The 54,790-nt window shown below is 69.0% G+C and carries 56 protein-coding genes, 1 tRNA gene and 3 pseudogenes (2 of these 60 only partly in view); 30 read left to right on the plus strand and 30 right to left on the minus strand.

Features of this window, described 5'->3' with window-relative positions:
• Positions 1-737, plus strand: the 3' portion of a protein-coding gene (locus tag ACIA8R_RS02605) for a HAMP domain-containing sensor histidine kinase (RefSeq protein WP_364083316.1). It extends 415 nt beyond the left edge of the window; 737 of the gene's 1,152 nt are visible here — the last part of the coding sequence; its start codon lies off the left edge, out of view; it ends in the stop codon at positions 735-737.
• An 81-nt stretch (positions 738-818) separates the two neighbouring features.
• On the opposite strand, the gene ACIA8R_RS02610 is transcribed toward ACIA8R_RS02605, so the two are convergent.
• Entirely contained in the window at positions 819-1,232 is a 414-nt protein-coding gene (locus ACIA8R_RS02610) for a hypothetical protein (RefSeq protein ID WP_357693101.1), read from the minus strand.
• A gap of 172 nt (positions 1,233-1,404) precedes the next feature.
• Between ACIA8R_RS02610 and ACIA8R_RS02615 the strand changes: the two genes are divergently transcribed.
• The 3 genes from ACIA8R_RS02615 to mptB all read left to right on the plus strand — a co-directional run bounded on the left by ACIA8R_RS02615 (position 1,405) and on the right by mptB (position 4,225).
• Positions 1,405-1,752 carry an STAS domain-containing protein gene (locus tag ACIA8R_RS02615; RefSeq protein WP_357693099.1) on the plus strand — a complete coding sequence of 116 codons (348 nt, stop codon included), beginning with the start codon at positions 1,405-1,407 and terminating at the stop codon, positions 1,750-1,752.
• On the plus strand, positions 1,749-2,480 hold the full coding sequence (locus tag ACIA8R_RS02620; RefSeq protein ID WP_364083312.1) for a glycosyltransferase: 732 nt from the start codon (positions 1,749-1,751) through the stop codon (positions 2,478-2,480). The genes ACIA8R_RS02615 and ACIA8R_RS02620 overlap by 4 nt, the downstream gene beginning before the upstream one ends.
• A gap of 122 nt (positions 2,481-2,602) precedes the next feature.
• Entirely contained in the window at positions 2,603-4,225 is a 1,623-nt protein-coding gene (gene mptB, locus ACIA8R_RS02625; protein ID WP_397036109.1) for a polyprenol phosphomannose-dependent alpha 1,6 mannosyltransferase MptB, read from the plus strand.
• On the opposite strand, the gene ACIA8R_RS02630 is transcribed toward mptB, so the two are convergent.
• Positions 4,110-6,473 (minus strand): hypothetical protein, encoded by a 2,364-nt coding sequence (locus tag ACIA8R_RS02630; protein ID WP_397036111.1) that lies wholly within the window; start codon positions 6,471-6,473, stop codon positions 4,110-4,112. The two genes, mptB and ACIA8R_RS02630, sit on opposite strands and share 116 nt — an antisense overlap.
• A 222-nt stretch (positions 6,474-6,695) precedes the next feature.
• Between ACIA8R_RS02630 and ACIA8R_RS02635 the strand changes: the two genes are divergently transcribed.
• The 4 genes from ACIA8R_RS02635 (at position 6,696) to serS (ending at position 10,686) form a co-directional block, all read left to right on the plus strand.
• Complete coding sequence (locus ACIA8R_RS02635) at positions 6,696-7,886, plus strand: glycosyltransferase 87 family protein (RefSeq protein WP_364083304.1); 1,191 nt, start codon at positions 6,696-6,698, stop codon at positions 7,884-7,886.
• 22 nt (positions 7,887-7,908) lie between these two features.
• Positions 7,909-8,331, plus strand: coding sequence for a DUF4446 family protein (locus ACIA8R_RS02640; RefSeq protein WP_397036114.1), 423 nt, complete (start codon positions 7,909-7,911; stop codon positions 8,329-8,331).
• 73 nt (positions 8,332-8,404) lie between these two features.
• Entirely contained in the window at positions 8,405-9,325 is a 921-nt protein-coding gene (gene pheA, locus ACIA8R_RS02645; protein WP_364083299.1) for a prephenate dehydratase, read from the plus strand.
• Positions 9,326-9,423: 98 nt separating this feature from the next.
• Positions 9,424-10,686: a serine--tRNA ligase gene (serS, locus tag ACIA8R_RS02650; protein WP_357693085.1), complete on the plus strand. Its 1,263-nt coding sequence runs from the start codon at positions 9,424-9,426 to the stop codon at positions 10,684-10,686.
• Here serS and ACIA8R_RS02655 read toward each other — a convergent pair.
• Positions 10,650-12,017 carry a hypothetical protein gene (locus ACIA8R_RS02655; RefSeq protein WP_397036116.1) on the minus strand — a complete coding sequence of 456 codons (1,368 nt, stop codon included), beginning with the start codon at positions 12,015-12,017 and terminating at the stop codon, positions 10,650-10,652. The two genes, serS and ACIA8R_RS02655, sit on opposite strands and share 37 nt — an antisense overlap.
• Positions 12,018-12,401: 384 nt before the next feature.
• Positions 12,402-12,605, minus strand: a complete 204-nt coding sequence (locus ACIA8R_RS02660; RefSeq protein ID WP_080043977.1) for a cold-shock protein — start codon at positions 12,603-12,605, stop codon at positions 12,402-12,404.
• Positions 12,606-12,855: 250 nt separating this feature from the next.
• Here ACIA8R_RS02660 and ACIA8R_RS02665 point away from each other — a divergent pair, with 250 nt between their 5' ends.
• Positions 12,856-13,635 carry an HAD family hydrolase gene (locus tag ACIA8R_RS02665; protein ID WP_357693080.1) on the plus strand — a complete coding sequence of 260 codons (780 nt, stop codon included), beginning with the start codon at positions 12,856-12,858 and terminating at the stop codon, positions 13,633-13,635.
• Here ACIA8R_RS02665 and ACIA8R_RS02670 read toward each other — a convergent pair.
• Both ACIA8R_RS02670 and ACIA8R_RS02675 read right to left on the minus strand, forming a co-directional pair.
• Entirely contained in the window at positions 13,626-14,141 is a 516-nt protein-coding gene (locus ACIA8R_RS02670) for a bacterial proteasome activator family protein (protein WP_357693078.1), read from the minus strand. The genes ACIA8R_RS02665 and ACIA8R_RS02670 overlap by 10 nt on opposite strands.
• Before the next feature lie 5 nt (positions 14,142-14,146).
• Positions 14,147-15,103, minus strand: coding sequence for an NAD(P)H-quinone oxidoreductase (locus ACIA8R_RS02675; RefSeq protein ID WP_357693076.1), 957 nt, complete (start codon positions 15,101-15,103; stop codon positions 14,147-14,149).
• 114 nt (positions 15,104-15,217) lie between these two features.
• On the opposite strand from ACIA8R_RS02675, the gene ACIA8R_RS02680 reads away from it, so the two are divergent.
• Positions 15,218-17,158, plus strand: coding sequence for an AAA family ATPase (locus ACIA8R_RS02680; RefSeq protein WP_397036119.1), 1,941 nt, complete (start codon positions 15,218-15,220; stop codon positions 17,156-17,158).
• A 1-nt stretch (position 17,159) separates the two neighbouring features.
• Here the strand turns inward: ACIA8R_RS02680 and ACIA8R_RS02685 are convergent.
• The 7 genes from ACIA8R_RS02685 to ACIA8R_RS02715 form a co-directional block, all read right to left on the minus strand.
• Positions 17,160-17,246 (minus strand) — tRNA-Ser (locus tag ACIA8R_RS02685).
• A gap of 131 nt (positions 17,247-17,377) precedes the next feature.
• Complete coding sequence (locus tag ACIA8R_RS02690) at positions 17,378-18,226, minus strand: NUDIX domain-containing protein (RefSeq protein WP_364083288.1); 849 nt, start codon at positions 18,224-18,226, stop codon at positions 17,378-17,380.
• A gap of 11 nt (positions 18,227-18,237) precedes the next feature.
• Positions 18,238-18,969, minus strand: coding sequence for a M15 family metallopeptidase (locus ACIA8R_RS02695; RefSeq protein WP_357693070.1), 732 nt, complete (start codon positions 18,967-18,969; stop codon positions 18,238-18,240).
• A gap of 29 nt (positions 18,970-18,998) precedes the next feature.
• Entirely contained in the window at positions 18,999-19,484 is a 486-nt protein-coding gene (locus ACIA8R_RS02700) for a universal stress protein (RefSeq protein ID WP_357693068.1), read from the minus strand.
• Positions 19,485-19,497: 13 nt separating this feature from the next.
• Positions 19,498-19,734, minus strand: a complete 237-nt coding sequence (locus tag ACIA8R_RS02705) for a hypothetical protein (RefSeq protein WP_364083284.1) — start codon at positions 19,732-19,734, stop codon at positions 19,498-19,500.
• Positions 19,731-20,156 carry a hypothetical protein gene (locus ACIA8R_RS02710; RefSeq protein ID WP_364083281.1) on the minus strand — a complete coding sequence of 142 codons (426 nt, stop codon included), beginning with the start codon at positions 20,154-20,156 and terminating at the stop codon, positions 19,731-19,733. The genes ACIA8R_RS02705 and ACIA8R_RS02710 overlap by 4 nt, the downstream gene beginning before the upstream one ends.
• Positions 20,153-21,952: an MDR family MFS transporter gene (locus ACIA8R_RS02715; protein WP_364083278.1), complete on the minus strand. Its 1,800-nt coding sequence runs from the start codon at positions 21,950-21,952 to the stop codon at positions 20,153-20,155. Before ACIA8R_RS02715 ends, ACIA8R_RS02710 begins: the two co-directional genes overlap by 4 nt.
• 99 nt (positions 21,953-22,051) lie before the next feature.
• Between ACIA8R_RS02715 and ACIA8R_RS02720 the strand changes: the two genes are divergently transcribed.
• The 3 genes from ACIA8R_RS02720 (at position 22,052) to ACIA8R_RS02730 (ending at position 25,210) form a co-directional block, all read left to right on the plus strand.
• Positions 22,052-22,612, plus strand: coding sequence for a TetR family transcriptional regulator (locus ACIA8R_RS02720; RefSeq protein ID WP_397036122.1), 561 nt, complete (start codon positions 22,052-22,054; stop codon positions 22,610-22,612).
• 142 nt (positions 22,613-22,754) lie between these two features.
• Positions 22,755-24,089, plus strand: coding sequence for a glycoside hydrolase family 6 protein (locus ACIA8R_RS02725; RefSeq protein WP_364083275.1), 1,335 nt, complete (start codon positions 22,755-22,757; stop codon positions 24,087-24,089).
• A 125-nt stretch (positions 24,090-24,214) separates the two neighbouring features.
• Positions 24,215-25,210 carry an LLM class flavin-dependent oxidoreductase gene (locus tag ACIA8R_RS02730; RefSeq protein WP_397036125.1) on the plus strand — a complete coding sequence of 332 codons (996 nt, stop codon included), beginning with the start codon at positions 24,215-24,217 and terminating at the stop codon, positions 25,208-25,210.
• Here the strand turns inward: ACIA8R_RS02730 and ACIA8R_RS02735 are convergent.
• Positions 25,207-25,665, minus strand: a complete 459-nt coding sequence (locus ACIA8R_RS02735) for a hypothetical protein (protein ID WP_357693055.1) — start codon at positions 25,663-25,665, stop codon at positions 25,207-25,209. The two genes, ACIA8R_RS02730 and ACIA8R_RS02735, sit on opposite strands and share 4 nt — an antisense overlap.
• Positions 25,649-26,365: a PAS domain S-box protein gene (locus ACIA8R_RS02740; RefSeq protein ID WP_397036127.1), complete on the minus strand. Its 717-nt coding sequence runs from the start codon at positions 26,363-26,365 to the stop codon at positions 25,649-25,651. The genes ACIA8R_RS02735 and ACIA8R_RS02740 overlap by 17 nt, the downstream gene beginning before the upstream one ends.
• Before the next feature lie 205 nt (positions 26,366-26,570).
• On the opposite strand from ACIA8R_RS02740, the pseudogene ACIA8R_RS02745 reads away from it, so the two are divergent.
• Positions 26,571-27,360 (plus strand): annotated as a pseudogene (locus ACIA8R_RS02745) (serine hydrolase).
• Between the two features lie 23 nt (positions 27,361-27,383).
• Positions 27,384-27,821 (plus strand): GNAT family N-acetyltransferase, encoded by a 438-nt coding sequence (locus ACIA8R_RS02750; RefSeq protein ID WP_357693049.1) that lies wholly within the window; start codon positions 27,384-27,386, stop codon positions 27,819-27,821.
• Here ACIA8R_RS02750 and ACIA8R_RS02755 read toward each other — a convergent pair.
• A complete protein-coding gene (locus ACIA8R_RS02755; protein ID WP_397036129.1) occupies positions 27,803-27,991 on the minus strand; it encodes a hypothetical protein in 189 nt (62 codons plus the stop codon). The two genes, ACIA8R_RS02750 and ACIA8R_RS02755, sit on opposite strands and share 19 nt — an antisense overlap.
• 73 nt (positions 27,992-28,064) lie before the next feature.
• On the opposite strand from ACIA8R_RS02755, the gene ACIA8R_RS02760 reads away from it, so the two are divergent.
• Complete coding sequence (locus tag ACIA8R_RS02760; RefSeq protein ID WP_364083259.1) at positions 28,065-29,090, plus strand: ATP-binding cassette domain-containing protein; 1,026 nt, start codon at positions 28,065-28,067, stop codon at positions 29,088-29,090.
• Positions 29,087-29,923: an ABC transporter permease gene (locus tag ACIA8R_RS02765; protein ID WP_357693043.1), complete on the plus strand. Its 837-nt coding sequence runs from the start codon at positions 29,087-29,089 to the stop codon at positions 29,921-29,923. The genes ACIA8R_RS02760 and ACIA8R_RS02765 overlap by 4 nt, the downstream gene beginning before the upstream one ends.
• A gap of 1,680 nt (positions 29,924-31,603) precedes the next feature.
• Here the strand turns inward: ACIA8R_RS02765 and ACIA8R_RS02770 are convergent.
• A pseudogene (locus ACIA8R_RS02770) lies at positions 31,604-33,067 on the minus strand (ATP-binding protein); the annotation flags it as partial.
• A 298-nt stretch (positions 33,068-33,365) separates the two neighbouring features.
• Between ACIA8R_RS02770 and ACIA8R_RS02775 the strand changes: the two are divergent.
• The gene (locus tag ACIA8R_RS02775; RefSeq protein ID WP_397036132.1) at positions 33,366-33,713 is read left to right on the plus strand and encodes a hypothetical protein; all 348 of its coding nucleotides are present in this window, start codon (positions 33,366-33,368) and stop codon (positions 33,711-33,713) included.
• Complete coding sequence (locus ACIA8R_RS02780; RefSeq protein WP_397036134.1) at positions 33,697-34,437, plus strand: FAD-dependent monooxygenase; 741 nt, start codon at positions 33,697-33,699, stop codon at positions 34,435-34,437. The genes ACIA8R_RS02775 and ACIA8R_RS02780 overlap by 17 nt, the downstream gene beginning before the upstream one ends.
• Before the next feature lie 63 nt (positions 34,438-34,500).
• On the opposite strand, the gene ACIA8R_RS02785 is transcribed toward ACIA8R_RS02780, so the two are convergent.
• Positions 34,501-34,650 carry a hypothetical protein gene (locus ACIA8R_RS02785; protein ID WP_364083250.1) on the minus strand — a complete coding sequence of 50 codons (150 nt, stop codon included), beginning with the start codon at positions 34,648-34,650 and terminating at the stop codon, positions 34,501-34,503.
• Between the two features lie 33 nt (positions 34,651-34,683).
• Positions 34,684-35,493: a nuclear transport factor 2 family protein gene (locus ACIA8R_RS02790; protein ID WP_397036136.1), complete on the minus strand. Its 810-nt coding sequence runs from the start codon at positions 35,491-35,493 to the stop codon at positions 34,684-34,686.
• A gap of 77 nt (positions 35,494-35,570) precedes the next feature.
• Here ACIA8R_RS02790 and ACIA8R_RS02795 point away from each other — a divergent pair, with 77 nt between their 5' ends.
• The gene (locus ACIA8R_RS02795; protein WP_397036138.1) at positions 35,571-36,332 is read left to right on the plus strand and encodes an HAD family hydrolase; all 762 of its coding nucleotides are present in this window, start codon (positions 35,571-35,573) and stop codon (positions 36,330-36,332) included.
• A 118-nt stretch (positions 36,333-36,450) separates the two neighbouring features.
• Here the strand turns inward: ACIA8R_RS02795 and ACIA8R_RS02800 are convergent, their stop codons facing one another.
• Complete coding sequence (locus ACIA8R_RS02800; RefSeq protein WP_397036140.1) at positions 36,451-36,819, minus strand: DUF427 domain-containing protein; 369 nt, start codon at positions 36,817-36,819, stop codon at positions 36,451-36,453.
• Positions 36,820-37,005: 186 nt separating this feature from the next.
• Here ACIA8R_RS02800 and ACIA8R_RS02805 point away from each other — a divergent pair, with 186 nt between their 5' ends.
• The 3 genes from ACIA8R_RS02805 to ACIA8R_RS02815 all read left to right on the plus strand — a co-directional run bounded on the left by ACIA8R_RS02805 (position 37,006) and on the right by ACIA8R_RS02815 (position 40,942).
• Positions 37,006-37,401 carry an OsmC family protein gene (locus ACIA8R_RS02805; protein ID WP_397036142.1) on the plus strand — a complete coding sequence of 132 codons (396 nt, stop codon included), beginning with the start codon at positions 37,006-37,008 and terminating at the stop codon, positions 37,399-37,401.
• A 456-nt stretch (positions 37,402-37,857) separates the two neighbouring features.
• Positions 37,858-39,630 (plus strand): hypothetical protein, encoded by a 1,773-nt coding sequence (locus ACIA8R_RS02810; RefSeq protein WP_397036144.1) that lies wholly within the window; start codon positions 37,858-37,860, stop codon positions 39,628-39,630.
• A 484-nt stretch (positions 39,631-40,114) separates the two neighbouring features.
• Positions 40,115-40,942 (plus strand): class I SAM-dependent methyltransferase, encoded by an 828-nt coding sequence (locus ACIA8R_RS02815; RefSeq protein WP_397036145.1) that lies wholly within the window; start codon positions 40,115-40,117, stop codon positions 40,940-40,942.
• A gap of 371 nt (positions 40,943-41,313) precedes the next feature.
• Here the strand turns inward: ACIA8R_RS02815 and ACIA8R_RS02820 are convergent, their stop codons facing one another.
• The 5 genes and pseudogenes from ACIA8R_RS02820 to ACIA8R_RS02840 all read right to left on the minus strand — a co-directional run bounded on the left by ACIA8R_RS02820 (position 41,314) and on the right by ACIA8R_RS02840 (position 43,932).
• Positions 41,314-41,589: a DUF1214 domain-containing protein gene (locus ACIA8R_RS02820; RefSeq protein ID WP_397036147.1), complete on the minus strand. Its 276-nt coding sequence runs from the start codon at positions 41,587-41,589 to the stop codon at positions 41,314-41,316.
• Between the two features lie 523 nt (positions 41,590-42,112).
• Positions 42,113-42,670, minus strand: a pseudogene (locus tag ACIA8R_RS02825) (DUF1254 domain-containing protein); the annotation flags it as partial.
• A gap of 274 nt (positions 42,671-42,944) precedes the next feature.
• Positions 42,945-43,073, minus strand: coding sequence for a hypothetical protein (locus ACIA8R_RS02830; RefSeq protein WP_397036149.1), 129 nt, complete (start codon positions 43,071-43,073; stop codon positions 42,945-42,947).
• Between the two features lie 249 nt (positions 43,074-43,322).
• Positions 43,323-43,601 carry a dihydrofolate reductase family protein gene (locus ACIA8R_RS02835; protein ID WP_397036151.1) on the minus strand — a complete coding sequence of 93 codons (279 nt, stop codon included), beginning with the start codon at positions 43,599-43,601 and terminating at the stop codon, positions 43,323-43,325.
• The gene (locus ACIA8R_RS02840) at positions 43,576-43,932 is read right to left on the minus strand and encodes a dihydrofolate reductase family protein (protein WP_397036153.1); all 357 of its coding nucleotides are present in this window, start codon (positions 43,930-43,932) and stop codon (positions 43,576-43,578) included. Before ACIA8R_RS02840 ends, ACIA8R_RS02835 begins: the two co-directional genes overlap by 26 nt.
• 847 nt (positions 43,933-44,779) lie before the next feature.
• Between ACIA8R_RS02840 and ACIA8R_RS02845 the strand changes: the two genes are divergently transcribed.
• Entirely contained in the window at positions 44,780-45,652 is an 873-nt protein-coding gene (locus ACIA8R_RS02845; RefSeq protein WP_397036155.1) for an aldo/keto reductase, read from the plus strand.
• 561 nt (positions 45,653-46,213) lie between these two features.
• Here the strand turns inward: ACIA8R_RS02845 and ACIA8R_RS02850 are convergent.
• Positions 46,214-46,681 (minus strand): SRPBCC family protein, encoded by a 468-nt coding sequence (locus ACIA8R_RS02850; RefSeq protein WP_364083228.1) that lies wholly within the window; start codon positions 46,679-46,681, stop codon positions 46,214-46,216.
• 106 nt (positions 46,682-46,787) lie between these two features.
• Between ACIA8R_RS02850 and ACIA8R_RS02855 the strand changes: the two genes are divergently transcribed.
• From ACIA8R_RS02855 to ACIA8R_RS02870, 4 genes are all read left to right on the plus strand, one after another.
• Positions 46,788-47,117 (plus strand): replication initiator, encoded by a 330-nt coding sequence (locus ACIA8R_RS02855; protein WP_397036531.1) that lies wholly within the window; start codon positions 46,788-46,790, stop codon positions 47,115-47,117.
• Positions 47,107-47,289: a helix-turn-helix domain-containing protein gene (locus tag ACIA8R_RS02860; protein ID WP_364083158.1), complete on the plus strand. Its 183-nt coding sequence runs from the start codon at positions 47,107-47,109 to the stop codon at positions 47,287-47,289. The genes ACIA8R_RS02855 and ACIA8R_RS02860 overlap by 11 nt, the downstream gene beginning before the upstream one ends.
• A gap of 330 nt (positions 47,290-47,619) precedes the next feature.
• Positions 47,620-47,880, plus strand: coding sequence for a tyrosine-type recombinase/integrase (locus ACIA8R_RS02865; RefSeq protein WP_397036533.1), 261 nt, complete (start codon positions 47,620-47,622; stop codon positions 47,878-47,880).
• 377 nt (positions 47,881-48,257) lie between these two features.
• Positions 48,258-48,866, plus strand: coding sequence for a hypothetical protein (locus ACIA8R_RS02870; RefSeq protein WP_397036157.1), 609 nt, complete (start codon positions 48,258-48,260; stop codon positions 48,864-48,866).
• 42 nt (positions 48,867-48,908) lie between these two features.
• Here the strand turns inward: ACIA8R_RS02870 and ACIA8R_RS02875 are convergent, their stop codons facing one another.
• The 3 genes from ACIA8R_RS02875 to ACIA8R_RS02885 all read right to left on the minus strand — a co-directional run bounded on the left by ACIA8R_RS02875 (position 48,909) and on the right by ACIA8R_RS02885 (position 51,241).
• Entirely contained in the window at positions 48,909-49,367 is a 459-nt protein-coding gene (locus ACIA8R_RS02875; RefSeq protein ID WP_397036159.1) for a DUF4265 domain-containing protein, read from the minus strand.
• Positions 49,368-50,087: 720 nt separating this feature from the next.
• A complete protein-coding gene (locus tag ACIA8R_RS02880) occupies positions 50,088-50,465 on the minus strand; it encodes a hypothetical protein (protein WP_397036161.1) in 378 nt (125 codons plus the stop codon).
• A complete protein-coding gene (locus tag ACIA8R_RS02885) occupies positions 50,456-51,241 on the minus strand; it encodes an FHA domain-containing protein (RefSeq protein ID WP_397036163.1) in 786 nt (261 codons plus the stop codon). Before ACIA8R_RS02885 ends, ACIA8R_RS02880 begins: the two co-directional genes overlap by 10 nt.
• Positions 51,242-51,864: 623 nt before the next feature.
• Here ACIA8R_RS02885 and ACIA8R_RS02890 point away from each other — a divergent pair.
• Together ACIA8R_RS02890 and ACIA8R_RS02895 are read left to right on the plus strand one after the other, a co-directional pair.
• On the plus strand, positions 51,865-52,551 hold the full coding sequence (locus ACIA8R_RS02890) for an HAD family hydrolase (RefSeq protein ID WP_397036165.1): 687 nt from the start codon (positions 51,865-51,867) through the stop codon (positions 52,549-52,551).
• A 786-nt stretch (positions 52,552-53,337) separates the two neighbouring features.
• Positions 53,338-53,766, plus strand: coding sequence for a hypothetical protein (locus ACIA8R_RS02895; RefSeq protein ID WP_397036167.1), 429 nt, complete (start codon positions 53,338-53,340; stop codon positions 53,764-53,766).
• A 495-nt stretch (positions 53,767-54,261) separates the two neighbouring features.
• Here the strand turns inward: ACIA8R_RS02895 and ACIA8R_RS02900 are convergent, their stop codons facing one another.
• Positions 54,262-54,790: the 3' portion of an XRE family transcriptional regulator gene (locus tag ACIA8R_RS02900; protein WP_397036169.1), read on the minus strand. 206 nt of this gene lie beyond the right edge of the window; only the last 529 of its 735 coding nucleotides appear in the window; its start codon lies off the right edge, out of view; it ends in the stop codon at positions 54,262-54,264.

A 54,790-nucleotide genomic window follows, 5' to 3' on the forward strand; every position in this document is an offset into this window, starting at 1 on the left:
TCGCCGGCACCCTTGAGGAGGCGTACGCGCGGGAACGCGCCCTGGAGGGCGCGCGCCGGGAGCTGGTCGCCTGGGTGAGCCACGACCTGCGCACGCCGCTCGCCGGCCTGCGGGCCATGGCCGAGGCCCTGGAGGACGAGGTGGTGGCCGACCCCGCGACGGTCACGCGCTACCACGCCCAGATCAAGCTGGAGGTCGAACGGCTCTCGGCCATGGTGGACGACCTGTTCGAGCTGTCGCGGATCCACGCGGGCGCGTTGCGGCTCTCGCGGGCCAGGATCGGGCTCGCCGACCTCGTGGCCGACACGCTGGCCGGGGTCGAGCCACTGGCCAGGGCCAAGGGGGTGGTGCTCACGGCGGAGGCGGCGGGGGCCGTGCCCGTGGAGGTCGACGCGGCCGCACTGGGCCGGGCCCTGCGGAACCTGGTCGTCAACGCCGTCCGGCACACGCCCTCTGACCGGGCCGTGGTGCTGCGGGCCGCGGTGGACGGGCAGGGGATGGCCTGTCTGTCGGTGGCCGACGGTTGCGGGGGGATTCCCGAGGAGGATCTGCCTCGGGTGTTCGAGGTGGCGTTCCGGGGGGAGGCCGCGCGTACGCCCACCGCCGACGGCGGCGCCGGGCTCGGGCTGGCGATCGCCCAGGGGATCGTCGAGGCGCACGATGGGATGATCGGGGTGGTCAACGAAGGGCCGGGGTGCCGGTTCGAGATCCGCCTGCCCCTGGTGCCCGGAAGTTGACGTTCCCGCACGGTGTCCTGCCTCGATCTTCCGCTTGTGGCTCCGCTCCTCGATCGTGGGCTGCCCCGTCTGGCTGCGGGGTCAGGCGGGTTCGGGGAGCGCCGTGTCGCGATGGCCGAACGACTCTGACATCGCCCGGAATGTCGGGCAGGGCCAGCGCCACATGCAGCTCCGGCACCGCAGGATCGGGTTGGCGGTGTCGCTCGTGATGCCACCCGCGTCGCGCGGCTGGTGCAGGTCGAGCAGCCGTAGCCCGAGCTCGGCGAACCTGAGCAGGTCGGCGCGTGAGCCGGCCAGGAAGTCGAGGTCTTCGCTCGCCAGCCTGGTGCGGATCGGGACGTAGCCCTCGTGGTTCAGCAGCCCGCGCAGGCGCGCCGCTTCGTCATGCCATGACGTGGCCTTTTCTGTACGGATGAGGATGGTCTCCAGACGCTCCCGGAGCCCCTGACGCTGTGGATCTTCAGGTTTCTCTGCATTCATCGATACGAGGCCCATGGGGCGGGCCCCAGCCCCTCCTTCTCCGTGAAGCGTTGCCGGTTCCGGTGTCACGCTGTCAAGCTTCGCGTACTCTCCGTTTTGATGGAGCCCAAACGGAGGACAAAAACCTGTCGTTCCCCTCTCGGCGTGACAACGTGACCGGAAGCCTCCGCGCCGCTAGCCTGCCCATGTGGAGCTCAAGGTCTCGACTCGATCACATGCCGGGTGCGCACTCGTTGCCATCACCGGAGAAATCGACCTCTATACGGCGCCTCACCTGCAGGCCGAGTTCACTCGGCTGCTGCAGGACGGGCCCAGCCGGGTGGTCATCGACATGTCCGCCGTGGATTTCTGCGACTCCACGGGGATGAACGTGCTGCTCTCGGCGCTCAAGCGCATGAAAGAGCGGGGAGGCGTGCTGGAGGTGGCCGCGCCGCGTCCGGCCGTCCGCAAGATCCTGCAGGTCACGGGGCTCGTCTCGGTGTTCACCGTGCATGACGAGCTGCCGCAGGAGTTCCTCATCACCGAGGGATCATGACGCAGGCTGACACGGCTGTCGTCATTCCCGCGGTGAACGAGGGCGACCGCATCGCGGCCACCGTCGCCGCCGCGGCCGGCCTGCCCGGTGTCGATCTCGTCGTGGTCGTCGACGACGGCTCGACGGACCGCACCGGCAAGGTGGCGCGGGCGGCGGGGGCGCGGGTGGTCCGCCACAGCCGCAACCGGGGAAAGGCCGCGGCCATGGAGACGGGTGCGGAGGCCGTACGCCTCCTCGACGAGGACCGTACCCCTCGCCACCTGCTCTTCCTCGACGCCGACCTGGGTGACACGGCGCGCGCCGCGGCGCCGCTGGTGGAGCCTGTGCGCGAGGGCAAGGCCGACATGACGATCGCGGTGTTCGGCACGCGGGTGAAGCTCGGCGGCCACGGCTTAGTCGTGCGCGTGTCCAGAGACGGCATCCGTCGCGCCACCGGCTTCGAGGCCGCCCAGCCGCTCAACGGCCAGCGCTGCCTGACCAGAGCCGCCTTCGAGGCCGCGCGGCCGCTGGCGCACGGGTTCGGTGTGGAGACGGCGCTGACGATCGACCTGTTGCGCAAGGGGTTCAGGGTCGTCGAGGTCGAGGTGGAGATGTCCCACCGGGCCACCGGCAACGACTGGCGCGCCCAGTTGCACCGGGCCCGGCAGCTGCGGGATGTGGCGCTGGCTCTGGCGAGTCGCGAGCCGGTGGTCGTGGAAAACCTTGGCAAACTTCTTCCGAAGCGCTGATTTCGGGCTCCGGGTTATCCACAGGCGTGGATGATCTGGGGCTGGGGTCGTCATGAGTGTGCTGGAATTTGCGGGTGACTTCGGAGAGACGCCGCGAACAGGCACAAGCGCGACCCTTCTGGGTGAGATCGCTGCGTCTTCCGTGGTCCGGCGGCACGACGACCATGTCCGGCCTCCTCGCCGACGGCGACGGGCGCCGGTTCTCGCCGGCCCCGATGGCCCGGATGTCCGGCGCGGGTGAGTGGGCCGCCGCGCCTCGGCGGGATCGGCCGGTCGGCGCGGTCCGGGAGCGGCTGGCGTTCCCCGGGCTGATGATGATCGCGGTCTCGGTGCTGCTGACGATCACGATCGGGCTGCTCGGGCCCTCTCCCATGGTTCCCGCGCTGGGCGGGCCGGGGTGGCAGCCGCCGTACTCGCTGGCGGCCGGGCCTGATCCGTATGCGGTGATCGTGCTGGCCGCTGCGGCCGTGGTCATCGGCGGGCTCGGGTTGCTGGCGGCGCTGGCGGCCGGTCCGCGTCCTGTGCCGAGCCCCCGGCTCCTGGTGCTTCTCGGGTGTCTCGCCGCGGGGGTGCTCGCGTTCCTGCCTCCTTCGGGTTCCGGCGACCATCTCAACTACGCCGCATATGGCCGGATGGTCACGTTGGGGGTGAACCCCTACACGCACGGCGCCGACGACCTGCCGGGTGATCCGATCGCCGACGCCGTCGAGCGTCCCTGGCGCGAGGAGCCCAGCGTCTACGGGCCCGTCGCCACCGCTCTCCAGGCGCTGGCGAGCTGGATCGGCGGCGACTCGCTCCGGCTGACCATCTTCGTGCTGGCGGTGTTCAACGTCGCGGCCTTCGTCGTCACGGCGCTGCTGATCGACCGGTTCACCAGGCACGACCCCGCCCGCCGGACGCGTGCCGCCTTGTTGTGGGCGGTCAATCCGCTGCTGCTCTACCACCTGGTCGCGGGCATGCACGCCGACACCCTCGCGATCGCCTGCATGGTGGCCGCGTTGCTGGCCAGGGCGCATCCGGTGAGGTCGGGGGTGCTGCTCGGGCTCGGGGTGGCGACGAAGCTCAACGCGGGGCTGGTGGCGCTGGGGCCCGCGTGGGAGCTGCGCCGCCGTCCAGGGCGGCTGGCCGTCATGGCGGTGAGCGCGCTGGCCGTGGTGGTCGTCGGCTACACGATCGTCGGGCCCGAGGCGATCGCGCCGGTGACGACGACCAGCAAGGCGATCTCGCACGCCTCGTTCTGGAAGCTGGTGCAGGGGTGGCTCTGGGCCCTGGTCGCCCCCGGGAGCGCGTACCGGGGGGAGATCCAGGTCGGCGCGCTGGTGGTGCTCGCCCTCGTCGCCTGGCCGTTGCTCCGGCTGGCGTCCCAGCGGGCCTCGGCCGGTCAGGGCGCGGCGGCTGCCGGGGGGTTGCAGGCGCCCGTCGTGGCGGCGGCGCTGGTCGTGGCCTACCTGTTCGCCACGCCGTACATCCTGCCCTGGTACGACGGGCTGGCGTTCGGGATGCTGGCCCTGGTGGGCGCCTCGGCCGTCGACGGGTTCATGGTCGCCCACCTGCTGGTCCTGTCCCTGGCCTACCTGCCCGCCCGGGTGGACGGGCAGCCGCCGGGCGTCGAATGGCTCAGCGGCGTCCTCAGGCCTCAGATCGCGTGGGCGCTGCTGGCGTTGACCGTCCTGCTGGTGGTGTGGGCGTGGCGAGCTGGAGGGCCCGTACGCAGGCCGCGAGCGTCAGCGGCACCGCCACCGTGAGCGCCATGGCCGGGATGGCGATGCCCGAGTCGTTCATGAGGAAGCCCAGGAAGGCGCAGGTGAGCGTCCCGAGCAGGCCGGCCCTGAGCGGCGGAGCCAGCGCGTACGCCTGACCGAGCGCCGAGGCGCCCCACCGCGACGGACGGGCCAGCACCAGGAACAGGAACGCCAGCGCGACCAGCGAGAGAAGGGTCAGCGGCCAGTTGCCCACGGTCACGCCGATCATGGCCCCGAACTTGCGTCCGACGACGGTCCACGCCTGGCCGTCGATGATCTGCTGCACGAAGGCGCCGAGGTGGGTCCGCCTGTCCGCGGGGCGCATCCAGTCGACGAACGAGATGGCGGCGATCAGCGCGACCGCGACCGCTCCGACGAGGAGTAGTTTCAGCACCGACACGCGCCTGCCGGACAGCAGGATGAGAAAGACCGCCACCCCGATCACGAACGCCGGAACGCCGCCGAAGTCCGCACCCCACGAGGGTGAGCCGTCCGCGAAGACGGCGAACGCGCCGTACAGGCCGCACAGCGCCACCACGATCGTTCGGGAGACGCCCCTGCCGAGCAGCCAATGTGCCACGCCGGCCAGGCCGAGGATCGTGCCGGTGGCGTAGACGGCGAAGGCGATGTTGCTGAAGCCGTAGAACCGTCCTCCGGTGACGGGTTCGTAGCCGGTTACGGCGTTCACCTGGAGTGCTGAGCCGGTCATCACGTCGATGAGCAGGGCGAGCGAGGTGACGGCGGCGACCACGGTGAGCGGGCCGAGCACGTGCGTACGCCAGGGGCCGGCGAAGGCGAGGGCGGTGATCAGCGCGGCGATGGCCAGGATCGTCACGATCACCGAGACCATCGGCATCGGCAGGCTCCACCACGGCACGAGCTGGGCCAGGAAGGTGGAGACGGCGACGGCGCCGCTGACGGTCGCCACCACCTGGATGGCCGCCAGCAGCTTCGAGGCGTCGGCCGGCTCGCCGTCCGCTTGGGGGGCCGGGTGGTCCTTCGCCGTGGCGGTGTTCGCCGGGGGCGCGTGGCCGTCGGTGGACGGCGTGCTCTTCCCGGCGCGGGTGGAGCGGCGGCGGCGGAGCGCCAGGGCGGCGAGGGCGTAGAAGATCAGCTGGACGGTGACCAGGACGGTGAAGAAGGGCCCGCGCACGTCGCGGAGCACCTGGCTGGCCAGATCGCCGTCGGCGAGCCGCGTCACCGTGGCGGCGGCCGGGTCGGGGGCGTTGCCGTCGGGCTGCCAGGCGCGGCCGACCACGTCGCGGGGGGCGGTCAGGCCCAGGAGCTGGATGGCGGTGGCGGTGAGGTCGGTGATGGTGACCAGGGCGTCCTGGCGGGTGGAGGAGGCCGTGAGGTAGCCCTGCGGGTACGGCTGCCCGGTCGGGGACGGTCCCGTGGCGATGGCCGCGTGGAGGTGGGCGTTGGGGCTGACGTCGGAGGTCCCGGCGAGCAGGAGGGTGGTGTTCGGGGGCAGCTTGCCGATCAGGGCGGCGATCTGCTGGTCCGCCCGGGTCGCGGCGGCTTGGCGTTCGGCGGCCGGGAGGGAGCCCGGGACGCCGGCCTCGTCGGGCACGCCCTTGGTCCAGGCGGTGGCGAGGTCGGCGGCCTCGAAGACGATCAGGTTGTAGGGGGTCAGGTCGTTCAGGCCGTCGAGGGTGGGGGTGTATTTAGTGATTTTTCCGGCTTTGTCGGCGGCGGCGAGGGCGGCACCGGGGCCGATCGCCGCCACCTTGCCCCCGCCGTCGGTCACCAACTGGCCCAGCGTGCCCAACTGGGCCGCGTAGCCGGTGTCGGCCTGGAAGGCCACCAGGTCCCGCCAGTTGGGGACGGTGGCGCCTTCGCCGGCGGGCTGGGGGGCCGCCGGGGAGGGGCATCCTCGGCCCGGGGCGCCGGCGCGCTGGCCTGCGGAGATGGTCAGCCAGCCGGCGATGGGACAGGTGATGCCGCGGTCCGGGGGCGGGACGGCGCGGGTGGACAGCGATGCCGAGCTGCCCTGGGTGACGAGCTTCCACAGGGTGGGGGTGCCCGACTGGCTGAAGTCGCTCCACTGCAGGCCGGGAACCCCGACCAGCGCCACCCGCCGACCCTCCGGACCGGCTGGGACGTGCATGCCGCCTGCGGCCGTCGCGGTGGCCGGGCCGTCCAAGCTGCCTGAGGTCGTTGCGGCGGTGGCCGGGCCGGGGAGGAGGACGGTTGCGAGCAGGAGGCCGAGGATCACGGTGACGAGCGGGCGGCCTGCGCGAGGTCCCACCGTCCCGAACCGCCGCCGGCGGGCGGGGACATCCGAAGTCGGACGAAGGCGCGGCAGAAAGCCGGGGGCGGGGGCGTCCGAGGTCGGGGCGTGGGGTGGCAGAGGGTGGGGCGTGGGGCGTACGCGGGGCTCTTGGTGCTCGGCCCCGAGCGTGGCGTAAGGCATGTACGGAACCCCCAGTGTCTGCGCCCTCGATGAACAGCCACGGTAACGTGCCACATCGTGACAAGAGGCGAGGTGCGGGTGATCCGGCGGCAGTGGTGGGCGTGGGTCGTCGTGGCGCTCGTCGTCGCGGCGGCGGCGGCGCCCCTGGTGCACACGTGGCTGACCAACCCGGACGACCAGCGGCTCGTCGACCTCGACGTCTACCGTACCGGCGGCCAGATGCTGCTCGACGGCCGTCCGGTGTACGACTTCTTCACGCCCGCGCCCCAGCTGCTGCCCTTCACCTATCCGCCCGTCGCGGCGATGCTGGCCGTGGCGCTGGCCGAGATGTCCTGGGGCACCGCCCAATGGGTGTGGACGGCCGGGATCTTCGTGGCGCTGGCCGTCACCGTCTGGTTCGCCTTCCGGCAGGCTCTGCGGGCCTACGTGCCGTGGGTGTTCGCGCTGCTCATGGTGGCCTGCACGTACCTGATGCCGATCCGCGACCAGGTGCGGTTCGGTCAGGTGGACATCCTGCTGGTCGCCCTGTGCCTGGTGGACTGCGTGGCGCGGCGGCCCTGGCTGCCCCGGGGGTTCCTGGTCGGGCTGGCCACGGCCGTCAAGCTGACGCCGGGCGTCTTCCTGATCTACTTCCTGGTCACCAAGCAGTGGCGGCCGTTCTTCATGGCGGCGTTCGTGGCGGCGGTGCTGACGTTGCTGCCGTTCGTGGTGATCCCGCAGGACGCGTCCGCCTTCTGGTTCTCGGCGCTGCTCGATCCGGAGCGGCTGGGGGCGAACACGGCCACCACGAACCAGTCGATCCGGGGCATGCTGCTGCGGCTGTACATGCCGGATTCGCTGACGTTCGTGATCTGGGCCGTGATCGTGGCGGCCGTGGCCTGGTACGGGTTCCGGGCGGCGCGGGCGGCGTACCAGGCGAAGGACGAGCTGACGGCGGTCGCGCTCACGTCGCTGATGGCGGTGCTGCTCTCGCCCGTCGCCTGGATCCACCATCTGGCCTGGGTGGTCGTGGTGCTCGGGGCGATCGTCGGCGACGGGCGCGATCCGGTCAGGCTGCGGGTGGCCGCGGGCGTCTGGCTGTTCTACGTGGTTCCCGTGCCGTGGTGGGGGGTCTCGCTGATCGCCGCCAAGATCCCGGGGGTGAGCCTGGTGCTCGGGAAGATCGTCCAGGACGGGTTCGGGCTCGGGGCGCTGGTCCTGGTCTGGTTGCTGGCGTCCTGGTTGCCCAAACGGCGGCAATTGGCTTGACCGAAGTATTACCCTCTGTGGCGTGCTCATTACCGCGTGGGTAGTCGTGGGTCTCGTGGCCGGGGTGAGTGGCGTGTTCATCGGCTACATGGGGCTCAGGCAGGCGAGGTCCGCCGTCGACGACTGCCTGCGCAGGGTGGCCAGGCAGACGAGCGAGGGCGCCGGCGATCTCAAGGCCATCAGGGACGTGGCCGTGTGCCGCTACGACGCGCTCGCCGAGATGAGCGGCAGGCTCTCGTTCTCGGTGGCCATGATCAACGGGCTGGGCGACGGCATCGTCCTGACCTCGATCAACGGCGCCAGCGAGACGCGCACGTACGTGCGGCCGGTGGTGGGCGGCAAGGGGCAGCAGCCGCTGTCGCCGGAGGAGGAGCAGGCGGTCCGGGCGGCCCGGCTTGGGCTGGGGCCGCTGGTCCCGCCGCGGATGCTCAAGCGCTCACACTGAGTGTCCGGACGGGTGCCGTACGCGGTCGGCGAAAGGACGGCGTGCTGCGGCCATCTGCGGATACTCTGGATGCATGCCCAGACTCGCCTATCTCGGACCGGAAGGGACCTTCACCGAAGAGGCCCTGAGGCTCCTCGACCCCGCCGCCGAGCGCCTGCCGTGCGCCACGGTCAGCGCGGCGCTCAACGCCGCCCGTTCCGGTGACGCCGACGGCGCCGTCGTGCCGCTGGAGAACTCGATCGAGGGCGCGATCACCACGACACTCGACGAGTTCGCCTGGGGCGAGCCGCTGACGATCACGGCCGAGCTGCTGCTCCCGGTCCAGTTCTCGCTGCTGGCCAGGCCCGACACCGAGATCGTGCACATCAAGCGGGTCTACACGCACCCCGCGGCCATCACGCAGTGCCGCGCCTACATCGCCCGCGAGCTGCCCGACGCCGTGGTGGTCGCCGCGCCCTCGACGGCGGCCGCGGCCCAGGAGGTCTCGCTGCCCGGCTCGCCGTACGACGCGGCCATCGCCGCGCGCATCGCCGGCGAGCACTACGGGCTGGTCCCGCTGGCCGGCGACATCGGCGACCGGTCCGACACGGTGACCAGGTTCGTCAAGGTGAGCCGTCCGGGGCCGCTGCCCGAGGCGACCGGGTCCGATCGCACCACGCTGGTGGTCTTCCTCGCCGACGACCACCCGGGCGCGCTGCTGGAGATGCTGACCGAGTTCTCCGTGCGCGGGGTCAACCTGACCCGCATCGAGTCGCGGCCGACGGGCGACGGCATCGGGCGCTACTTCTTCCACTTCGACTTCGAGGGGCACATCGCCGACGCGCGGGTGGGCGAGGCCGTCTCCGGCCTTCACCGGATCTGCGGCGAGGTGCGCTTCCTCGGCAGCTACCCCCGCGCCGACGGGGTCGCGCCGCAGATCAAGAGGGGCACGGCCGACACCGAGTTCGCCGGGGCCGCCGACTGGCTGGCCCGCATCCGGTCCGGGCAGGTCTGACCCGCCTGGGGGTGCGTTCAGGCGGGCCGTCCGGCTTCCGAGCGGCGTGCCGGGGAATCCGGGGGCGGGTCGGGGGCGCGCGCCGGTAGCCTTTCCTTGTGATTGACCTGCGTACCCTTCGTGAGGATCCCGACCGGCTACGGGCGTCGCAGCGTGCCCGCGGTGAGGACGACTCCGTCGTCGCAACGCTGCTCGACCTCGATGAGCGTCACCGATCCGCGCTGACCTCGTTCGAGTCGATGCGCGCTGAGCAAAAGAGCATGGGCAAGTCGGTCTCCAAGGCGCAGGGCGAGGAGAAGGCCGCGCTGCTCCAGCGGGCCAAGGACCTCGCGAGCCAGGTCAAGGCCGCCGAGGCCGAGGCGGAGAAGCTGGCCGCCGAGCTCGACGAGCTCATGCAGACGGTGCCCAACATCGTCGAGGAGGGCGCCCCTCCCGGCGGCGAGGACGACTATGTCGTCCTGGAGACGTCCGGCACGCCGCGCGAGTTCGACTTCGAGCCGAAGGACCACCTGGAGCTGGGCGAGGCGCTCGGCGCGATCGACATGGAGCGCGGCGCCAAGGTGTCCGGCTCGCGGTTCTTCTTCCTCAAGGGCGTCGGCGCCCGGCTCCAGCTCGGCCTGCTCAACATGGCGATGCAGCAGGCGATCGAGGCCGGGTTCACGCCGATGATCACGCCGGTGCTGGTCAAGCCGGAGACCATGCAGGGCACCGGCTTCCACGTCGCCCACGACAAGGAGATCTACCGCCTGCCCGAGGACGACCTCTACCTGGTCGGCACCTCCGAGGTGGCGCTGGCCGGCTACCACGCCAACGAGATCGTGAGCGGCGACGAGCTGCCGCTGCGCTACGCCGGCTGGTCGTCGTGCTTCCGGCGCGAGGCCGGCTCGTACGGCAAGGACACCCGGGGCATCATCAGGGTCCACCAGTTCGACAAGGTGGAGATGTTCTCCTACGTCCGTCCCGAGGACGCGCACGAGGAGCACCAGCGGCTGCTGGCCTGGGAGAAGGAGATGCTCGCCAAGATCGAGGTCCCCTACCGGATCATCGACACGGCGGCGGGCGATCTCGGCATGTCGGCGGCGCGCAAGTTCGACTGCGAGGCCTGGATCCCGACCCAGGGCCGCTACCGCGAGCTGACCTCGACCTCCAACTGCACCGAGTTCCAGTCCCGCAGGCTCGCCGTCCGTTATCGGGACAAGGACGGCAAGCCTCAGCATCTGGCCACGCTCAACGGCACGCTGGCCACCACCCGGTGGATCGTGGCGATCCTGGAGAACCACCAGCAGGCCGACGGCTCGGTGGTGGTTCCCAAGGCACTGCGTCCCTACGTGGGGCTCGACGTGCTGGAGCCGTCCAAGTAGGGGTGGCGGCGGGCGTCGATCGCGATGACGGCGGCGCCCGCCACCACGACCAGGCAGGTCAGCACGGCCGCCAGCGCGGCGGCGGTGCCATGGGTCTCGGGCGTGCCGATCGCCCAGCCGCGGAAGGGCAGGTAGACGGCCGCGTAGACCAGCGGCGCGGCCACCACGCCGACCGTCGCGCTCACCGCCCGCGGCTTTCCGTCCCAGGCGAACATGACGCATGCCACCCCGGACGCCAGCGCCACCGACCAGCCGAACAAGCCGGTGAGGTTGACGAGCAGCACCTTGTGGGTCTCGCTGTCCAGCGCGGCGTACATGGCCAGCGCGCCGATCACCCCTGATCCCGCGAACCAGCCCTGGCGCCTGCGCATCCCGGCGCCGACGCCGCCGAGCAGCATGCACACGGCCAGGAAGAGCGCGATGTTCCGTTCGGGCGTGAGGTCCACCTCGTCGGCCTGCACGGCGTCGGCGCTGTAGGACCAGCCGAGGCGGCGCCAGGCGCCCGACACGTCCCGGACGAGGATGCCGGCCACGCCGTTGGCGACGACCACGACGTGCCCTCCCGGCCTCGCCTGCACCGCCAGGTCGTAGGACCTGAGCGAGCTCTCGTCCACGTCGTACTGCCTGGCCAGCCGGTCCTGGGCGCCGGGGGACGGCGGCCAGGAGGGCTGCCAGGTCCGGCCGCCGTCGTCGGACTGGTCCACGCCCAGGCGGTCCTGGCGGACGCGGTAGCAGCGGGTCACGTGGCCGGGGACGCACTGGGCGCTGATCGGCGTCCGCGTCGAGGCCGGGGCCGTGCCGTCGGTCCAGGTGGTCCCGCCGTCGTCGGAGAGGCGGGAGTCATGTATGGCGGCGGTCGTCCGTACGACGATCTTGCCCGAAGCGGTCACGTCCACGGACACGGCCTCAAGCGGCGAGACGGGCGCGGCCGTGGCGGTCACGGCCAGGACGGCCAGGGGCACGGTGACCAGGATCCGCCGGCGCGGGGAGTCCGTGGTGGCGCTGCGCCGCCGTACCCACCAGGCCAGGGCGAGGGCGGGCAGGGCGATCAGGTCCGTGGGGTCGGCCAGGACGCGCGAGGGCCCGGCGACGAGGCTCCAGGCTTGGGAGGCGAGCTCGGCGCCCGTCCCGGTGGTCTTCACGAACGTGAACAGCAGGCCGGTCAGGACGGTGGCCGCCAGGTCGGCGCGGCGTCCGAGGAGCAGTGCCGCCAGGGCGGGGGCGACCACGAGTCCGGCCAGGTCACTGAGCTTGCCGGTGAGGATGCCGGGCCAGAGCGGTTTGAGAAGGTGGTCGTTGACCAAGAGCACGATGACCCCGGTGATGGTCACGGGGTGACATAACCACGCGTACCTCATATACGGGTGGATGGCGGAGAGTGGCGGGAAGTTGAGCCTTCCGCAAGGCCGTGACTGACTTGTGAGGCTTCCCGGTCACGGCAGGAGTTTTCCACAGGGTGACGCGCACCTGTGGATGAACAATGCCTGTGTGGCGAACCGGCCCTGTGAGGGCTTCAGGCGGCCCTTACGCGCGAGCACATGTCTGGACAATGCAGGAGACCGGATAACACCCGTCAGTGGCACCACGGCGTTGTGAGGCTCACCCCGAAGGCATGGATGCGGTTGTCCGGAAGCACGGTCGGGGTGAGAAGCAAAAAGACCGGAGTCCGCTGGAATGCGGACCCCGGTCTTACTTGTCGAACTACGAACTACAGGTCAGAGGGCACGGACCTGGGAGGCCTGCGGCCCCTTCTGTCCCTGCGTGATCTCGAACTCGACCCGCTGGCCGTCTTCAAGGCTGCGGTAGCCGTTGCCGACGATCTCGGAGAAGTGCACGAACACGTCCGGCGCACCGCCGTCCGGGGCGATGAAGCCGAAGCCCTTCTCGGCGTTGAACCACTTGACGGTTCCCTGAGCCATAAAAGCTCTCCCTCAGGATGTGAATCTATGGGATCCACACCTCGTGGATCCCGGTGTGTCGTACAGCAAGCACCCGGGGTGGCTCAGACAAAGTCATGCTGGTTTTCACTACGGGATCAGCTAATACAACGCCATCACATCTAACACCATTCTGGCGCGTTGGTGTTCCCGTCCCTACGAAGATTTCTGTCAGGCGGCATCACCGGGCAAACTGGAACCTGTTATGCGAAGCCTTGCACCGCCGCGCCTAGTGGCCACCGACCTCGACGGCACCGCTCTGCGCGCCGACGGAACCGTGTCTCCCCGGACGGCTGCGGCCTTCGCGAAAGTCGAGGAATCCGGGGCCGCGCTGGTCTTCGTGACCGGCCGGCCGCCAAGGTGGATGAGCGGGGTCGCGGGCGCCGTAAGGCACCGTGGCCTGGCCATATGCGCCAACGGTGCACTGATCTACGATCTCCATACCGAACGGATAGTGGAATCTCACCTGATCGAAGCCGACGTACTCGGGGAAGTCGTCGCTCAGCTACGAGCGAACGTGTCCGATCTCGCATTTTCGGTCGAGTATGAAGGTGGTTTTGCGCATGAGTCAGATTTCAGGCTCGGCGGGCTGGATCGCAAGGGTGTCGGAGTTGTCCGGATTGACCGGGACGCGCTGACTGCCCGGCCATGCGCCAAGCTGCTCGCCCTTCATCCCGACATGGGTGCCGACGAGCTGCACGCGGCCGTGCACGACCTGGTGGGGCACCTGGTGACCGCGACCCATTCCAGCTCCGGCGGCCTGGTCGAGATGAGCGCCCAGGGCGTGACGAAGGCCACGGCGCTGGCCGCGCTGGCCGGGCGGCACGAGATCAAGCCGGCCCAGGTGATCGCATTCGGCGACATGCCGAACGACCTGCCCATGCTGAGCTGGGCAGGCACGTCGTACGCCGTCGCGAACGCCCACCCCGACGTGCTGGCGGCGGTCGATCACGTGACCGCGTCCAACGACGAGGACGGCGTCGCTCAGGTGCTGGAGCGGCTCTACAGGTAGGGGCCGGAACCGCTCGGCGGCCGGTGGCCCTCGTCACCCTGCGGTACACCGGGCAGCGCCCGACGCATCTGCTCCAACTGCGCCCTGGCCGCCATCTGCTGGGCAAAAAGGGTGGTCTGGATACCGTGGAACAAACCCTCCAGCCAGCCCACGAGCTGGGCATGCGCGATACGCAGCTCGGCCTCGCTGGGCGGCGTGCCGTTGTCGTCGGTGAACGGGAGCGACAACCGTTCCAGCTCGTCGACCAGCTCCGGCGCCAAACCGTCCTCAAGCTCCTTGATGGAGGACTCGTGGATCTCCTTCAAGCGCTTGCGGCTGGCCTCGTCGAGCGGGGCCGCGCGCACCTCCTCCAGCAGCTGCCTGATCATGCTGCCGATGCGCATCACCTTGGCGGGCTGCTCGACCAGGTTGGTGACCGAGCGCTCCTCTTCACCGCTGTCGCCCTGACCTTGGAAGTCGGGCCCCACCACCACGATGTGAGGGGTGTTGTTGTCCTCAGCATTCATAACACTCACCGTACTAGCAGGATCTTGCCGACGTGCTCTCCCGAATCCAACATTCGGTGTGCATCGGCCGCCTCCGCCATGGGCACCCTCGCGTACACGATCGGACGTACGGCACCCGCCTCGACCAGCGGCCACACGTTGTCCACGACGCTGCGCACGATGACGCCCTTCTCGTCCACCGGACGGGCGCGCAGCGTGGTGCCGTGGACGGCGGCCCGCTTGGTCAGCAGCGCGCCGAGGTCGAGCTCGGCCTTCCCGCCGCCCTGGAGGCCGATGACCACCAGCCGGCCGCCGGTGCGCAGCGCCCGTACGTTGGCCGCCAGGTATTTGGCGCCCATGATGTCGAGGATGACGTCGGCCTCCACCCGGTCGGCGAAGTCCTCCTCGCGGTAGTTGACGACCTCGTCCGCGCCCAGCTTCCTGACCTGCTCGGCCTTCGCCTCGGACCCGACCGTGGCCGCCACCCGCGAGCCGAGCGCCTTGGCGAGCTGCACCGCGAACGTGCCGATGCCGCTGGCGCCGCCGTGCACGAGCAGGGTCTCGCCGCGGCGCAGCCGGCCGACCATGAAGACGTTCGACCACACCGTGCACGCCGCCTCGGGCAGCCCCGCCGCCTCCTCCAGCGGCACGCCCTGCGGCGCGGGCATGACCTGCTGCCAGGGCACCGCCACGCGCTCGGCGTAACCGCCGCCGGCGAGCAGCGCGCACACCTCGTCCCCGGCCTTGAACTGCTCGACGTCCGCGCCCACGGCGGCCACCACGCCCGACACCTCCAGCCCCGGGTACGGGGGCGCGCCGGCAGGCGGGTCGTAGAAGCCGTGCCGCTGGTGGACGTCCGCGCGGTTCACCGCCGAGGCGGCCACGTCGATGAGCACGTCGCCGCGCCCGACGGACGGATCGGGCACCTCACGCCACTCCAGGACCTCGGGTCCACCCGGTTCGGTGATCTCAATGGCTCGCATGCGATCCACGGTAGCCGGGCAAAGAAGTTGTGGGTTGCCGAGCTGCGCGGGAACGCGTGGCGTTAACCTGCAAAGTATTTGCTGCCCCTTTAGACCCACCCGAGGGGGAACACGGTGGCAAGACACGATCGAGAAGAATCTCTCGAGGAACAGCTGGCCTGGCTGGACGCGATCAAGGAGACGGAGGAGACGCCGGTCTCCGTCGGAGCCTCGTCCGCATCCGTGGACGAGCCGGTCGCTTCGCCGTACCCCAAGGACCCGTGGCTGCTCGTACCGGCCCATGACACGCCGACGCCGCCGCTGTTCCGCGCCGCCGTCGACTCCGTGTACGGCCACGCGGCGGCCGAGGAGCTGCCCGAGGAGGAGAGCGAGGCCGCGGAGTGGCTGGACCGGGCCGGCACGCAGGAGGGCGGCACGGAGCAGGAGAGCGCCGTGGGCGAGCCCGCCGCGCCGCCGGTGAGCCTGGGCCGGTCCGAGGACCCCTTCCTGGCGCCGCTCAAGCCGCTGCCGCGGCCTGACGACACCGACAGCTACCCCTTGTCGTTCACGTCCCCCGAGCAGGCGGAGAGCGGGGAGAAGGGCGAGGAGCAGGACGAGGAGCCGGGCTGGCCGTCCCCCGCCGACTGGTCGCGGCCCGCCGAGCAGTCGAGCGAGACGCAGCCGATGATCACCGAGCTGCCCCAGGTGTTCGACGTGCCCGCCCGCACCGAGCCGCCCAGGGCCTTCGACGAGCAGCCGAAGACGTTCGAGCAGCCGAAGACGTTCGAGCAGCCCAGGGGGTTCGAGGAGCTCAAGCCCGTCGAGGAACCCGAACCGGTCGAGGAGCGCGTACAGAGAGAGCCGGTCGAGGAGGCCCCGGCCGACGAGCGGCCCCGCTGGGACGAGCGGCCGCAGTGGTCCGACACCTCCTTCCGCGAGGGCCGCCCCCAGCCGCCCGAGATCACGCACGGCGAGCCCGCCCCAGCCCCTCAGGAGGCCCCGCGGGACGAGCGCCCGCAGTGGAGCGACCGCCAGGAGTGGCGGCCGGCCGAGCGGGAGATCCCGCCGCCGCACGAGCGCCGGCGACGTCCGGCGCCCATCCCCGTGTTCACCGCGCCACAGCGGCCGCCGCTCACCGGCAGGCCCACCGCCGACAGCCTCGACCCCGAGTCGCTGCTGCGCGGCAGGCGCAACGCGCCCTCCAAGGGCTGGCGGCGGCTGGTCTACAAGGCGTCCGGCGGCTGGATCAAGCCGGGCGAGGCGCCGGAGGTGCGCCGTCGCCGCGAGCTGGTGACCAGGGCACGCACCCCTGTGACCACCGGCCACCACCGGGTCGCCGTGCTGAGCCTGAAGGGCGGCGTGGGCAAGACCACGACCACGGTCGGCCTCGGCGCGACGCTCGCGCAGATGCGCGGCGACCGCGTGATCGCCGTCGACGCCAACCCCGACCGGGGCACGCTGTCCGACAAGCTGGTGCTGGAGACCTCCGCCACCGTGCGCGACCTGCTCAACGAGCGCGACCAGGTCAAGCGGTACGTGGACATCAGGGCGTTCACCTCGCAGGCGCCCTCACGGCTGGAGGTGCTGGCCTCCGACCGCGACCCGTCGGTGTCGGAGGCGTTCAGCGGCTCCGACTACCAGGCCGTCTCCCAGGTGCTGGAGAACTTCTACTCCATCTGCATCACCGACTGCGGCACCGGCCTGCTCCACTCCGCCATGGGCGGCGTGCTCGGGCTCGCCGACCAGATCGTGCTGGTCAGCAGCCCTTCCGTGGACGGCGCCAGGGCCGCCTCGGCCACCCTCGACTGGCTGGAGGCCCACCACTACGCCGACCTGGTGAAGAACGCGACCGTGGTGCTGTGCAGCGTCCGGCCGCGGTCGAAGTCGGCGGTGGACATCAGAAAGTTGGAGGCCCATTTCGCCGCCAGGTGCCGCGCGGTGATCAGGGTGCCGTACGACCCGCACCTGGAGGAGGGCGCGGAGATCGACCTCGACCGGCTCCAGGAGGCGACCAGGGAGGCCTACCTGCAGCTCGCCGCCAGCGTGGGCGACGGGTTCGCGGGGATGCGCGAGTGAGCGGAGGGTGTGGGATTCGAACCCACGAGGCCATCGCTGACCTGGCCGCTTTCAAGGCGGCTGCACTCGTCCACTATGCGAACCCTCCTGTGCGCACACCACGATAGCGGCTGTGGTGGCAGGGGAGTACGTTCAGGAGGCGGCGGATCCGGAGGCCCAGGTCGAGGCGCGCGCTCCGACCGGTCTGCGAGCGGCCGCCTCCGACGGCGTGCTCGCGGTCTAGCCTCGGCCGAGCTGTGACAGCAGCCAGCGGGGGCCCTCGGTCTCGGCTCCGAGCTCGGCCACCCGCTCCTTGAGCCGGCGGTCGGCCGTGACGACGAGCACCCGCTCCCACGGCTTCACCTGGCCCACGATGTCCACGATCGCGTCGTCGCCGCTGCCCGTGGCCGCGACCACCTGAAGCCCCGGGATCTCGGGGGTGCTCCTGGCCGCGCCCTCCACCACCGCGACCACCCGCGGGAACCACTGCGACAACACCGGATGGGTGAGCCTGAGCTCGGCCACCTCGGTGAGCAGGCGCGTGGTGGCGCCCAGCCGGTCCTTCCACCAGCCGTGCTCGGCGCGCGCGCCGATGATGTTGGCGACGTCGAGCACGATCGTCTCGGGGCGGATGGCGGCCTGGACACGGTCCCACGTGGCGGCGAAGCCGGGGTGCAGCTTGCGGCCGGCCAGTTCGGGCAGCGGCAGCCAGCGCAGGTCGGTGCTCTCGCTGTTGGCAGGCCTGGCCGGGACCAGCTCGGCGGACTCGGCGATCACCGTCTCGAAGGTCCAGCCTCCGTGGTCGTCGAGGTAGACGCCCTGCACGCGGAACCCGTCGCCGCCGAGGGCTGCCTCCTCGTGGGCCTCGCGCAGCGCGCTGGTGACGGCGTCCTCGTGGCTGTCGCGGGCGCCGCCGGGCAGGCCCCAGGTGCCGCCGTGGTGGCTCCACAGCGAGCGTTCCTGCATGAGCACGTGGGGCACGCCGAGCGGGTCATGATGGACGAGGAGCAGGCCCGATGCTCCGTGGATGCCCCAATGTCTGTGTCCGAGCCCGCATTCGGCCCAGCCGTCGCCGTCCTTAGCCGCCATGAGGGATTGTCTCAGCCTCCGCCCTTACTGAAATGTTGCAGGTCCTTGGCACCCGCCCAGTAGCCGCCCCACTCCCAGCCGACGTCGGCGAAGGCCCTTACGACCTTGTCTCCAGGGTTTACCACACCTTTACCCTTCAGTGGGCGCTCGGTGTACCTCTTGGCATTTTGGTGTGCGGTGCCACCACTTGCAGTGACATATGGGTTCTCGCGGGGATTGATGTCAATGGCTTGGCCGTACGCATGGTTCGACCAATTGCTGGAGCCGGTCGCGCGACGGCAGTTGAATGCCGAGGTGTTGTCCGCCTCGATGGAAGCGAAGTCGTCGCCTTTGTAGACGTCGACCAGCTTCATCTGCCTGATGGGCCAGCGCCAGTCGTACAGCTTGCGGAAGACGGTCTCGATGTCGTCGGTGACCGTTTTGCGGACGACCAGCTCGCCCGTGTGCGGTTTGTCGTCGAAGCCCCAGAACGACATGGTGACGAGCCGGAGGTCCTGGTAGGAGACCGGGCACCCGGGCCGCCACGAGTACGGCAGCCGTTCGCGCGCCACCTTCGTGACCTTCGACGTGAACGGCGGCGGAGCCGTCGGGCTCGGCTCGCTCGTCGGTGAGGTCGTGGGCGAGATCGTCCCGGATGCCGGCGCGGAAGGCGTGGGCGTGGCGCCGGACGAGGCGACGGGCTCCTGCCCTGCGCACGAAACGGACGTGAGCACCACGAACGCCATGGCGGCTGTACGTTTCATCTGGCCACCATATGCGACGTCATGCCAGGTCAGGGGACTATCAGCACGGTACGGCGAGCCCGTTTCGCCAGGCCGACGGCCACCGAGCCGCCCAGGGCGTGCCAGGAGGAGCGCGACCTGCCGACCACGATGGCGTCGGCCCGGTAGGAGCTGGCCAGTGCCTCCAGCTCCCGGGCGGTGTCCCCGCGGACGCTGACGAACTGCCAGGGCACGCCCGCGCCTCTCAGCTCGTCCCGGAGGTCGTCGGTGAGGTCGGCCGCGGAGTCGGGGATGACCGGAGAGCCGGCGAAGAACCACATGGTGGTGCTGTTGATCGGCTCCACGAAGGCGACGAGCAGCGCGGCGGCGTCCCGACGGGCCAGCCCGGCCGCGTACGCGAGCGCGTTGCGGCTGGGGTCCGACCCGTCGAAGCCGACGACGAGCAGTCCGGCGCCGTCCTTGCCGATCTCGAACTGCCCCGCGGGGAGCCGGCCCTCCAGTGGCTCCCAGCCGGAGTCTGTGCTACCGCCGAACACGGCATGACTCGCGTCAGGCGTCCGCGTGCTTGCCACGGCGGGCCAGCTCGCGCAGGGAGTCGGCGGCGTAGATCACCAGGGCGACGAACGACACGGCGGCGAGCCCGCCACCGACCCACAGGTCGTTGACCGTCGCGTTCGCGTACGAGGCGCCCCGGGGCTGGTAGCCGACCGCGAACGGCGCGGCGACCAGCCACAACCCGGTCAGGAACAGCAGGACGAGGGCGGCGATGCCCAGTTTGGCCTTCATCGGGACTCCTCCAGACCCACCAGGGTGGTCTTGCCGTTCTGACGGTGCTCACCGCCGCGGCTCGGGTTGTGCATGTCCTCGCGCAGCGCCTCCACGAGCGGGGCGAGCAGGCTGGCCAGCTCGGCGGAGGACGCCTGCGGCGCGACGGGCACGGGCTCGGGCTCGGGCTCCGGCTTCACGCGCTGCTTGACCGCCACCAGGCCGCGCACCACGAGCTCTTCGTGGATGGCCAGGACGAAGCCGACGACGCCCACGAGACCGAAGACGGTCACGCCGAGGCCCGAGAAGAACTCGGTCGTGGTGGGGTCGGCCCAGTCGGCGTTCTCGGGCTGCGTGCCGAGGGCGAAGGGGGCGATCATCAGCCACAGGCCGGCCATGACCGCCAGGGCCGCCGCTACGGCGCCCACGAACTTGCGAATCATTGAGAGACTCCTCCGGATACGAGGTCTTGCTGCGCCGGCCTGGCCTGCGCGATGAGGGCGCGCGAGGTGGGCCGAAGCACGTTCTGTGCGACCGTCCAGGCGCGTTCGCGCTCGGGGCGGCCGTCGGGCGGCGCCATCCTGGCGACCGCGGAGAGCAGCGCGGACGGCTGGCCGTTCGACCGCTCGACACGCTGGGCGATGAGCTCCAGGAGCAGCCCGGCCAGGACCAGGTCGTCCTTGCCGAGTGGCTTGGGGCCGGCCGGCATCGTCGTGCCGCGCAGCGGCAGCTCCTTCAGGAACAGCGCCGCGATGAACCCGAGCAGCGCGATCGGCACGCCGACCAGGAACACCGTCTCCAGAGCCCGGGTGAAGGACTCCAGGATGATGCCCTTCAGCGGCTCGGGCAGGTGCTGGATCGCGGCGGGGCTGCCCAGCTTCTGCCCGGTGCCGGGCAGGTGGAGGCGGGCCTTGGCCACGAGGTCGGCGAACTCGCTCGCCTGCCGGTTGGTCAGGATCGCGCCGAAGCCCGCGACGCCCATCGCGCCGCCGAGCGAGCGGAAGAACGAGACGCCGGCCGTGGTCGAGGCCATGTCGCGCAGCTCGGAGCCGTTCTGGGCGGCCAGGATGAGCATCTGCATGGACAGGCCGAGGCCGATGCCCAGCACGCCCACGTCGAAGCCGATGAGCCATTCGCTGGAGTCGACGTGCAGCCGGGAGAGCAGGAACAGGCCGACGGCCACGATCACGAGGCCCGCCACCGGGAAGATCTTCCACTTGCCGGTGTTCGTGACGATCTTGCCGGAGATCACGCCCGCCAGGAACAGCGCCACCACCATGGGCAGCGTCATCAGGCCCGAGTTCGTCGGGCTCAGGCCCTTGACGATCTGCAGGTACTGCGGCAGGTAGATCATCGCGCCGAACATGGCCATGCCGACGAACAGCGAGGCCGCGCTGGTGAGCACGAACGTGCGGTTCCTGAACAGCCGCGGGGGCAGGATCGGGTTGCGCGCCGTACGCTCGGCGAGCACCGCCAGGGCCAGCATGAGCACGGCGAACGCGCCCAGGAAGTAGGTCCAGAACGAGTTCCACTCGAACTCGGTGCCGCCCAGCGTCAGCAGCAGCATCAGCGAGGCCGCGCTGGCCGTGATGGTCGTGGCTCCCCAGATGTCGATCGAGGTGTTCCGCTTGACCTTGGGCAGCCGCAGCACCTTCTGCACCACCGCGAACGCGACGATGGCGAACGGCACCACGACGTAGAAGCACCAGCGCCAGCCGAGCCAGTCGGTGTCCACGATGAACCCGCCGAGCAGCGGTCCCGCGACGGTGGAGATCCCGAAGACGGCCCCCATGTAACCGGAGTACCGGCCGCGTTCACGCGGCGAGACGATGTCTCCGAGGATCACCTGCGCAAGGGCCGACAAACCACCCACACCCAGGCCCTGTACGGCACGTGCCGCGATGAGCTGTCCCATGTTCTGGGACAGACCGGCCACCAGTGAAGCCGCCACGAACAGACCGAGAGCGGTCTGGAAGAGCAGTTTCCGTCCGAACAGGTCGGACAGTTTGCCCCACAACGGCGTCGAGACCGTCATCGTCAGCATGGTGGCGCTGGCCACCCATGAGTACTGGTCCTGACCGCCGAGTTCCCCCACGATCGTCGGCAACGCGGTGCCCACCACGGAAGTGGAGATCATCGACGTCAGCATGGCGAGCATGAGCCCGGACATGACCTCGAGGATCTCGCGGTGGGTGTACTGCCTTCGGGCGGGGGGAGCGGCCTGTGCCTGGGCTACCAAGACACCACATCCCCTTCATACGCACTTGTCCAAGGTTGAGTATACGCATGTTTACTAGCCGCGCGGCAAGTGACTTTATTCCTGAGTAGAGTTCGAAACATGGACGCCCAGACGACGGACGCCCGGCCCCGCGGACGCGAGGCCACCCGGCAGCGCATCCTTGACGCGGCACGCGTGCTGTTCGGCGAGCACGGGTACGAGCAGGTCACCGTCCGCATGATCGCCGCGGCCGCGGAGGCCAACATCGCGCTGGTCGGCCGCTATTTCGGCTCCAAGGCCGGGCTCTTCGGCGCGGTGCTCGAAGGCGAGCCCACGTTCGTCGCCCTGCTGGCCGGCGAGCCCGGGAGCCTGCCGCGCCGCCTGGCCGAATACGCGGCCGAGCGCATGCACCACGACCCCGAGAGCCCGGTCCTGCGCACCCTCGAACGCTCGGCCGCCCATCCGGAGATCCAGGACGTCGTGCGCGAGCGCCTGCACACGTCCATCCTCGATCCGCTGGCCGCGCAGCTCGACGGCCCGGACGTCCAGGCGCGGGCCAGGATGGCGACGGCCGTCTTCCTGGGCATCGGCGCGATGCGCCGCCGCCTGGGCCCGGAGCAGCCCACGGCGGCCGACGTCGAGCGGCTGACCGCGGTGTTCGAGGCGTGTCTGGCGGAGTGAAACTTTCATCGCTCTGACCGGCTGTGGCCTGGGAGAAGCCGGTTCGCAGCGGTCCGATGTCTTTCTGCGGGACAGCCGGGCTACCTACGATCCAGACATCGTGGGAGCGCTCCCACTCCCCCACTACGGACGGAGTAACCTCATGTCTCGCAGAAAGCCCGCGCTCGCGGCGCTCCTCGCCGCCACCGCCATGGCCGCGGCGGGAGCGGTCGTCCTCGCCTCGTCCACCGCCCAGGCCGCCGACTCCGCTTTCTACGTGGATCCCCTGACGAACGCCGCCAAATGGGTCGCCGCCAACCCGGGCGACAGCCGTACGGCGGTGATCAGGGACCGGATCGCCGCCGTGCCCCAGGGCCGATGGTTCGCCACGTACAACCCCGCGACGGTCCGGAGCGAGGTCGACTCCTACGTCGGGGCCGCCGCGGCGGCGGGCAAGGTCCCGATCGTCGTCGTGTACGACATGCCCAACCGCGACTGCGGCGGCGCGAGCGCGGGCGGCGCGCCCGACCACGCGTCCTACCGGGCGTGGATCGACCAGATCGCGGCCGGTCTGGGCGGGCGGGCCGCGACCGTGGTGCTCGAACCCGACGCGCTGGCCATCATGACGAACTGCATGAACGCCTCGCAGCAGGCCGAGGTGAAGGCGTCCATGGCGTACGCGGGCAAGAAGTTCAAGGCGACGTCGTCGCAGGTCAAGGTGTACTTCGACATCGGTCACGACGCGTGGTTGTCGGCCTCGGAGGCCGCGTCCAGGCTCAACGGCGCCGACGTCGGGGGCAGCGCGGACGGCATCGCGCTCAACACGTCCAACTACCGCTCGACGCCGGGGCTGGTGTCGTACGCCAAGAGCGTCATCGCGGCGACCGGCGTCTCCAGGCTGAAGGCGGTCATCGACACCAGCCGCAACGGCAACGGCCCGGCGGGCAGCGAGTGGTGCGACCCCGCCGGCCGGGCCACCGGCCTCTGGAGCACCACGAACACCGGTGACCCGGCGATCGACGCCTATCTGTGGGTCAAGCCGCCGGGCGAGGCCGACGGGTGCATCGCGGCGGCCGGGCAGTTCGTGCCGCAGCGGGCGTACGACCTGGCCATGGCCGCGCCCTCACCGACCGCCACCCCGACCGTCACGCCAACGGTCACTCCCACTGTGACGCCGACCGTCACGCCCACCACCGGCCCGGCCGGCTGCTCGGCCGCCTACAAGGTGACCAGCCAGTGGCAGGGCGGCTTCCAGGCCGAGGTCACCGTCAAGAACACCGGCTCGTCGCCGACCGCGGGCTGGAAGGTCCAGTGGACGTTCCCCGGCGGCCAGACGATCAGCCAGCTCTGGAACGGCACCCTGTCCGGCAACGCCACCGTGACGAACCTGAGCTGGAACGGCGCCCTGGCCGGCGGCGCGACGACCACGTTCGGCCTCCTCGCCAACGGCAACGCCGCCACCAGCACCCCACCCGCGCTCACCTGCACCGCGTCCTGACGCCCGCCCACGCCCCTCGCGCACCGTCGCGAGGGGCGCCGGGGAAACCGGCGGGGAAATAAGCGGAGAGCCGTTACGGTTGCACTCGCCGATGGCCACCGTCCAGGCGAAAGGGCTCGTACCCCATGACTGTTCCACTCTCCATCCTTGATCTGGCGCACATCGGCGACGGAGAGACGGCGAGCGAGAGCCTGGCCGCGAGCGTGGGCCTGGCCCAGCGGGCCGAAGAACTGGGATACCACCGCATCTGGTACGCCGAGCACCACAACATGCCGAGCATCGCCTCCTCGGCCACCAGCGTGCTCATCGCCCACGTAGCCGCCCACACCAGGACGATCCGTCTCGGAGCGGGCGGCATCATGCTGCCCAACCACTCCCCGCTGACCATCGCCGAGCAGTTCGGCACCCTGGAGACCCTCCACCCCGGACGCATCGACCTCGGCCTCGGCCGCGCCCCCGGCAGCGACCAGCAGACCATGCGCGCCCTGCGGCGCACCCCCGGCGCCGCCGACACCTTCCCCCAGGACGTCCTCGAACTACAGGGATACCTGACCGGCGAGTCGCGCATCCCCGGTGTGGACGCCACGCCGGGCAAGGGCACGAACGTGCCGCTGTACATCCTCGGCTCGTCGCTGTTCGGCGCCCAGCTCGCCGCCGCGCTCGGGCTGCCGTACGCGTTCGCCTCGCACTTCGCGCCCGACGCGCTGGAGGAGGCCGTGGCGACCTACCGGCGCGAGTTCAAGCCGTCCGAGCAGCTGGCCGAGCCGTACGTCATCGCCGGGGTGAACGTGATCGCCGCCGACACCGGCGAGGAGGCGCAGGAGCAGCTGCTGACGGCCAAGCGGTACCGGGTGAGCCGGTTCCTCGGGCGCGGACGCACGTTCACGCCGGAGGAGGCCGACATGGTGCTCGAATCGGCGGCCGGGCAGCAGATCCTGCGGATGATGCAGTACTCCGCCGTCGGCACGCCCGCCGAGGTGGAGGACTATCTGACCCGCTTCGCCGCGCACGCCCAGGCCGACGAGCTGATCGTCGTCTCCTCGGCGCCCGACAGGAAGGCGTGGCTGCGTTCCATCGAGTTGCTGGCCGCCGCCCACGGCCTCGCGGGCGCCGCCTCCTAGTCGGCCGAGCGCTGCGGCCTCAGCAGGTGAGGCCCGGTCAGGTCGGACGGCGGCGCGGGCGACAGGCCGGCGTCGACCAGCTGGGAGCGCAACGCGAGCACCGTGCGTTCGAGGGCCCGGATCTGGGCCTGCAACCGTCGGATCTGGTCGCGCATCGCGACCGAGCTGCTCTGCTCGTCGACCAGCTCCGCGCCGAGCTGGCTGGCCTGGCCCTGCATCCTGGTCATCTGCTTCTCCATCTGCGCCAGGGCGTCCTCGTAGATCGTCTTGGCGCGGATGAAGGCCTCGGCGTCGACCTTCGAGCGCTCGACCTCGGCCTGGTGCTCGACCTGGAGCAACGCGCTCTGCTGGGACTTCTTGCTGGCGTCCGTCGCGGACCGGAAGGCGAGGTAGGCCACGCCGAGCGGCACGACTCCGACGCCGAGCTGGACCAGGATGTCACTCAGACCGGACATGGCGGCCCCCCAAGGGACGGATCACCCCTGTGTAGGTGACGCCGTCGTCGCTGTACCAGGCGTTGACCGTCAGCCCGATCGCGAACTCGCTGCCGTCGCGATGGAGGCCGACCAGCGGGATGATCCGGCCGGCCAGCTCGGAGTGGCCATCGGAGAGCACCCGGGCCAGGCCGTCGGTGTGCGGGTCGCGGAAGCGCGGCGGCATCAGGATCGTCAGCGACCTGCCGACCGCCTCGTCGGTGTCCCAGCCGAACAGGGCCTCGGCCTGCGGGTTCCACGACTGGATCGTCCCCGAGGAGTCGGCCACGATGACGGCCGTCGACGACGCGGCGCGGCGGCCCGGCAGGCGGTTGATCACGACGGCTTCGGGCCAGGTGGCGATCAGCGCGATCCAGCCGCCGAAGGCCAGCCACACCGCCCCGCCGACCCAGCCGCGCGGGTTGTCGCCGGTGAAGGTCGAGAGCAGATAGATCAGCCCGTACGTGAGGAGCACCGCGGTCGCGGCGGCGAAGGCCATCCGGTCGGACCGCATGAACGCCTGCGTCAGGCAGAGCAGGCCGAGCGCGCACCAGACCGCCGCCCAGGCGGGCAGCGGGGCGATGACGGCCAGCGTGGCGTAGCCGGGGGTGCCGCGCTGGCTGCCCGGCACGAACGCCAGCGAGGCCGCGATGGCCAGGCTCAGCAGGCCGACGAACGTCAAGGAGGCGCCCCGCCTCCCGATGCGGCGGAGGACTCGGGTGAGGGTACGGCGATGTGGGGGCGTACCGACAACGGGCCCATGACTCACAGTCGCCACATTAATGCAGGCGGTTATTTTCCGATGAGACTATCGCGCCTGGAAACGCCGGGGAAACGGCGCAGGCGCTTGCATTCCTCTCCTGGAACCGCTCGAGGAGAGGTGTGCAATGAGTGGAGCCGGATTCGCGCAGCCGTCACGGCGGACGACGTTGGGCCTGCTGGGGGCCGTGCCCCTGGACGGGTTCCCCGACGAGGTCGCCAGGCACGTCACCGTGCACCAGCTCCTCACCCACAGCTCCGGCCTGCCGGACTTCACCGTCCAGGACCCCGACGACGTCAAGCGGGTCACCCACAGCGTCGAGGAGCAGACCCGGTTCATCAGTACGCGCACCCGCCTGCTCAAGCCCGCCTACACCCCCGGGACCGACAAGACCTACAGCAGCTCCGGCTACGAGATCCTCGGCGAGCTCGTCGCCATCCTGTCCGGGCTGCCCTTCCACGAGTACGTGCGGCGCAACCGACGGCGTCCGCCACCTGGAGGCGGGGGCCGTGTCTGACGGCGGGCCCGGCACCAACGCCGCCCGCGCCTTCATCGGCTCAGGCGGCGGCAGCGGCTTCTCCTCGGCCCCCGACCTGGTGCGGTTCGCGCTCGCGCTGCAACGCGACAAGCTGCTGAACCGCGCCTACACCCAGCTCTACCTGAGCCCCAAGATGTCCGGCCCACCCCTCGCCGGCCCCGGCCCGGCGCCCGCGGCCGAAGCCTTCCAGGCGTACGGGCCCATCGCCGTGATCACCGGCGACCAGCGGCACATCGGCCATGCCGGCGGGATCGCCGGCGGCAACACGAACTGGTCGATCTACCTCGACAGCGACTGGGTAGGGGTCATCCTGTGCAACTACGACCTCGACATCCAGTCCGTCATCCGCCAGGAACGGCAGGCCGTCCCGGGTGCCTGAACGCCGTCGATAGGGTCGGGCGCATGGGTGTCGAGGTGGGTGTGGTGCGTGAGGTGGACCAGGAGCTCGTGGACGCCTTCGGGGTGCTGCTGCCGCAGCTCTCCGCGTCCGCCGAGCCGCTGGACCGGGCGGCGCTCGAACGCGTCGTGCGCAGCGAGGCGATCACCGTGCTGACCGCCCGCCTGGACGGGCGGATCGTCGGGACGTTGACGCTGGTCCTGTTCCCGGTGGCGACCGGCATGCGCGCCCGCATCGAGGACGTGGTGGTCGACGCCTCGGCGAGAGGGCGCGGGGTCGCCGCCGAGCTGACCCGGCACGCCCTGCACCTGGCCGGACAGGCGCGGGCCCGTACGGTCGACCTCACCTCCCGCCCCGACCGCGAGGCCGCCAACCGCCTGTACGAGCGCCTCGGCTTCCGGGCCAGAAGCTCGACGGTCTACCGCTACGGCTCCGAGCGGTAGCCCGTACGGCAGCTGGTCAGGAGGCGGGCGAGGGTCCGGGCAGGGGGGTCGCCGTCGGTGTGGAGGACGGTCGTGGCCAAGGTGCCGGTCGGTGAGGCCATGTCCTCGCCGAGGGTGCTCTTGCCTGTCGCGGCGGGACCGATGAGGATCATCCACGGCGCTGCACGCATCCGTCCATTCTCCCGGCAACCGGTGAAACCTTGTCGAGGGCACCGTGAAACCGGCGTCCCCGACAGTGGAGCCATGAGCATCACAGAAATCGGGCACACCGGGGTCGGCCCACCCCTCAGCGGGGCCACCGAACTCGCCGTACGCGCCGAAGGGCTGGTGAAGACGTTCGGCGCGCACCGGGCCGTGGACGGCATCGACCTGGACGTACGCACCGGCGAGATCTTCGGCGTCCTCGGCCCCAATGGCGCCGGCAAGACCACCACCCTGCGCATGCTGGCCACCCTCCTGAAGATCGACGCCGGCCGCGCCGAGATCTTCGGCGTGGACGTGGCCGCCAACCCGCACGTGATCCGCCAGCTCGTCGGCGTCACCGGGCAGTACGCCTCGGTCGACGAGAACCTGACCGCCCGCGAGAACCTCTGGCTGTTCAGCCGCCTCCAGGGCATCGCCAAGCCGCGCGCCCGGAGCATCGCCACCGAGCTGCTGGGCCAGTTCGGCCTGGAGGACGCCGCCGACAAGCCGATCTCGCAGTTCTCCGGCGGCATGCGCAGGCGCCTGGACCTGGCGGTCAGCCTGATCACCAGGCCACCGTTGATCTTCCTGGACGAGCCCACCACCGGCCTCGACCCGCGCACCCGGGGCCAGATGTGGGACGCCATCCGCGACCTGGTCGCCGACGGCTGCACGGTGCTGCTGACCACCCAGTACCTGGACGAGGCCGACCAGCTCGCCGACCGCATCGCCGTCATCGACCACGGCCGCAAGGTCGCCGAGGGCACCCCCGACGAGCTGAAGAGCGCGGTCGGCAACTCGACCCTCCAACTGCTGCTCGCCGACCCGGACGAGGTGCCCGCCGCCGTCGAGGTCGTGCGGCGCGTCCTCGGCTCCGACCCGGTGCTCAGCCCGGAGCAGGGCCGCCTCAACGTCGCGCTCGACCAGGCGGACCTGGCCGCCGAGGTGCTGATCGCGCTGCGTACCGCCGGGGTGTCGATCTCCTCGGTGAGCGTGGCCAAGCCCAGCCTGGACGAGGTGTTCCTCGTACTGACCGGCCACGAGACGGACGGCGACGCCGCGACCGGCACGGAGGAGAACCGATGAGCACCATGATCGCCCCCACCCGCGAGCGGGTACGGGCCGCCGACCGCGTGGAGGCCGCCCGGCGGCGCGTGACCATGGGGGAGACCGTCGCCCAGACGTTGTCGATGGCCTGGCGGGCGCTGAAGAAGATGCGCCGCAACCCGGAGCAGTTCTTCGACGTGGCGCTGCAGCCCATCCTGTTCACCGCGATGTTCGCCTTCATCTTCGGCGGCGCCATCGCCGGCGACGTGCAGAACTACCTCCCGCTGATGATCCCCGGCATCCTCGCCCAGACGGTGCTGACGACCTGCATGGCCACCGGCACGCAGCTCCGCGAGGACATGGAGAAGGGCGTCTTCGACCGGTTCAAGTCGTTGCCGATCGCCCGGATCGCGCCGCTGGCCGGCCCGATGGTGGCCGACCTGCTGCGTTACACGATCGCGGCCACGCTGACCTTCGGCATGGGCCTGGTGATGGGCTACCGGCCGGGCGGCGGCGCGGTCGGCGTGCTGGCCGCGATCCTGCTGGCCATCTTCACGGGCTGGTCGCTGGCGTGGATCTTCACCTGGGTCGGCACGATCGCCCGGAGCGCCCAGGCCGTCCAGGGCATCTCGATGATGATCCTGTTCCCGTTGACGTTCCTGTCGAACGCGTTCGTCCCCGTGGAGACCCTGCCCGACTGGCTGGCCGCGTTCGTCCGGGTCAACCCGGTCTCACACCTGGTCACCGCCGCCCGGGACCTCGCCAACAGCGCCTCCCTCAGCGGCGAGGTGGCCTGGACGCTCCTGGCCTGCGCGGCCGTCATGGCGATCTTCGCTCCCCTGTCGGTACGCAGCTACAAGCGGCACATGTGAGCGCCGCCGGTCAGGGCCGAAGACCTGCTCGACGTGCCGCCGCGCCTCGTCGAGCAGGTCCGGTCCGCGCCGGTCGCCGTACTCGGAGCGGACGGTGGCGAGCATGCCGGGCGCGGCCCGTTCCGCGTACGGCACGATCCGCTCGAAGCTCATGCTCGGCATCGTGCTGTTGTACGTGAACCGTTCGGCCAGCACCAGCAGCCTGATCGCGTCGCGCGCCGCCATGGCCTCCCGCAGCAGCCCCCAGGTCCCGAACGCGAACAACATCGTGCCGCACACCGGGAAGTCGAGGACGGGGTTCTCCACGACCAGCAGGTCGTAGCGCCGCGCCCGCGCGAACAGCTCCTCGCCGAACCGGACGTCCCGCGGCCCGGCGTGATGCGCGTACGCCGTCAGCGTGATCGCCTCCGTGACGATCGACCAGGGCGTGGTCTCCTCGGGCGGCACCCCCGGCGGACGCAGGTCGCCCGCCCGCTCGACCGCCCTGCGGTACTCCGCCAGCGCCGCGGCCGTCTGCCCGCGGGCGAGCGCGATCTCGGCCGCGCACAGCAGGTCGATCGCCGCCCCGCCGAGTATCGCGTCACCGTCGTTGATCCCGGTGATGCCGGCGAGCTCGGCCTCGGCGGCGTCGAGATCGCCGTCGGCCAGCGCCGAGACCAGCAGGACCGAGCGGAGCTGGGCCTCGTCGTCGGCGGCGCCGAGCCGGCGCAGCACCGGGATGGCGGTCCGCGCGTGGCCGACCGCGCGTCCGCGGTCGCCGAGCTGCATGACCAGATGGGCCAGCACGGTGTGCGTGATGGCGGAGATCCACGGCCCCTCGTCGCCGCGGAGCAACGACAGCGTCTGCTCGGCGGCCTCGATCGCCTCGTCCACGGCTCCCACGTTCTCCAGGACGTGGATGCTCGCCTGCGCCGCCGCCAGCGCCACGTCGCGGTCGGGGCTCCGGCGCAGCACCATCAGCTTGCGGAAGGCGTCGTCCCGGTCCCACGAGAGCACCACCGTGCTCATCGCCCCCAGGCGGGGATCGGTCTCGCCGGTCTCCGGCAGCTCGCACAGGAGCAGGCGAAGAGGGTCGTGGGCGCGGTCGCTCACGGCGATGGTGTTCATCAGCGAGATCAGCAGGGCGGCCCGGGTCACCTCGACGAGATGCGGCGGCGGCGCCCAACCCTTGATCACCTGCCCGATCGCCTCCCGGTGGACGAAGATCCGGGAGTGGTCGCCGCGGATCGACCACAGGGCGCCCACACCGGCCAGCAACTGGACCGTCGTGACCGGATCGGACTCGGCGAGCGCCTGCCGGAGCAGGTCGGCGAGGTTGCCCTCCTCCGCGCACAGCGCGTCGACCGCCGTGTACTGCTCGGGGCCGAACAGTTTGTAGGCGTACGCGTGGGCGTACGCCGTCGCCCACTCCCGTTGCGCCGTCCGGGCCGCGGCCTCCTCGCCGGCCTCCTTCAGGCGCATCCGGCCGAACTCCCTGACCGTCTCCAGCATGCGGTAGCGCAGGCCGTACGCCGTCTCGCGGACGCTGAGGATGGACTGCTCGGTGAGCGCGTCCACGACGTGCAGGGCGTCCGGGCCGAGTACGTGCTCGGCCGCGGCCAGCGTGAACCCGTCGCCGAACAGCGCCAGCCAGCGCCACGCCTGCCGTTGGGGCTCGTCCAGCAGGTTCCACGACCAGTCGATCACCGCGAGCAGCGTCTGGTGGCGGTCGGGGGCCGTACGGTTGCCGCCGCGCAGCAGGACGAACCGGTCGGCCAGCCGTCGCGCGATCTCCTCGACCGACATCACCCGCACCTTGGCCGCGGCCAGCTCGATCGCGAGCGGCAGCCCGTCGAGGCGGGCGACGACCTCCCCGACCGCCTGCCCGTCCAGCCGCACCCCCGGACGGGCGGCCGTGGCACGCTGGCGGAACAGCTCCGCGGCGTCGTCCGCGCGCAGCTCGCCGAGCAGGTAGACGCGTTCGGCGGGGATCGACAGGGGAGCCCGCGAGGTGGTGAGCACCCGCAGGTCGCGGGCCGTCACGGTGAGGAAGGCCACCAGGTCGGCGACGGCCTCGATCACGTGCTCGCAGTTGTCCAGGATCAGCAGCGCCGGAGCCTGGTCGAGATGCTGGGCGATCCGGGCCCGTACGTCGGCGCGCTGCTCGGCGGTCAGGGTACGACGGCCGCCGACCGAGTCGCGGACCCCGAGCGCCGACCCCACCTCGCCCACCACGCCCTCCGGCGAGGAGACGCCGACCAGCTCGATGAAGTGGACGACGGACTGCGCGGCGTTCCGGCCGACGACATGAGCCAGCCTCGTCTTGCCCAGGCCGCCAGGGCCGATGACGGAGACCACCCGGTTGGTCGGCAGCAGCGAGTGGATCGCACGGATGTCGTCCTCGCGGCCGAGCAGGGAGGAACCGTCGAACTGGATGCCCACGCGTACCGGCCGGTCCGCGTGGAGGAGTTCGGCGTGCACGCGGGCCAGGCCGGGGCCCGGTTCGGTGCCGAGCCGGTCGATCAGCCCCGAACGGTGACGTTCGTAGCGCTCCAACGCGGCGGCGGCCCCGCGTACGGCGGCCTCGCTGCGCAGCAGGCAGGTCAGCAGCTCCTCGTCCTGCGGCCGTTTGGCCGCGACCTCCTCCAGCAGCGGCAGCGCGCTCTCGTGCGCGCCGCTGCGGCTGCCCGCGATCGCCGCCACGCGCCTGGCCTCGGCCACCTGCCTCGCCGCGACGGCGCGCAGGTCGGCGAGCGGGCCCGTGGCGCCGTCGGGGCCGGCCACGACGAGGTCCATGGCCTCCTCGGCACGACGGCGCGCCAGCGCCGTGTCGTCCTCGCCCAGCGCCGCCCGCGCCTGCTCCACCAGCGTCCCGAGCAGCAGCACGTCGACCTGTGCGGCGGGGAGCCCGAGCCGGTAGCCGCGCGGGACGCGCACGACGGCGTCGGGGCAGGTCGCCGCCCTGGTACGGGAGACGACCACCTGCAACGCCTTGGTCGGGTTGGCCGGCGGCCCGTCGGGCCACAGCTCCTCGACCAGCCGGTCGTCGCCGACCCCCGCGCGTCCCTGGAGGGCCAGCACGGCCAGCAGGGTGTGCGCGCGGTCGCTCACGACGTGCGCGCCGCGCCACCGGACGCCGTCGAGGAGGACCAGTGAGGGAGACACATCCTCAGCTTACGGACGATTCACCGGCCCGTGCCGCCTCCGGCACGCGGCCCACCGGAACGCCTTGCCTGCTTGACACTCAGACCGCCTTCGCCCGGCCGGTGCCGACGGCCTCGTCGACAAAGGCGTCTGCAAACGATGCGACGGCTCGATCGACCGGCACACGATCCCGTTCATCCGCCCCGACGACAGCACCCCGCTGCTGAACGCCTTCAAGGGCACGGTCTACCGGTTCGCCAGATCCATGGCGGCGAACCCATGGCTGGGCGCCGCCGTGGCCACCGTGAAAAGCCGTCCCATGCTGTACGTCACCATCTCGGGAGCGGGCGCCGGCGCGATCCTGCCCCATCTGGACAGACAAGGGCTTCCCAAGGAGGTCGTCTTCGTCCAGGACGCGACCGCACTCGTGAACGACGAACTCCTGGACGTGAGGAGCAGGCCGTTCGCCCCGGTGGTGGCCTCCTGGCGGGACGCGCCGACCACGGTTCGGAAGGACCGGAGCTGCCGGCTGGGGCAATGCGCCGCGCAGAAACTGCTCAACCGCATCTTCGCCGACGCGCGCCGGCGCAACGCGTCGGGCGCGTCGGAGGTGCGCCCGCCCGCTCTGACCGGCGTGATTACGATGAGGTGTGGAACGGCTTCGTAGCGTGCCCGTGGCGGGCGACGAGGTGGAGGTGCTGATCGTCGGTGGCGGCGCGGTCGGGCTCACCGCACGGGCGCTGCTCGAACGCTGGGGCGTGCGGACCCTGCTGGTCGAGCGACACCGCGAGCCGTCACCCTTTCCCAGGGCCCGGCTGCTCAACGTGCGCTCGATGGAGATCTACCGCCTGCTCGGCCTCGCTCCCGAGATCACCGCCACAGCCTTCACCCCCGAGTACGGCCGCATCCGCTTCCGCGACACCATGCGGGACCGCGACTTCGCCACGGCGGCGATGATCGGGATCAACGCGCCGGTGCCCGAGAGCCCTGTGACCGGCGTGGTCACCTCCCAGGACCGTCTGGAACCGATCCTGCTCGCCGGGGCGTCGTCACCGGTCCGCTTCGGCACCGGGCTCGTCGACCTGACCGAAGAGGCCGACGGCGTCGCGGCCCTGATCGGCGGCTCTCACGGCGGTTCTCTCGGTGGTTCTCTCGGTGGCTCTCACGGCGCCTCTCGTGGCTCTCGACCCGGAGACCGGACCCGCCTGCGCGCCCGGTACGTCCTCGCCGCCGACGGTGCGAACTCCACCGTCCGGAGCCTGCTGGGCATCGGCGTCTCCGGCCCCGGGCGGATGGGCGGCTTCACCACCGTCGTGTTCGACGCCGTTCCACCCGGACGACATCGGCTTCTACGAACCGTGGGACGGCCAGGACGACACCTGACCCTCTGATCGGCAGGGAAGTGCGGACGCCTCGTCAGTCACCGGCGCCCCTGATGAAGCGGGAACGCCGGCTCATTCACCCAGAGGCCGAAGCTGTCTGGCCTCCACCGCATGCCGCCCCTTGCGTCGCTCACCCAGCCGCACGCCCCGGTCGGGGGCATCGGGCACGCTGCTGCCCACGTTCGACAGCTCCAGCGGAACGCCCTTGTCGGTCGTCCCCATGGCTTGGCCATCCGTGCTCGATCGGCCAGTGTCTCAGGGGTGGACCGACTGGTCGGCGAGGGCCTCGGCGACGGTGAGGCTGTCTTCGTAGACGGCATATCGGGTGATCAGCCCGTCCTTGACGGTGAGGTGAAGCGCGCACAGGGCCACGTATCGCCTCCCAGTGGCCTTCACCATCTGCTTGATGTCGCCGAGCACCGCCGCTTCCGTTCCGTCGATGAGGACGCGGGACACCTCTCCGGCCGACTCTTCGGGGACGTGGAAGGCGGCTATGTCCCGGAAGTGGTCGGCGACGTCGGCGCGGGTGTACCGGGGACGGATCCACGGCACCGCCGGATGGCCGTCCTCCGGCCAGTCCAGTTGCCAGTCGACGTGCTCGGCGAACAACTCGGCTATCCGGTCCGGATCGCCCTCGCCCAGCCGACGAAGGAACTCCTCCGTCGTGGCACGAGTGCTCGCCTGGTTCGGCGTGCCCATGGTGAACTGGTACTCGTGCCGGATCAGCCCATTTCCACCGAGGGTGAGAAAGATCCGGCCGGCCCAGGCGATGTTCCCTTCTGCTGCGGGGACCATGTGGGTGGTGAAGGTGACCGTGTCGTGGTGGCCGGTCGCGTCGCCCGTGGGCCGGAAGACGAATCCTGCGTCCCGCACCAGATCGTTGTGTGCCTGGGTGATCCGGGCCTCAAGGGCGTCATGACCGTGGTATCGGGCGGATTCGGTGACCTGTGTGCCGTCCGCGTCCCACAGTCCAGCGATGGCATTTCGGCGCGCAACCGGGTCGGTCTCGTTCCATACAGCGACGTAGCGGTTGACAAACTGGTCGATATCAATGTCGATGTCCACGTGTGGGACGTTATTTCGGTTCCACTGACATCTCATGTCAGTGGACTGAGGCAGACTTCACCGCATGCGTGCGAGCCGTGACCACCGTGCAGCTCGAACTCATGGCCTCCCGCGAGGGCGGCGACGGGCGGAGGGATTCGATGGCGGGTCGCCGAATCGTGTTGTGGGACATCGACCACACCCTCATCGACACCAGAGGTGTCGGCCGTGAGCTCTCGGCGCAGGCGTTCGAGCAAGTGACGGACGTCCCCATGGTCAAGCAGGCGAAGATCGACGGCCTCACCGAATCGGTGATCTTCCGAGAGACTGCGAAGCTCCATGGCCTGCGGACCGACCGGTACGATTTCGAGCGCTTCGCCGCGGCCCTCGCCAAGGCCCACCTGGCGCGGGCTGCCGACCTGCGGAAGCGCGGTCACGCCCTCCCTGGCGCCGCCGCGGCTCTGGACGCCTTGGGCGCCACCCCCGGAGTGCTGCAGACCGTCCTGACCGGGAACGTCCGCAGCGTAGCGGAGATCAAGCTCCGGGTCTTCGGCCTGGACGGGCGTATCCGCTGGGACATCGGCGCGTTCGGAGAGGACGACGACGTGCGGGCCGAGCTGGTGCGCATAGCGTTGGGCCGAGCAGCCGCGCTGTTCGGGGCGCCGGTCGCGCCTGGCGAGGCGGTGCTCATCGGAGACACTCCGGCCGACGTCGAGGCCGGTTTGGAAAACGGCGTACCGGTGATCGCGGTGGCATCAGGGCGAAGCTCCGCCGATGACCTGCGCGACGCCGGCGCTGTCCACATCCTGCCGAGTCTTGAGGTCACGGACGCGGTCGTAGCCATGGTTCGGGAGGCGTAGCCGATGGCCGAGCCGAGCCCCTGTTGACAAGATCCCCAAATTGCCTGAACAGCTGAGCGACTGCGGCAGGAACGTCTGGCCGCATGCAGCGTTCCTCGACTCCCGGACCGGGCGACGCTTACGCACCCTGCCCGTTCACCTCAAGGGTGACGCCTGACTTCTCCGCCCAGAAGGCGAGCCGTCCCGCGATCTGTTCGACCCCCGCAAACGGCTCCGGGTAGGACCAGACCACGTCTTCGGCCAGACCGTCAGCGGTGTCCACCGACCAATAGACGGCATCACCCTTGAACGGGCAGTGCGACGTCGTCGTCGACGACCGGAGCAGATCCATGTTCACATCGTCCGGCGGCAGGTAGTACCGCGGTGGGCAGCCTGTCTCGGTGAGTACGAGCGGCCGGGAGGAGGTCGCGACGACCGAGCCCTTGACCCGTACCACGACATGGTCCGACGCAGGCGTGACCTCGATGTCATGTCCTCGTGTCTTCATGTGTCAATCCCATCAGACATCTCCGGTGACGGCCAATGTCACCGGACACGCGCGTCCGTCAGACGGCCCATCGGCATGAGCGGCTGTCCCCATGCGAGCGAGTGCGGTGTTGCCGGTTGGCGGCTGCGACGTGTAGGACGGCTCTTGTCATCATGTCCGTACGCCCGAGGTGCCGGGAGCCGAATCATGGATGATCGCTTCAACGCGATCGTGAGCGCAGGATCGCTGAAGGTGACGGACGAGCACGCGGTGCATTTCCCTCATCGATGGACGCCCGAGGGCGTGAGCGTCAGAGCGGACTTCACCGGAGGACATCTCCTTCACCTCGCAGCGGCGGGATGCGTCCTCAACGACCTCTACCGGGAGGCCGCCGCACTGGGAATCGAACTCCTGGGAGTGCGCGTCTCCGCAGCCGGCGGCTTCGACACCGAGAGCTGGCGGTCAACCGGGATCACCTACACCGTCGACGTCAGCTCCACTGCTCCAGCCGAGAGCATCACCCACCTGATCGACATCGTGGACTCCGTCGCCGAGGTCCCCCGCGCCATCCGACAGGGTGCGACCGTGCAGAGGATCAGCTGACCGACCATCCAGGAACACAACCAGCAGAACTTCCGCACCACGCGCTGGGACTCGAAACGGCCCGGACGCAGGGTAACCCTCAACGGGTTGCCACGCCTCGCTGATTCCAGGAGGTCTTCCATGCGTCAACGATCACGGTCTGGTCAACGGTTCGTTGACCGGCAGCCGGGATGGAGCGGTGCGGTTCTCGTCCTGACCAACGATCCCAGCTACCGGTCTCGCCCCGGGCACGGCCGCCCCACGAAGCCTTCGCGGCAGACGCGGGCGGTTCGTTCGCGGAATCACGCACCTCGATATTGGCGCGGAATGCGGCATGGCCGTGGCACGGGTGAATCCTGACGTACGCGGGCGACGGGACGTGGATTGCCACTGAACCGCAGGGCGTCGAGCCCTAGACTTCGGCAGTGAACGCCGACGATGTCCGGCGGTTGCCCGCCCTCCGGGGGAGGAGATCGCATGCAGGACCCTTCGGACCCGATGGAGATCGTCGAGCCTGAGGAGAACGGCCGGAGCAACACCACCGACTCACCTGTTGTGCACGATCCGACACCCAACTCGAACCTCGGCTCAACGACGGCATCAACGGTGCTGGCGGAGGTGCTCCCAGGGGTTGCTGTCGTCTTCGGTGAGTTCCCGGCGGAACTCAAGCCCGATCTGATCGACTTTGGGCTCGTGTCGGCCGCCGACCGCAAGCAGATCTCCACAGTCCTCGCCTCGATCGGAGACACGGCGACCGTGGCCGGCAACCTCGGAAACGCATTAGCCGGCGCGCAGGGGCTCTACAGGATCAGCGACGCGACACAGGCCCTGCTGAAGGCCGGCGGAACGCTCGCCGTCAAGGATGGCGCGAAACTCGGAACAGTGATCTCCTCCAGTGGCCTCGCTCAGGCCCGCTTCATCCCCGTCACTGCGGTGAGCGCGGCGCAGACCGCGGCCGCAGTCGGGCCGGCGCTGGCCATGGTCGCCCTTCAGATGCAGCTGAGTGAGGTCACGAGCCTTGCCAGGACCAACGTCGCACTGACCAGCCAGGTGCTCACAACCATCCGCAACGAGCAGTGGGCCGAACTGACGGGACTCGTCGCCACCATCGATCGCGCAGTTGACCAGGCGCGAGAGGTCGGATCGGTCCCCACCTCCTTGTGGGACGGCGTCGCGGGTAGTGAAGCGTCGCTGCGTAAGCAGCTTGACCTGTACCGACGGAACGTCCGCGGCCACGTCGGGCAGATCGATCGGCCCGACACGCATCGCCGCCGCGAGTATCTCCAGACGAACGCCGAGGCGATCCTCTTCGACGCCAACGCCCTTCTGTCCTCCGTCAAGGCGTGGACCGGGTATCAGGCACTCCGCGCCGCGAAGGCGAGAGCCGCCGGACGCGAAGACGCTGACGAGGCACGTCTCGTCGACGTCATTGCGCGCGACACTCGCACGGAGCTCGACTTTGCTCTGGCCGAGACGACGAGCCTCGTCGACTCGCTGACGCGGGAGCTACGAATCATCGCCGAGCTTCCCGGACGCGACACACTGTCACAGTCACTGACGGGGAAGCGGAAGGACGCGCAGGCAGCCCGCCGAACCTCCGTCCGTCTTCTAGAGGCGATCGAGCCTCTTGCCGATGCTCTCCATCCGCCTGCCCCTCCGCTAGAGGCTCCGGGCGTCGTCTGCGCAACCAAATCGCTGGATCTCGAGCCGTACCTTCGCATCCTGCGATGGTTCTTCGAGGACGGTGAGACCCTACGTGTCCTCGGCTTCCCCGAGCAGCTTGACGCCCTCGGCCCAATTTCTGCGATCTTCAGCGGAGCGAAGGAGAAGCTGGCGGCAGCGAGGGACAAAATGGCAGCAAAGACACTGGTCGCCGTCACGGATCGCCGCATCCTCATGGCCAAGACGAACGCATTCCTTGAGCAAGGCGAGATCCGTCAGGACATCCCGATCGACCGGGTGCGATACGTCCGAGCAGCGACCACACAGGACAGAAGCGGGCGCTTGGCGATCGACCTCATCACGCGCGACGAGAACATCCGGTGGCTCTTCCACGCTGACACCGACAAGACTCAAGTGAACGCACTTGCCGCTGTGCTTGCCGAGTCGATGACAATCCCGGATGTTGAACGCGACGAGCTCCAACAGCGGCGCTACGCCTCCATCGAGGCGGGCAGGAAAGGCGAGAGTGCTGGCACGAGGTCTACGGAACCGACCGGATCCGAGGCCACGACCTGCGATGCCGAGTAGGCCTCTGGCCAATTGACGAGGGGCCGCCCCGACCGCACGTACCGAGCCTGGCCACGTGCGTCGGTGGGCAGTGGTGCGCGGCCACCCGCGGTTGCAGGCCGTTCGGGCTGCCGCGATCACCAAGCTGTACCGGGGTCTGAGGGCCGACGGCGGCAAGAACGGGCGGCCGCGCTTCGGAAGGCCTTCCGTGACGTCTTTGCTGTCCAGCAGCAGCGTGCGATGGGACGCCAGCGACGGATCCAAAGTGAGCCTGGCTCAGTCGCCCGGATTTGGCGGCCGACGATTGTGATCATCGATGTCACCACAGACCCATTGCTGGGCCCAAGCACGTGGCGCGCTCAAGTCGTGGTGCTTGGCACTGAGGCTTTTTCATCCTGAAGTGGCAGTTCATGGCGGGTGGACTGGTGGAGGAGGACGGCGGAGGAGCAAGGCCCGACCGAATATGGTTCGTCCCGGCCGTTGGACGACAGCTAGGGTGTCCGCCATGCAGGACGAGGTCTACCACTACAACGAGGAACGTTGGGAAGCCCTTGTGGGGGCGGAGGCGTTGTTCACCCGTCCTATGCTCGACCTGGACGCGGAGAAGGCTCAGGCCTATCTGGGCCTGGAGAGGCTGGGCATCCCCGGCGATCTGGCGGGCCGGAAGGTGCTCTGCCTGGCGGGAGGGGGTGGGCAGCAGTCTGCGGCCTTCGCTCTGCTCGGAGCCGACGTGACGGTTCTCGATATCTCGTCCGGGCAACTGGAGCGGGACCGCTTGGCCGCTGAGCACTACAGCATCGGCATCCGCACGATCCAGGGAGACATGCGGGACCTGTCGGCCCTTGACGACTCCTCGTTCGATCTGGTCTGGCATCCGTACTCGCTGACCTTCGTCCCAGACTCCCGGATCGTTTTCCGCGAGGTCGCGAGAGTCGTCGACGAAGGCGGCTACTACTACCTGATGTGCGCCAACCCGTTCTTCTCCGGGCTCACTCACCACTCGTGGAACGGGGAGGGCTACACGCTGAAGCACCCCTACACGGACGAGGCCACGACCTGCTATCCCGACCAGGACTGGGTCTACGACCGCAAGCCGGCCGGCCCCCACATTCGCGAACCCCTGGAGTACAGGCAGACACTGAGCCGGGTAGTCAACAGCCTGATCCGGGAAGGCTTCATGCTGAGGCTCCTTTCTGAGGTCCGAGGTGACTACCCGGGTGCGGAACCGGGCAGTTGGGCGCACTTCACGGGCGTGGCCCCGCCGTGGCTGGAATTCGTCTGGCAGTACTGCCCGGCATCCTCGGAAGGCGAGGGTGTCTGGGGGCAGGGCTGACCGCGACCCACGAATTCCAGCTGTGAGCCTCTTACATCCTGAGTAGCGGCCCTCCTCGACGAGTTGGCGCAAGTCCCGGCACTCGGGTCGTTAAGCTGCGCCGGCCTCCTTCACGACAGTGAGGGGGTCAGTGTCCATCGGCCGACTGGCGCTGTTCGACCTGATTGCTCAGCAGCCCGAAGCGTGCCCTCTGCCTTGGTCCGAATCGCTGCTCACCCACCTCGGCAGCGTTGAAAGGCATCGCGGCGCCGGCGAGCACACGCAGCGTGTTTCCAAGAACGGTCTGGAAGCCTTCGGAGTCGAATCTCCGCCGTGTCGTCCACCAGACCCTGCAGGCGCCCAGGCCGGGCAGCAGTGGATCGAATGGTCAGCTACGCGCGACCGCCGGTGGTTGCCATGAACCCACGACGATGGGCGTATCCGGCCAGTACGCGCAGATGGAGCGTGAACTCCTCACGGGGAGCCGGGAGCCAGTTGGCATGCAGTGCCGGATCACTCGGCACCTCGCCACCGACGCCCAGTGTGAGTGAGCCGTCCTGGCCGTAGGCCAGGTTCTTGTTCTTCGTGCCGAGCGAGAAGCGGCCGAGCTCGTTGGGGTGGAAGAAGTGGTGCTTGTTGTAGACCGTCAGTGACCAAAAGCCCCGCACCGGGGGGCTGTCCCGCCTTGAAGTGCACGGTGTAGGTGTTGGAGCCGTCGAGCCGTTCGCCCTGGTCGTCGAGATCCTGGTAGTAGTAGGTCGTCTCGTTGGCCGTGTTGGCGAAGATGTTGGACTTGCCGACCGCGGTCCGCATCAGGTAGTCGGTGCCGAACGCCGCTCCGGTGTGCTGGGTCGACCAGTGGTGGGCGAGCGGGATGCCGTAGCTGCGGAACTCGAACAGTTCGCCGGCCATCGCGTCGGCGTCGAGCGCCGCCTGCTTCAGCGCTGCGGCGATCTTCGGGGCGTCGGCGTCCGTCTGGAGCACGGAGCGGAACCAGTCATACATCGCCTGCTCGCCCGGCAGGGGCGGCACCTCGTCGAGGACCTCCCCGAAGACCTCGAAGAACGCGGCCGGGTCCACCCACTGGGTCTCCTGCCCGCCACCTGTCGAGCCTGCCTGGCCGAAGGAGGGAGCCTTGCTCCAGTCGACCACCTTCATCGTGCCGTCGAACTCCGCGAGCGGGTACACGCTGATCTGGTTCACCAGCGGTTGCACCGCCGCTCGGTCCTGATCGGTGTCGTCGAGGAACACGCGCGGGATCACGACCGCGGTCCGGGTGTCGAAGCGGAATACCCCGGCGATGCCGCCGGGTACCTGGCCACTCCAGGAGGTGGGCGCGAGCAGGTAGTGGCCGGGTTTGGTGTCGTACATCGCACCGAGCTCCACGAAGGAGTCCGTTCGCTGGTCGACCGCCTGGTAGACCCAGAACCGGCCACCGAAGTCGGGCACCTGCACCACCGAGGGACCGCGCTCGGCGTCCAGGACGCCGAAACCGTAGGCGACGTCCTGGTTCGGGCAGGCGACCATCCGCTCCTCGGGGCGGATGTAGTCGTACAGCATGCCGATCGTACCGGGCGGGCCCGCCGGCACGATGCCCGCCAGGAGACCCGGCCCCGGGAGCTGCTCCATGAACACGCGTCGGTTACGTAGGTTCACCAGCGGCCAGCCCCACAGATAGGCCGCTCGCCCAACCTGAGCTGCGTACGTCTCAGTGATTCTCACACCATGCAACGTGGTCGTACCTGGCATGGTCTGTCCCCGAGTCGGTCTTGCCCCTCCCCGGAGGCTATGAGCGAGAATCAGCCTTGCAGCAGTGGAACGATTTGAGCGTGTCCGAGCGGGGATCAGCCGACGCCTTGTTCCGCCGCACACAGCCAACCCTGTAAATCACCCGCATCAGAACGGTCAGTGACGACAGCCTGGCCTTGCGGTTGGCTGTGGTGGTCAGCCAGGCGCCGGGGTTGGGCGGTACGCCGCGCCCACTCCTCATGGTGGGCCCGGGTGATCGCCTCCCCGACGTCGCTCACAGGAACGGCCGCACCTCGATCTTCCGATCGCAGACCTTCGACGCCTCGCCGGCGAGCTTGAGCGCCACATCCAGATCAGGGGCCTCCCACACCCAGACGCCGGCGAGGTACTCCTTCGACTCCACGAAAGGCCCGTCGCTGAACACCGCCTGCTCGCCCCGGTTGTCGATGACCGTGGCCGCGTCGGTGTCCGCGAGTCAGCCCGAGAAGACCCAGTAGCCCTCGGCGATCAGCCGTTCGTTGAACGCGCTGATGGCGGGCCGCCTGTCCGTGCTGCCGGGATCGCTCTTGTCATTCGATCACGGAAACCAGGTACCGCATCTGTAGATCAACTCCTGTGATGTCACGACAGCGTGGTCCGCCGGCCAGGGACTTCAGGCCGTCGCATACCGCGGGCGCCCGGCCGGCCGGAAGACCTGGATCGACACACCCTTGGAGTCGACCCGCGACTCGACCAGGTCGAGCGCAAGGTCCGGACCGGTCTCCGGGAACAGGCGCGCGCCCTGGCCGACGACCACCGGGACGGTGATCAGCGTCATCTCGTCCACCAGGTCGTTCTCCAGCAGCCACTGGATCAGGATGCCACTGCCGTGCACCTGCAGCTCACCCCCGGGCTTGGCCTTCAGCTCACTGATGGCCGCCGCGAGGGTCACCGCGGAGAACGGTCGTGTCCTGCCAACGCGGGGCGGTGAGCGTGGTCGAGGCAACGTACTTGGGGGCCTCGTGCAAGGCCACGCCGATGGGATGTGCACGCATCTGGTCGATTGCCCCCCAAGAGCCGGCGAACAGCTCATAAGTGCGCCGGCCGAACAGGAACGCCTCGGCGCGCTGAAATGCCTGCGTGATGAACGTCCTGGTCTCGTCGTCACCCTTCCCCCGGGCCCATCCGCCGCGCTCGAATCCGTTCCTGCGGTCATCCGACGCGGCGCCGTTTCCCTGCATCACGCCATCGATGGTGACCTGGGTCATGGTCGTCAGCCTCATATCGCGGTTCCTTGCCTCGGAGCCGCCCCCTTGCGGGCGGCCTCACCCTTGCTACGAACGCCACCGCCCCGATCCGACACCGCCTCCCGGACTTCTTGCAGAATTTTCCGGGACGCCGGTCGTCAGCAATCCGACAGCACGACAGTTTCGCGGCGACTGCGCCTCCACCTCTTTGATCGCGCCCAGCGCGGACGAGCTCTTGGACCAGATCGATCGCGAAAATCCTGACCAGGGGTTGGCGGGCGTCGAACGGCTCGTGGCGTGAGGGCCCAACCTCGCCGGTGGCGTAGCCGCACGCAAGGCCATCAAAGGCCGGCGCCGCACCACAACAGAGCGCCGCCCTGGCCGACCACGCCGCCGGACCGCCCGTCCGCAAGGCGCACCGGGTGTACGCCGCCCGCATCGCCGCCGTCGATCAGCCACCGCCGTCCAGGCAACTGACCAACACCCCAGCCAGCGCCAGGCCCGGTTACTCGTCTTCGCCGTCATCAGGGTCGCAGTTCACGAACGACCGGTCGCCCCTGCGGCTCCTGCCAATTTGGCGGCCCTTGGATGATCAATCCCAAGGGGTCAGTGGCCCACCGCCTGAGGAGTTCGGCCGGCATGGCACTTGAGCTTCGTCCATACTTCCGAGCAGCGTGCGGCGCCGACATCTGCTACCCCGACAGCCGGGAGGAGTGTTCTCCCCGGAACCCAGCCCGCGATCAGTGCGGCATGACGGCGCTGGTCTTGCAGGACATCCTGGGCGGTGATCCGCTCATCGGAGCGGTCCACGTGGGCGGTGGGCGGCAGAGTGGTCGCTCGACCGCCGGACGCTCCGCGCCATCACCACGAGCAGTACGAACTCTTGCGCGAGCGAAAATGTGATCGCGGCGCCGCTGCATCCCATCGGGTCCTTGATGCGTTCGCCGAAGCCGGAGGTGCGCTGGTCGACACCGCCGACACCTACTCCGACGGAGCATCGGAGGCCATCATTGGAGCCTGGATGCGTGACCGGAAGAACCGCGACCAGATGGTGGTGTCGACGAAGGGCGGCAACCACCCGCGTTTCGAGGGACTGTCCGCGACCACCGTGGCCGCTGCTGTCGAAGAGTCGCTGCGTCGACTGGGCACCGACTACATCGACCTGTACTTCGCGCACCACCAGGACGACCAGACGCCGATCGAGGAGAGCGTGGCAGGGTTCGACGCTCTGGTCCAGGCCGGCAAGATCCGGGCCATCGGACTCTCGAACTTCACCGCCGACGCCGTCCGTGAGTGGATCGACACCGCCGGCAGCGGCGGCTTCGCCGCACCGGTCGCGCTCCAACCGCACTACAGCCTGGTTCATCGCCAGCCGTTCGAGGGGGAGTTCGCCACGCTTGCGAGCGAGGCCGGTCTTGCGGTACTTCCTTACCGGGCCCTCGGTGGCGGATTCCTGTCGGGCAAGTACCGCACCGAGGCTGACACCGAGGACCGAGCCAGGGGAGCCGGCGTGCGACCTCTGCTCACGCCCGAGGGCCTCCACCTGCTCGACACCATCAACGCGATCGCCCACGACCATCACGCTCAGGCCGCCACGATCGCTCTGGCCTGGCTGATGCACCAACCGGCCGTCACGGCACCGTTGGCCTCCGCCACCTCCCGTGCGCAGTTCGAAGAGCTCCTGGCAGCACCAGCCGTCACGCTGGACGAAGCGGAGATCACCCGCCTCAACACCGCAGCCGATGACCTCGCATAAACCGGGGCGTCCTGTCCAGCCCGCGCCCGGCTGTGAGCTGTATCGCTGCACAACCTCAGCTGGCCGCTGAAGAGGCTGCACCGCCATGCCGAGGCGGCAACCGTGGAGCAGGAGGCCGTCGCCATCTACCGGCAGCTAGGCCGAAGCCGACCCCGACCGCTCGGTGGCAAGCCGACCCGGACCGCAGGCCGGCTACGGCCGAGGACCGGAAGCGGCGCGGCAGTCGATCGCCCCGACCGGCTACGGCTCGCGTCAAAGTGAGCGATCGTCACAGCTGCCACCACAACAACATCGGCGAAGAGTTTTCCAGCCCATAAGGTCTACCGCCTGGTGAACGAAAGCGCGTGGGCGGTGCTGGCCGCGACTGGCTGAAGAGCCGCAGCGCGGCCAGCGAGCGCCCGACGCGCGGCGAGACGCCGAAGGCGGCTCGCCTTAAAACCGTAGGGAAAGTTCTCATCCGGCCGTAAGGCACTCCGTCTGACCTGCTGTGTTGTTGACTTCTCTCGTGCTGGCGATGCTGGTCAGGCTGGGGCTGGCCCCTCGGTCCCAAGCCGACCTGACTCAGCCGGCCTCTTCGACGTATGACGCCAGGTTGGCCAGCGAGGAGGCGATCCCGGCCTCGTGCACGGCTTGGTTGATGCCTGGTGGTACGTCCGTGGCGGTGACAGATACCTCGGTCCCTTCGCCGACAGCAGTTAGGTGCCAGGTCATCGTCATGGTGCCCGCGTACGACGGGTCCTCGGCCTCGAACACCGCCCGCTGCACCACGCGCTCCGGTGGAACCAGTTCGGCGAACCCGACGTCGACGACGTCCGTCGCGTCTGATGTCTTGCCGGGGCTGTCGGTGGGGTCGAGGTACGTGAGGACCATCCGGAACCCGCCACCAGGCCGGGGATCCCACCGCTCGATCCGCCCGCGCATGCCGTCCGGCGGCAACCAGGCTTCGAGGGCCTCCCGGTCGAGGAGGGCGCCATAGACAGTCGCCGGTGGTGCCGCGATCAGCCGGCTGGCGCGGTCAGTCCTGTCCATGACCCGAGTCTAGGACCGAAGCTGTTCGGGCCCATCCTCGTCGAACGACAGCCGGACCAGCGCCTTTAAGGTGCCGTGGATAGCTTCCCACCAGGTGTCGCCGGTGATGCGGCTGTTGAGGGGGCAGGCCGTCGCCGCCTACATCGCCAAGTACGCCATCAAGGCCGCCGAATGTGTAGGGACGCTGGATCGCCGCATCCAACCCCTCGACAATCTCGACGCCCTACCCGTTCGCGACCACGCCCGCCGGCTGATCGCCGCCTGCATGCGCCTTGGCGAGAACGCCGACCTGCGGCTTATCCAATGGGCTCACATGCTCGGCTTCCGCGGTCACTTCTCCACCAAGAGCCGCCACCACTCCACCACCCTCGGCGAACTCCGCGCCGCCATCACAGGTCACCGCGTGCCGAACCTGGGGGAACAGCATGACGCCTGAACTGCTCACGGTTCCGCAAGCCATGGCCACTTTGCAGGTCAGCCGGTGGACCCTCTACAACCTCATCCGCTCCGGCGAACTGGGCTCGGTCATCGTAGGCGTCCGCTGCCGCCGCATTCCTCAAGCCGCCCTGAACGACTACGTCACCCGACTCTGTGAGGAGGCAGTCTGATGCCCGCCATGACCGCGCTCGCCTCCCCGGAGGAGCCCAAGCGTCCGCGTACGGGCCGTCGTACCCGGGCCAACAACGAAGGCTCGATCACCCGTACAAGAACGGCTGGGCAGGCTACGTTCCTTGGTCTCACGTGTGTGGATCTCGTCGGCTAACAGGTCTGGATCTCCCACCAGCTCACCACCAAGACAGAGGACTCGACGGCTTCGCTGCCGCTCTTCGGCCTGTGCGTCTCCGCACTCAGGCACCGTCGGCGCGTCCAGGAGGAGGCCCGCAAGATGGCCGGGGACGCATGGAAGACCTCGGACCTGACGTTCACGCGGCACGCCGATCGAGCCGCGCAACTTCAACAGGGCCTTCGAGAACCACTGCCGCCGAGCGGGCGTCCCGCGCATCCGTGTGCATGACACCCGGCACACGTGCGCCTCGCTTCTGGCCGCCCTGGACGTCCACCCGCGTGTGGCGATGCGCATCCTGCGCCACTCGCAGATCTCGATGACCACGGACGTCTACACCCAGATTCCCAGTCCCGAAACCCGCAAGGCGCTAGACAGGCTCAATCAGAGCCTCGACCGCTCAAGCGAGTCATAACTGATCTCTCGGTACCAGACTTAGGTCCTCGTGGGGTATCCCCAAAGGGCCTAAGTGTGTTCATGGGGTTGTCTCATAGCCCAGGGGATATGCAGCACTAGCTGCGTTGGTCATTTCGTTTCTCGTTGCACGTGGTTCAAAGGGATGAGTGCTTCCAGTGAGGCGCCAGGTCATCTCCTGCCAGACGTAGCGGAGGGCGAATGACGCACCCTGTGAATTGCGGGCGGGCCAAGGGACATCACTGTGGCTGTTCTGCGTGCGGCGGGGCACAGCACGGCTGGACGCACGCTCTCTCGCTGGCCCGCGACCCCTCGACCGCGGCTCGTGAAGCGGCGAGAGACACTAGCGACGCGGCCTGGGCCGCAAGTCGGCCTCCCATGGGGCGACGAAAGCCCTCCAAGGAGCGAAAGGCAGCCGCCACCGATAGTGCCACGGTCGACCTCGTTGACTGGCTATCCAAAAACCCCGACGCCATCGACCTTATCCAAGAAATCGGAGATGCCCTTGCTGGCCCTGTGGTTCAGGAGCTCGATAAGAGCTTCGGTGGGGGCGAGCCGAGAGAAGCGAGAAGGCAGCTCACCAATCACTTCTGGTGCGATCTCCTCATTGCCATGGCCGAGGCCATTGAGAAGCTCTCGAAATCTCTGAACCGAATTCCGGAGTACGTGACGACGGTCATTATGCAGTCCCGGCAGAACGAGGGACGCGGAGCCCTCCTCAATGCTCTGGTGGGTCTCGCTGTGCGGACAGCGTGGGAGCCCATCAAGAGCATGATCCATACGGCCGGGATCGAGGAGCTCCAACGGACGTGCCGGATCCTCGCCGTTCTGATCTGCCCGGCCCCTGAGGATCACAAGGCCGTCCAGGACGGCGCTCTTCTTCCTCTGGCGCAGGAAGGGATGCTGGAGATCAGCAAAGAGCGGCTTGAGCAGGTCTTCCCCGCAGACTGGGTTCACCGTCTTCGGGAGGGCCTCGGCGGTGCCTGAGCAAGGCTGGCACCTTCCGCGGCCCGTGAAACGAACCCATCGTTAAGCGCTTCGCCAGGCGTCGGTGATGCAGGCCTCCTCGAAGTGCCACCAGCCATCCCTTTGGCCACGCGTCAACAGCGTCTTCATCTGCCCGAGCCCTGCGCCCGCCGGCACAGTGAAAGCGACCAGGGGAAGCTCCGAGCTGAAGGATTCCCCGCCCAGGCCGAACGGTGCCAACTGCTCGTACACGGCCTGCGCGCTTCGCCCCAGCGGTCCATTGGGTGACGGCAAAACCCGGATCGTGCAATTGCCCGACGCTTCCACCCGCTCACAGGCCCAGTGGCGACCGTCATCATTGGTGATGAAGCGCACCACGTCGCCTTCGGCGACCCCGTCCTGCAGAAATGGGACGTTCGCCACACGGGCGGTGTCCTCGGTTAAGGGCATGGCCCAAAGTCCTTCGGTGTCGTAGGGAAGCCAACCTTCCCGGGGCACGAACTGAAACCACAGTTTGATCAAGCCTGGCTCTGTGGGGAGACGTTCGGAGGGGGCAGAGAGAACCATGCCCACATGATCGCGCAGCCTGCCGAGTGTCCTTGAACAAGCTGATCGCGGGTATGCCCAGAGGCGGATGCTGGGGCCGGGTTGGAGCACCTGCATGGTCGGTACGAGAAGATCATGTTGATCTGGCCGACAGCGGGTGCATGGGCGCGCTGGTGGCCTGGGTCAGGCAGAAGCTCCGACTGGCGTTGGAGATCGTCAAGTAGCGCGAGGGCGCTACGGGATTCGTCGTCTTCGCGCGGTGCCTCTGGAAGACCGATTGCGCGAGCCCACGTTGCTGTACAGCGCTGCTGTACGCCCACGAAAAAGGCCCTCCGGGATGATCCCGGAGGGCCTTTGACCTGCTGTGCGGCCGGAGGTACTCGAAACCCCAACCTTCTGATCCGTAGCAAGGTCAGGGCTGTCCACAGCCATCCACGATTGTCATAAGCGCCTGTTCAGAGCGGGCGCCTTGCTCTGGAATCTCGATGCCCGTCTACGGTGGTCCAGGGTTGTTGTTAGCACCAGCGTTAGCAAGCTCGGCGGATTGATAGGGCGACAGTTCACGGCGTCCCGCAGCATATTGATCGCGTCCAATACGTCGGTGACGACGTGATCGGCTTGGTGGTCATGTCCTGACCGTGTGCCTCGATCGATCCAAATTATTCGCAGCCTCCAGGGAGCAGTGTCCCGCCGAGCTTAGCCTGTGAGCATGTGCATGATGGGGGCTCCGAGCGCCCCCAGCCAGCCCGCCAGAGCCATCAGCGGCCCACGCAAGGACTCTCCCGCCGCGGCTAGCGCTCCCGCCGAGGACAGGGCCTCGGTCAGCCTGGTCAGGCGGGTGGCGATGCTCTGGTGATCGGGTCGCGCGCGGTTCAGTTCGGTCTGTACGGCCTCTGCCTCGGCCGCTTCGGACGGCAGGCTGAGAGCATGGAGCCGGGTCACCAGCGATGCGGCCCACTCACTGGGCTCCCCCGCGAGGAACGTGCCCTGCTGGCCGCCCTGGATGGTCTGGTCGCCGGCCACGTTGTTGATGTTGACGGCCTGCTGGTTGCCGATGTTGAACGTCAATTCCATCCTCCAACTCGTCCGCGCTGGACCGGAGCGTTCCAGGCGTGCCGGGGGTCGGTGTCCACTTTCCTGCCACGGGCGGCGGCGACGAGCTGCATGATCAACGCGATCCAGAAGAGCATGCTGCCCACCACGCCGACGACCATCGCGGTCAAGAAGACCGGGCCGAAGAAGTCGCTCGGCAAGAGATTGGGTCTCGACCCGCTTGGGTCGATGCTGTTGAAAGTGCCGAAGAAGTTCAAGCCGGCGACCACGCCTCCGCCGAACCACATGACTAGGCTCAAGTAGATCAACTGGCGCGCCCGGGTACGGGCCGCCGCAACCTCCCGTAGAAAACTCTCCCGCTGATGGACGTAGTGGTTGTACTGGTCGCGGCCCACGTTGTTGATCTGGCCGCCCGTCTGCCGATCGACGTCAAAACGGACCGGCCGCTCCTGCGGGGGCCGGGCGGGCGGCATCACGCCGGTGTTTCCGCGCACCTCGTACCGTGCGCGGACCATGCCAAACTGGACCACGTCGCCGTCGTGCAGGATCCGTGGCCGCCGTAGCGGCTCGCCATTGACCGACGTGCCGTTGCGCGATCCCAAGTCCTCGACGCTGGTCTGGTCGCCCACTTGGCTCAGCGCGGCGTGGATGGAACTGAGATGAGGGTCGTCGAGCCGTAGATCGGCGGCGTGCCCCCGGCCGAGTGAGCGGCGTCCGGGGCCCACCGGAAGGATCACGCCCGCAAGCTGTGACGGGTGGATGACGACCAGTCGGGGATCTTCTGATGATGTTGTCATGCCGTCTCCTCGGGGACCGGCGGCAACGTCCATGGTGCGCCGTCCGGACGCACTCCGCCAGCCTTTTCAGAGTCGGCTTCACGACGAATTCGGCTTGGTTTGGTCGTTGCCGGAGAATGAGCCCTCGGAAGGAAAGGTTGGGATTGCCGGGATTCCCGTCGACGGCAGATCAGAAAACGATTTTCGCGATCCCCCGGGCTGCCGACCTGCAGGTCTGCGGTTCCTCGGGTGGTGCCGGACCCGGCCCGTCGGCCACGGCAACCTTCGCGTCTTCTTCACATGTTGTCGCCTTAGTGTGCTCACATGTAGGAGAGTGACCGTACGCTTTCAGGTGTAGCAGTCGCCCAGTTGCCCATCGAAGACCCGGGGGATGAGGGTGGTCGACGGTGCCCGTAGTGTGTGCGTGGTGGCCGACGTTGCCGTCAGCGTTGCCGTCACGGATCCCACGAGTCCCGATGGCAAGGACCGACGGAGTCGGTCCGCGGCAGCCGATCGCCCCAGCCATGCACGGTGAGAAGCGAAGTGGGCGATCGTCACGGCTTCAGCCCATCTGAAGCAAACAACGACGGGACATCCTGGCTGCCAAGGATTCCCTGGGCGACGCTGTCGGGCATCATGGAGTGATGTCTCAGCCGAAGGTGATCGTCTTCGATGCGATGAGTGTTCTATATCGGCATGGGAACGTTCAAGGCCGTGTTCTGATCCCATACTTGCGTGCTCACGGATGCCGGCGATCCGAGCAGGAGATCCGTGCCGCCTACCGTTCAGCCACGCTTGGAAGCATGACAACGGACCAGTTCTGGTCGGTTGTCGAGCTACCGGCGGAAGGCCGTGACGCAGACTACTGTCAGCAGCACCAGCTCACTGAAGGTGCCCTGGAGGCTCTCGCGGAACTCGCGAAAGATAATCTTGAATTTGCCTGCCTGAGCAACGACACAGCGGTCTGGTCTCAACTCGTGCGTCGGCGTTTCGGCCTGGAGAGCTATGTCCAACAGTGGTTCATCAGCTCTGATCTCCAGGCCCGCAAACCAGACGCCGCTGCCTACATGGCGGTGCTTGATGCGCTGGACACCTCGCCAGAAGAAGTGGTGTTCGTCGACGATCGGCCGGTCAATCTTGCTCCGGCTCGCTCGCTGGGGATGCGAACGATTCTCTTTCGGAGCGACGACACCGACGCTCACCCCGAGCCTTCCGAACGAGGTCGGCGATGCAGCGTCGGAACGATGCCGGAGTTGGCCGCCACCGTTCGAGACCTTTGCTCAACAAGGACGGTACGTGAGCCGATAGATGAGGGGAGGCATGAGCACTGACCGTACTGTTCGCCGAAAGAATGGTGGCCGTTTCGCACGAACCGGCTGTTGAACTGTTCGTCGCCCAGACCGTTGGTCCTGCCGATCAAAGCTGGTGGTCAGGGGCGGGGTCGAACTGCCGACCTTCCGCTTTTCAGGTGTGGCAACCACCCAGCGCCTCAACCGCTACCAGGGGCCGGATGACATCCCATGGTGTCCAGCGCTCGTGCATGGAGACCGAGATTTCGGCCCATGGTCCTGAGCTGCTGCGCTGCTGGTTGGGCCGTCAGACGCTTGGGCCGTTACTCCGCGTAAGTCCCCGTTGATCGCCTTATTATCGGGCACGTATTGGGGGCGGTTACTCTGATGCAACTCTTGATCGGAACGGGGAGCAAGTGATTTTAGGGCATGTAGTCGGGTGTTGATGGGAATCGGGCTGGTGGTCCTCGTTCCCAGCGTCCTCATGCAGTTGGGGGTGCAGGAAAAGTGGATGCGTGCGAGGGCGGTCGAGCCGTCGGAAGCAAATGCATCCTTCCTGACACTGCTCGTGATCTCATGGATTGGCATCGGTCTGGGGATCGCGTGGGTGCTGGCGGCCATAATCTGCTACCTCATACCGAGGTCCATGGCCTATCTGCAGCGACTACGGGGCCGCCAAGGCGGTTCGGGTGCGGTCGTTTAACCTCCTCGCCACCTCAACCCTCTGCGGACCAGACACCCGGTGTGGTGATCATCCCGGAGCCGGAGCGCCCCTGCCGGAGGCGGGTTTGCCTTCAGGATCTCGGCGTGACCGGGCACGATCTGTGTATGGCTGATGAGACGGGTTTTTCGCGGGAGGACTACGCGTCGATGTCTCGTGCAGGTGAGATCTTGCACGCCAAAGGATGGCGCAAGGTTTTCACGGTGGCTGAGATGGCCGACAAGTGGGCATGGCTTGTCGGCGAGGTCGAGCGCGGCTACGACGACATGGTGGACGAGTACACCAACGATCTCTATTGCCGTAACTGGCTCGCGGAGGCGTGGCCGATGCTGACGCACCCGGTGCGGGCAGCCTGGCATGCGGAAATACAGCCACTTGACGAGCGCTTTCGTGCGGCAACCGTTGATGACGACGGCGAGGCGATCTCTCGATACCACCGGATCGTCCTCATGGAAGGTTGGTGGTGGCGGAGAAAACCGCGGAAACTGCTCGGCTCTTTGGCATCTGACTTGGCAGAGATGCCGGACGAGACATAGCTCGCAGCTGAGAACGGCACGGGGGTGGCGCCCTGGTGACGAGCGATGAGTGTTCGGGGCGGTGCGGCCCCGTGCGGTGGGTCAGATGAGTGTGGCGAGGCCGGTGTACGTCGGGCGGCCCGGTGTCCCGCCGCTGGCCGGGACCGGCCTCCAGGCCGCACGCCCGGACGGCGGGTGGGCGGAGGGCCGTGCGGCGGCGCGCCGCGCCGCCGCCTTGATCTCCTACGAGTACAACTCGGCAAGCTTGAGGCTGCGGCGTCCTCAGCGGCCTGGTGCTGAGAGATCAGGTCCAGACGGTTGGGGGCTTGGCCGTGATGCGCCTTTCGCCGTTCAAGCTGTTCGCCGTACTGCTGATGGCGCGTGGGTGGTGCTGGCCGCGACCGGCCGAAGAGCCGCAGCGCGGCCAGCGACCGCCCGACGCGCGGCGAGACGCCGAAGGCGGGTCGCCTTTAATGACGTGTAGAGAAGTTGCTTTCAGGGCGGTCCAGTATCTGGTCAGGTCTCGTTGTCGTGGGGCGCAGCAGCTGCCCAGATGCGTACGAAGCTGGTGAGGTAGACCGCGGCTGCGCCCTGCTCCTCCTTGTGGTGGAGGTACATGACGGGGGCTTCGGCGGCTGGGGTGGCGTAGGCGTGGAGGTTGACCAGGAGTTCGTTGTCTGCGCGGAAGATGGAGTTGTAGAGGACGGTTCGGTGGAGGCGGATCTCTACGTTGGGGACGTCGTGTAGCCGGCGGTAGAGGGTTAGGGCGTTCTTGATGCGGGCGGCCATGACTGCGGGGCCAATGCCCTCGTCGGTGCCGCGTCTGGCGACCTGGGGGCTTTCGGGGTCGCCGAGGAGGATTCGGATCTTGACGCCTGCTCGGGCACGGACGGTGAGGATGTCGAGGATTTTGCCGTCTTCCGGGAGGAACAGGCCGCTGTAGGTGAGGATGTCGATCTCCTCGGTTGCGCCTTGGAAGAGGGTGTGCCAGACGCTCTGGTGGACGGCCCAGCGGTGGGGGTAGATGGCGCGTACGTCGCCGGCG

The sequence above is a fragment of the Nonomuraea sp. NPDC051191 genome (genome assembly GCF_044455665.1).
GTDB lineage: Bacteria > Actinomycetota > Actinomycetes > Streptosporangiales > Streptosporangiaceae > Nonomuraea.

Excerpts from the sequence above, each read along its gene's own strand:
- ACIA8R_RS02750 (WP_357693049.1), top strand. The coding sequence starts at position 27,384 with ATGGGTGTCGAGGTGGGTGTGGTGCGTGAGGTGGACCAGGAGCTCGTG.
- ACIA8R_RS02810 (WP_397036144.1), top strand. The coding sequence starts at position 37,858 with ATGCAGGACCCTTCGGACCCGATGGAGATCGTCGAGCCTGAGGAGAAC.
- ACIA8R_RS02610 (WP_357693101.1), bottom strand. The coding sequence starts at position 1,232 with ATGGGCCTCGTATCGATGAATGCAGAGAAACCTGAAGATCCACAGCGT.
- ACIA8R_RS02870 (WP_397036157.1), top strand. The coding sequence starts at position 48,258 with ATGGGGCGACGAAAGCCCTCCAAGGAGCGAAAGGCAGCCGCCACCGAT.
- ACIA8R_RS02675 (WP_357693076.1), bottom strand. The coding sequence starts at position 15,103 with ATGCGAGCCATTGAGATCACCGAACCGGGTGGACCCGAGGTCCTGGAG.
- ACIA8R_RS02735 (WP_357693055.1), bottom strand. The coding sequence starts at position 25,665 with ATGTCCGGTCTGAGTGACATCCTGGTCCAGCTCGGCGTCGGAGTCGTG.
- ACIA8R_RS02785 (WP_364083250.1), bottom strand. The coding sequence starts at position 34,650 with ATGGGGACGACCGACAAGGGCGTTCCGCTGGAGCTGTCGAACGTGGGC.
- ACIA8R_RS02725 (WP_364083275.1), top strand. The coding sequence starts at position 22,755 with ATGTCTCGCAGAAAGCCCGCGCTCGCGGCGCTCCTCGCCGCCACCGCC.
- ACIA8R_RS02620 (WP_364083312.1), top strand. The coding sequence starts at position 1,749 with ATGACGCAGGCTGACACGGCTGTCGTCATTCCCGCGGTGAACGAGGGC.
- ACIA8R_RS02660 (WP_080043977.1), bottom strand. The coding sequence starts at position 12,605 with ATGGCTCAGGGAACCGTCAAGTGGTTCAACGCCGAGAAGGGCTTCGGC.
- ACIA8R_RS02840 (WP_397036153.1), bottom strand. The coding sequence starts at position 43,932 with ATGAGGCTGACGACCATGACCCAGGTCACCATCGATGGCGTGATGCAG.
- ACIA8R_RS02860 (WP_364083158.1), top strand. The coding sequence starts at position 47,107 with ATGACGCCTGAACTGCTCACGGTTCCGCAAGCCATGGCCACTTTGCAG.
- ACIA8R_RS02890 (WP_397036165.1), top strand. The coding sequence starts at position 51,865 with ATGTCTCAGCCGAAGGTGATCGTCTTCGATGCGATGAGTGTTCTATAT.
- ACIA8R_RS02720 (WP_397036122.1), top strand. The coding sequence starts at position 22,052 with ATGGACGCCCAGACGACGGACGCCCGGCCCCGCGGACGCGAGGCCACC.
- ACIA8R_RS02815 (WP_397036145.1), top strand. The coding sequence starts at position 40,115 with ATGCAGGACGAGGTCTACCACTACAACGAGGAACGTTGGGAAGCCCTT.
- ACIA8R_RS02885 (WP_397036163.1), bottom strand. The coding sequence starts at position 51,241 with ATGACAACATCATCAGAAGATCCCCGACTGGTCGTCATCCACCCGTCA.
- ACIA8R_RS02765 (WP_357693043.1), top strand. The coding sequence starts at position 29,087 with ATGAGCACCATGATCGCCCCCACCCGCGAGCGGGTACGGGCCGCCGAC.
- ACIA8R_RS02690 (WP_364083288.1), bottom strand. The coding sequence starts at position 18,226 with ATGGCGGCTAAGGACGGCGACGGCTGGGCCGAATGCGGGCTCGGACAC.
- ACIA8R_RS02755 (WP_397036129.1), bottom strand. The coding sequence starts at position 27,991 with ATGCGTGCAGCGCCGTGGATGATCCTCATCGGTCCCGCCGCGACAGGC.
- ACIA8R_RS02760 (WP_364083259.1), top strand. The coding sequence starts at position 28,065 with ATGAGCATCACAGAAATCGGGCACACCGGGGTCGGCCCACCCCTCAGC.
- ACIA8R_RS02855 (WP_397036531.1), top strand. The coding sequence starts at position 46,788 with ATGCGGCTGTTGAGGGGGCAGGCCGTCGCCGCCTACATCGCCAAGTAC.
- pheA (WP_364083299.1), top strand. The coding sequence starts at position 8,405 with ATGCCCAGACTCGCCTATCTCGGACCGGAAGGGACCTTCACCGAAGAG.
- ACIA8R_RS02895 (WP_397036167.1), top strand. The coding sequence starts at position 53,338 with ATGGCTGATGAGACGGGTTTTTCGCGGGAGGACTACGCGTCGATGTCT.
- ACIA8R_RS02850 (WP_364083228.1), bottom strand. The coding sequence starts at position 46,681 with ATGGACAGGACTGACCGCGCCAGCCGGCTGATCGCGGCACCACCGGCG.
- ACIA8R_RS02710 (WP_364083281.1), bottom strand. The coding sequence starts at position 20,156 with ATGATTCGCAAGTTCGTGGGCGCCGTAGCGGCGGCCCTGGCGGTCATG.
- ACIA8R_RS02880 (WP_397036161.1), bottom strand. The coding sequence starts at position 50,465 with ATGGAATTGACGTTCAACATCGGCAACCAGCAGGCCGTCAACATCAAC.
- ACIA8R_RS02730 (WP_397036125.1), top strand. The coding sequence starts at position 24,215 with ATGACTGTTCCACTCTCCATCCTTGATCTGGCGCACATCGGCGACGGA.
- ACIA8R_RS02805 (WP_397036142.1), top strand. The coding sequence starts at position 37,006 with ATGGATGATCGCTTCAACGCGATCGTGAGCGCAGGATCGCTGAAGGTG.
- ACIA8R_RS02670 (WP_357693078.1), bottom strand. The coding sequence starts at position 14,141 with ATGAATGCTGAGGACAACAACACCCCTCACATCGTGGTGGTGGGGCCC.
- ACIA8R_RS02705 (WP_364083284.1), bottom strand. The coding sequence starts at position 19,734 with ATGAAGGCCAAACTGGGCATCGCCGCCCTCGTCCTGCTGTTCCTGACC.
- ACIA8R_RS02775 (WP_397036132.1), top strand. The coding sequence starts at position 33,366 with ATGCTGTACGTCACCATCTCGGGAGCGGGCGCCGGCGCGATCCTGCCC.
- ACIA8R_RS02800 (WP_397036140.1), bottom strand. The coding sequence starts at position 36,819 with ATGAAGACACGAGGACATGACATCGAGGTCACGCCTGCGTCGGACCAT.
- ACIA8R_RS02695 (WP_357693070.1), bottom strand. The coding sequence starts at position 18,969 with ATGAAACGTACAGCCGCCATGGCGTTCGTGGTGCTCACGTCCGTTTCG.